The organism is Halomonas campaniensis (assembly GCF_002211105.1).
GTDB classification, from domain to species: Bacteria; Pseudomonadota; Gammaproteobacteria; order Pseudomonadales; family Halomonadaceae; genus Vreelandella; species Vreelandella campaniensis_A.
This window is the reverse complement of record NZ_JPUA01000028.1, coordinates 6,210-63,880: the sequence shown is the minus strand read 5'-3', so window position 1 is coordinate 63,880 and position 57,671 is coordinate 6,210. Positions and strand designations below refer to the sequence as shown.

Annotated in this window: 52 protein-coding genes (1 of these 52 only partly in view); 11 read left to right on the top strand and 41 right to left on the bottom strand. The window is 53.3% G+C overall.

Annotation, left to right across the window (positions count from 1 at the left end; all coding sequences use genetic code 11):
* Positions 1-841, top strand: partial view of a LysR family transcriptional regulator gene (locus JI62_RS10550; protein WP_088700117.1) — the 3' portion only. The gene continues 62 nt to the left of window position 1, outside the view; the window shows 841 of its 903 coding nt (coding positions 63-903); its start codon lies beyond the left edge, outside the window; it ends in the stop codon at positions 839-841.
* A 108-nt stretch (positions 842-949) separates the two neighbouring features.
* Here the strand turns inward: JI62_RS10550 and catA are convergent, their stop codons facing one another.
* From catA to JI62_RS10520, 6 genes are all read right to left on the bottom strand, one after another.
* The gene (catA, locus tag JI62_RS10545) at positions 950-1,924 is read right to left on the bottom strand and encodes a catechol 1,2-dioxygenase (RefSeq protein ID WP_088700116.1); all 975 of its coding nucleotides are present in this window, start codon (positions 1,922-1,924) and stop codon (positions 950-952) included.
* Between the two features lie 66 nt (positions 1,925-1,990).
* Positions 1,991-2,281 (bottom strand): muconolactone Delta-isomerase, encoded by a 291-nt coding sequence (gene catC, locus JI62_RS10540; protein ID WP_035565030.1) that lies wholly within the window; start codon positions 2,279-2,281, stop codon positions 1,991-1,993.
* Between the two features lie 58 nt (positions 2,282-2,339).
* Positions 2,340-3,458 (bottom strand): muconate/chloromuconate family cycloisomerase, encoded by a 1,119-nt coding sequence (locus tag JI62_RS10535; protein WP_088700115.1) that lies wholly within the window; start codon positions 3,456-3,458, stop codon positions 2,340-2,342.
* A 572-nt stretch (positions 3,459-4,030) separates the two neighbouring features.
* On the bottom strand, positions 4,031-4,861 hold the full coding sequence (locus tag JI62_RS10530; RefSeq protein ID WP_088700114.1) for a 3-keto-5-aminohexanoate cleavage protein: 831 nt from the start codon (positions 4,859-4,861) through the stop codon (positions 4,031-4,033).
* A gap of 111 nt (positions 4,862-4,972) precedes the next feature.
* A complete protein-coding gene (locus JI62_RS10525) occupies positions 4,973-6,475 on the bottom strand; it encodes an SLC13 family permease (RefSeq protein ID WP_170938533.1) in 1,503 nt (500 codons plus the stop codon).
* 429 nt (positions 6,476-6,904) lie between these two features.
* Positions 6,905-7,381: a MarR family winged helix-turn-helix transcriptional regulator gene (locus JI62_RS10520; protein WP_041157349.1), complete on the bottom strand. Its 477-nt coding sequence runs from the start codon at positions 7,379-7,381 to the stop codon at positions 6,905-6,907.
* A gap of 170 nt (positions 7,382-7,551) precedes the next feature.
* Here JI62_RS10520 and JI62_RS10515 point away from each other — a divergent pair, with 170 nt between their 5' ends.
* Positions 7,552-8,568, top strand: a complete 1,017-nt coding sequence (locus JI62_RS10515) for an AraC family transcriptional regulator (protein WP_088700113.1) — start codon at positions 7,552-7,554, stop codon at positions 8,566-8,568.
* 22 nt (positions 8,569-8,590) lie between these two features.
* On the opposite strand, the gene JI62_RS10510 is transcribed toward JI62_RS10515, so the two are convergent.
* The 4 genes from JI62_RS10510 to JI62_RS10495 all read right to left on the bottom strand — a co-directional run bounded on the left by JI62_RS10510 (position 8,591) and on the right by JI62_RS10495 (position 13,456).
* On the bottom strand, positions 8,591-9,655 hold the full coding sequence (locus JI62_RS10510; protein WP_240513211.1) for a TRAP transporter substrate-binding protein: 1,065 nt from the start codon (positions 9,653-9,655) through the stop codon (positions 8,591-8,593).
* Between the two features lie 71 nt (positions 9,656-9,726).
* The gene (locus tag JI62_RS10505) at positions 9,727-10,704 is read right to left on the bottom strand and encodes a 3-hydroxybutyryl-CoA dehydrogenase (RefSeq protein ID WP_088700112.1); all 978 of its coding nucleotides are present in this window, start codon (positions 10,702-10,704) and stop codon (positions 9,727-9,729) included.
* Between the two features lie 24 nt (positions 10,705-10,728).
* Positions 10,729-11,835, bottom strand: a complete 1,107-nt coding sequence (locus tag JI62_RS10500) for an NAD/NADP-dependent octopine/nopaline dehydrogenase family protein (RefSeq protein ID WP_088700111.1) — start codon at positions 11,833-11,835, stop codon at positions 10,729-10,731.
* A 211-nt stretch (positions 11,836-12,046) separates the two neighbouring features.
* Positions 12,047-13,456 carry an APC family permease gene (locus tag JI62_RS10495; protein ID WP_240513210.1) on the bottom strand — a complete coding sequence of 470 codons (1,410 nt, stop codon included), beginning with the start codon at positions 13,454-13,456 and terminating at the stop codon, positions 12,047-12,049.
* 699 nt (positions 13,457-14,155) lie between these two features.
* On the opposite strand from JI62_RS10495, the gene JI62_RS10485 reads away from it, so the two are divergent.
* The 3 genes from JI62_RS10485 to JI62_RS10475 all read left to right on the top strand — a co-directional run bounded on the left by JI62_RS10485 (position 14,156) and on the right by JI62_RS10475 (position 19,436).
* Positions 14,156-15,643, top strand: a complete 1,488-nt coding sequence (locus tag JI62_RS10485; RefSeq protein ID WP_088700109.1) for an aldehyde dehydrogenase family protein — start codon at positions 14,156-14,158, stop codon at positions 15,641-15,643.
* A 275-nt stretch (positions 15,644-15,918) separates the two neighbouring features.
* The gene (locus JI62_RS10480; RefSeq protein ID WP_088700108.1) at positions 15,919-16,827 is read left to right on the top strand and encodes a helix-turn-helix domain-containing protein; all 909 of its coding nucleotides are present in this window, start codon (positions 15,919-15,921) and stop codon (positions 16,825-16,827) included.
* A gap of 488 nt (positions 16,828-17,315) precedes the next feature.
* Complete coding sequence (locus JI62_RS10475) at positions 17,316-19,436, top strand: methyl-accepting chemotaxis protein (protein ID WP_088700107.1); 2,121 nt, start codon at positions 17,316-17,318, stop codon at positions 19,434-19,436.
* A 648-nt stretch (positions 19,437-20,084) separates the two neighbouring features.
* Here the strand turns inward: JI62_RS10475 and JI62_RS10470 are convergent.
* Positions 20,085-21,419 (bottom strand): hypothetical protein, encoded by a 1,335-nt coding sequence (locus JI62_RS10470; protein WP_088700106.1) that lies wholly within the window; start codon positions 21,417-21,419, stop codon positions 20,085-20,087.
* Between the two features lie 399 nt (positions 21,420-21,818).
* On the opposite strand from JI62_RS10470, the gene feaR reads away from it, so the two are divergent.
* The 4 genes from feaR (at position 21,819) to JI62_RS10450 (ending at position 26,403) form a co-directional block, all read left to right on the top strand.
* Positions 21,819-22,745 (top strand): transcriptional regulator FeaR, encoded by a 927-nt coding sequence (feaR, locus tag JI62_RS10465; protein ID WP_088700105.1) that lies wholly within the window; start codon positions 21,819-21,821, stop codon positions 22,743-22,745.
* 642 nt (positions 22,746-23,387) lie between these two features.
* Positions 23,388-24,524: a tyramine oxidase subunit B gene (locus tag JI62_RS10460; RefSeq protein WP_088700104.1), complete on the top strand. Its 1,137-nt coding sequence runs from the start codon at positions 23,388-23,390 to the stop codon at positions 24,522-24,524.
* A gap of 72 nt (positions 24,525-24,596) precedes the next feature.
* A complete protein-coding gene (locus tag JI62_RS10455) occupies positions 24,597-25,022 on the top strand; it encodes a RidA family protein (RefSeq protein ID WP_088700103.1) in 426 nt (141 codons plus the stop codon).
* A gap of 85 nt (positions 25,023-25,107) precedes the next feature.
* A complete protein-coding gene (locus JI62_RS10450) occupies positions 25,108-26,403 on the top strand; it encodes an NAD(P)/FAD-dependent oxidoreductase (RefSeq protein WP_088700102.1) in 1,296 nt (431 codons plus the stop codon).
* Between the two features lie 281 nt (positions 26,404-26,684).
* Here JI62_RS10450 and JI62_RS10445 read toward each other — a convergent pair whose 3' ends face one another.
* The 19 genes from JI62_RS10445 to pobA all read right to left on the bottom strand — a co-directional run bounded on the left by JI62_RS10445 (position 26,685) and on the right by pobA (position 44,427).
* Positions 26,685-27,563 (bottom strand): intradiol ring-cleavage dioxygenase, encoded by an 879-nt coding sequence (locus JI62_RS10445; RefSeq protein WP_088700101.1) that lies wholly within the window; start codon positions 27,561-27,563, stop codon positions 26,685-26,687.
* A gap of 44 nt (positions 27,564-27,607) precedes the next feature.
* A complete protein-coding gene (locus JI62_RS10440) occupies positions 27,608-28,666 on the bottom strand; it encodes a maleylacetate reductase (protein ID WP_088700100.1) in 1,059 nt (352 codons plus the stop codon).
* A gap of 92 nt (positions 28,667-28,758) precedes the next feature.
* On the bottom strand, positions 28,759-29,325 hold the full coding sequence (locus tag JI62_RS10435) for a nuclear transport factor 2 family protein (RefSeq protein ID WP_088700099.1): 567 nt from the start codon (positions 29,323-29,325) through the stop codon (positions 28,759-28,761).
* 106 nt (positions 29,326-29,431) lie between these two features.
* Positions 29,432-30,361 carry a flavin reductase gene (locus JI62_RS10430; protein WP_088700098.1) on the bottom strand — a complete coding sequence of 310 codons (930 nt, stop codon included), beginning with the start codon at positions 30,359-30,361 and terminating at the stop codon, positions 29,432-29,434.
* A gap of 32 nt (positions 30,362-30,393) precedes the next feature.
* Complete coding sequence (locus JI62_RS10425; RefSeq protein WP_088700097.1) at positions 30,394-30,585, bottom strand: 2-hydroxymuconate tautomerase; 192 nt, start codon at positions 30,583-30,585, stop codon at positions 30,394-30,396.
* Between the two features lie 43 nt (positions 30,586-30,628).
* A complete protein-coding gene (locus JI62_RS10420; RefSeq protein WP_088700096.1) occupies positions 30,629-31,657 on the bottom strand; it encodes a TRAP transporter substrate-binding protein in 1,029 nt (342 codons plus the stop codon).
* Between the two features lie 116 nt (positions 31,658-31,773).
* Positions 31,774-33,099, bottom strand: a complete 1,326-nt coding sequence (locus JI62_RS10415) for a TRAP transporter large permease (RefSeq protein ID WP_088700095.1) — start codon at positions 33,097-33,099, stop codon at positions 31,774-31,776.
* Positions 33,092-33,640, bottom strand: coding sequence for a TRAP transporter small permease subunit (locus JI62_RS10410; RefSeq protein WP_088700094.1), 549 nt, complete (start codon positions 33,638-33,640; stop codon positions 33,092-33,094). Before JI62_RS10410 ends, JI62_RS10415 begins: the two co-directional genes overlap by 8 nt.
* Positions 33,641-33,664: 24 nt before the next feature.
* Positions 33,665-34,621, bottom strand: coding sequence for a PDR/VanB family oxidoreductase (locus tag JI62_RS10405; protein ID WP_088700093.1), 957 nt, complete (start codon positions 34,619-34,621; stop codon positions 33,665-33,667).
* A gap of 16 nt (positions 34,622-34,637) precedes the next feature.
* A complete protein-coding gene (locus JI62_RS10400) occupies positions 34,638-35,396 on the bottom strand; it encodes an SDR family NAD(P)-dependent oxidoreductase (protein ID WP_088700092.1) in 759 nt (252 codons plus the stop codon).
* Positions 35,396-35,881 carry an aromatic-ring-hydroxylating dioxygenase subunit beta gene (locus tag JI62_RS10395; protein ID WP_088700091.1) on the bottom strand — a complete coding sequence of 162 codons (486 nt, stop codon included), beginning with the start codon at positions 35,879-35,881 and terminating at the stop codon, positions 35,396-35,398. Before JI62_RS10395 ends, JI62_RS10400 begins: the two co-directional genes overlap by 1 nt.
* Positions 35,882-35,886: 5 nt before the next feature.
* Positions 35,887-37,161: an aromatic ring-hydroxylating oxygenase subunit alpha gene (locus tag JI62_RS10390; protein ID WP_088700090.1), complete on the bottom strand. Its 1,275-nt coding sequence runs from the start codon at positions 37,159-37,161 to the stop codon at positions 35,887-35,889.
* A gap of 36 nt (positions 37,162-37,197) precedes the next feature.
* A complete protein-coding gene (locus JI62_RS10385; RefSeq protein WP_240513209.1) occupies positions 37,198-37,500 on the bottom strand; it encodes an IacB protein in 303 nt (100 codons plus the stop codon).
* A 78-nt stretch (positions 37,501-37,578) separates the two neighbouring features.
* On the bottom strand, positions 37,579-38,724 hold the full coding sequence (locus JI62_RS10380) for an acyl-CoA dehydrogenase family protein (RefSeq protein ID WP_088700088.1): 1,146 nt from the start codon (positions 38,722-38,724) through the stop codon (positions 37,579-37,581).
* Complete coding sequence (locus JI62_RS10375; protein WP_240513208.1) at positions 38,708-39,865, bottom strand: amidase; 1,158 nt, start codon at positions 39,863-39,865, stop codon at positions 38,708-38,710. The genes JI62_RS10380 and JI62_RS10375 overlap by 17 nt, the downstream gene beginning before the upstream one ends.
* An 84-nt stretch (positions 39,866-39,949) precedes the next feature.
* Entirely contained in the window at positions 39,950-41,239 is a 1,290-nt protein-coding gene (locus JI62_RS10370; protein WP_088700086.1) for a TRAP transporter large permease, read from the bottom strand.
* The gene (locus tag JI62_RS10365) at positions 41,236-41,712 is read right to left on the bottom strand and encodes a TRAP transporter small permease (protein WP_088700085.1); all 477 of its coding nucleotides are present in this window, start codon (positions 41,710-41,712) and stop codon (positions 41,236-41,238) included. Before JI62_RS10365 ends, JI62_RS10370 begins: the two co-directional genes overlap by 4 nt.
* A gap of 73 nt (positions 41,713-41,785) precedes the next feature.
* On the bottom strand, positions 41,786-42,826 hold the full coding sequence (locus JI62_RS10360; RefSeq protein ID WP_088700084.1) for a TRAP transporter substrate-binding protein: 1,041 nt from the start codon (positions 42,824-42,826) through the stop codon (positions 41,786-41,788).
* A gap of 416 nt (positions 42,827-43,242) precedes the next feature.
* Positions 43,243-44,427, bottom strand: a complete 1,185-nt coding sequence (gene pobA / locus JI62_RS10355) for a 4-hydroxybenzoate 3-monooxygenase (RefSeq protein ID WP_088700083.1) — start codon at positions 44,425-44,427, stop codon at positions 43,243-43,245.
* Positions 44,428-44,573: 146 nt separating this feature from the next.
* On the opposite strand from pobA, the gene JI62_RS10350 reads away from it, so the two are divergent.
* Together JI62_RS10350 and JI62_RS10345 are read left to right on the top strand one after the other, a co-directional pair.
* A complete protein-coding gene (locus JI62_RS10350; protein WP_088700082.1) occupies positions 44,574-45,476 on the top strand; it encodes a helix-turn-helix domain-containing protein in 903 nt (300 codons plus the stop codon).
* Between the two features lie 413 nt (positions 45,477-45,889).
* Positions 45,890-47,158, top strand: coding sequence for a serine hydrolase domain-containing protein (locus JI62_RS10345; RefSeq protein ID WP_088700081.1), 1,269 nt, complete (start codon positions 45,890-45,892; stop codon positions 47,156-47,158).
* A 60-nt stretch (positions 47,159-47,218) separates the two neighbouring features.
* On the opposite strand, the gene JI62_RS10340 is transcribed toward JI62_RS10345, so the two are convergent.
* From JI62_RS10340 to JI62_RS10290, 11 genes are all read right to left on the bottom strand, one after another.
* The gene (locus tag JI62_RS10340) at positions 47,219-48,247 is read right to left on the bottom strand and encodes a helix-turn-helix transcriptional regulator (protein ID WP_088700080.1); all 1,029 of its coding nucleotides are present in this window, start codon (positions 48,245-48,247) and stop codon (positions 47,219-47,221) included.
* A 163-nt stretch (positions 48,248-48,410) separates the two neighbouring features.
* Positions 48,411-49,700 carry a TRAP transporter large permease gene (locus tag JI62_RS10335; RefSeq protein WP_088700079.1) on the bottom strand — a complete coding sequence of 430 codons (1,290 nt, stop codon included), beginning with the start codon at positions 49,698-49,700 and terminating at the stop codon, positions 48,411-48,413.
* Positions 49,690-50,217, bottom strand: a complete 528-nt coding sequence (locus JI62_RS10330) for a TRAP transporter small permease (protein WP_088700078.1) — start codon at positions 50,215-50,217, stop codon at positions 49,690-49,692. Before JI62_RS10330 ends, JI62_RS10335 begins: the two co-directional genes overlap by 11 nt.
* Before the next feature lie 12 nt (positions 50,218-50,229).
* The gene (locus JI62_RS10325; RefSeq protein ID WP_088700077.1) at positions 50,230-51,255 is read right to left on the bottom strand and encodes a TRAP transporter substrate-binding protein; all 1,026 of its coding nucleotides are present in this window, start codon (positions 51,253-51,255) and stop codon (positions 50,230-50,232) included.
* 323 nt (positions 51,256-51,578) lie between these two features.
* Entirely contained in the window at positions 51,579-52,223 is a 645-nt protein-coding gene (gene pcaG / locus JI62_RS10320) for a protocatechuate 3,4-dioxygenase subunit alpha (protein WP_170938532.1), read from the bottom strand.
* A gap of 16 nt (positions 52,224-52,239) precedes the next feature.
* Positions 52,240-52,971 (bottom strand): protocatechuate 3,4-dioxygenase subunit beta, encoded by a 732-nt coding sequence (pcaH, locus tag JI62_RS10315; protein WP_088700076.1) that lies wholly within the window; start codon positions 52,969-52,971, stop codon positions 52,240-52,242.
* 88 nt (positions 52,972-53,059) lie between these two features.
* Positions 53,060-53,992 carry a pca operon transcription factor PcaQ gene (gene pcaQ, locus JI62_RS10310; protein WP_088700075.1) on the bottom strand — a complete coding sequence of 311 codons (933 nt, stop codon included), beginning with the start codon at positions 53,990-53,992 and terminating at the stop codon, positions 53,060-53,062.
* A 66-nt stretch (positions 53,993-54,058) separates the two neighbouring features.
* Positions 54,059-55,228: an alpha/beta fold hydrolase gene (locus tag JI62_RS10305; RefSeq protein ID WP_088700074.1), complete on the bottom strand. Its 1,170-nt coding sequence runs from the start codon at positions 55,226-55,228 to the stop codon at positions 54,059-54,061.
* Positions 55,229-55,239: 11 nt separating this feature from the next.
* On the bottom strand, positions 55,240-56,442 hold the full coding sequence (gene pcaF / locus JI62_RS10300) for a 3-oxoadipyl-CoA thiolase (protein ID WP_088700232.1): 1,203 nt from the start codon (positions 56,440-56,442) through the stop codon (positions 55,240-55,242).
* 26 nt (positions 56,443-56,468) lie between these two features.
* Complete coding sequence (locus tag JI62_RS10295; RefSeq protein ID WP_088700073.1) at positions 56,469-57,242, bottom strand: CoA-transferase subunit beta; 774 nt, start codon at positions 57,240-57,242, stop codon at positions 56,469-56,471.
* The coding region (locus tag JI62_RS10290) for a CoA-transferase (RefSeq protein ID WP_276206562.1) at positions 57,242-57,671 on the bottom strand (430 nt) is incomplete at its 5' end. The genes JI62_RS10295 and JI62_RS10290, both read right to left, overlap by 1 nt.

Here is a 57,671-nt window from a genome sequence, read left to right as displayed (position 1 = left end):
CGCTAAGCGCTTGCATATGTCACAGCCACCACTTTCGCGCCAAATCAAACAATTAGAACAAGAGGTAGGGGCTGAACTGTTTGAGAGAAGCTCACGAGGCCTTCGCTTAACATCATCGGGTATATTTTTTCAGCAGCGTGCTTTAGAAATTTTAGAGAAAGTCGACGTCACCATTGATACAACACGCCACATGGCACGAAGCAAGCGAACGCTATTTGGCATTGGCTTTGTCCCCTCTATCTTTTATGGGCAGATTCCAATGCTGGTTCGCGACTTGCGTCAAATTGAGAATGTAGAAATATCATTGACAGAGCTTACGACCATACAGCAAGTGCAGGCGCTTAAAGCGGGTCGTATTGACATGGGATTTGGACGTCTTCGCATTGATGATCCGGACGTAGAGCAAGAGATACTCTTCAATGAGCCATTTATTGCAGCCCTTCCTAGCGGGCACCCCCTAGAGGGCACTACGCCTACAAGCGAAGAATTGGCACGCTATCCACTCATTCTTTTCCCAGCTAAACCACGCCCTAGCTTGGCAGATATGGTACTGGGTATTTTCCGCCGTCAAGGCTTAAAGGTTGAGGTCATACAGGAAGCGAACGAAGTCCAGACAGCACTTAGCCTCGTCGCCTCTGGCATCGGTATTACGCTGGTACCTGAGGAAGTAAAACGTGTACAACGAGATGGTATTTCTTATGTAGCATTGGCGGACAAGACAATTACCTCACCTGTTGTCTGCAGCCGTCGCCGAGGTGAAAAATCATCACCTCTCATGAATGAAGCGACCACCATTTTACACAAGCTTGTTGATGATCGCTTCATGGGCCGCTACCCATAACCTAAGATATTCAATGGGGTATGGCTTCTTTGGCGTTTGTCATTATCTCTACCGAACACAGCCCGTCTGTAAAGCCCTTCAAGCATTTAAAGGTACTTAACGAGACTATTAAACCTTAGCGGTACCCGCCAACTGACTAGCGAGATCCTGTTCGTCCTCTTTGGCCCGTGGACGGGCGTGGCGTACCTGCAGCTCGGGAGCTTCGGTTTGGGCCAGCTCCACATCGAACACCACGTGGGAGAACGGGCCATCCAGATCACGCTTGGCAATCTCGGCCGGATCATTGATCCGTTCGGCGGGGACGACCAGCTCTTCACGGGTGGCAAAGGCGAAGTCATCAAAGGTGTAAGGATCGCCGGCCAGATTAATTTGGGTGGTCAGATGCTGGTGACCGGGTGCGGAGACGAAGTAGTGGATATGCGCCGGACGCTGGCCATGACGGCCCAGCGACTTGAGCACTACATCGGTCGGAGCGCCTTCGGGCACGCCGTAGCCGGAGGGGATAATGCTGCGCGCGGTGTAACGACCATCGCTGTCCGCATAGATCGTGCGGCGCAGGTTGTACTCCGATTGAGAGGAGTCAAAGAAGGAGTAGCCGCCCTTGGAGTTGGCATGCCAGATCTCGACCTTGGCACCAGCAATCGGCGTGCCGTTCACGTCGCGCACTTGGCCGGTCAGCCACATGGTCTCGCCGTCGTTGTCCTGGCCGTCGTCCAGACGGGCAAAGCCTTCTGCTTCCGGGGCACCCGCCACGTAGAGCGGGCCTTCGATGGTGCGCGGTGTGCCGCCGGTACGCTTGGCTTCGGCATCGATCGCGTCCTGGCGCATATCGAGAAAGTGGTCAAATCCTAGTCCTGGCGAGAGCAGCCCGAACTGGGTTTGGCTACCCAGGGCATTGAGCAGGTTAACGCCCGCCCAGTACTCTTCTTCAGTGACATCGAAGTCGTCGATCAGCTTGAATAGGTCGCTGACCAGTCGATGGACGATTTGCTTGGCGCGGTCATTGCCACCGGCTTTGTCAAAGCCAGCAACGGTTTTGATGAAGTCTTGAACTTCGGGCGTGTCGAATATTTTTACGGCCATGGTGAAACCCTCTGTTTGTTATAGGATGTTGTTTTATCAATATGAACTGGCGTGTTAAGTAAATAATTAGCTGTCGTCGTCGCGCACCGAAGAGGGGTGACGACACAGCGGTTTGACGCTGATCTCCATATAAGGGAAGAGCGGCAGATTGCTGACCAGCTCTTGCAGCTCAGCATTGTCCTCCACGTCGAAAATACTAACGTTCGAGTAGCTACCCGCTACCCGCCACAAGTGGCGCCATTTGCCCTGGCGCTGCAGGTCTTGGGAATACGCCTTTTCCGTTGCCTTGATCTTGGCTGCCTGCTCGGCGGGCATGTCGGGCGGCAACTTAACGGTCATCTCTACTTGAAACAGCATACGTCTCTCCTCTTGCATCGCGGGCGAACGCAAACGATGGTTCTATTTACCGTGGCGTTTATTTACGCGAGTAGTGAGTCAATTTACCTTCATCCAAGGTGACACCCAGCCCCGGCCCTTGCGGCAATTCCACTCCAAACTCGGTGTAGTTGAGGGGCTCAACGACGATGTCGTCTTTCAGCAGCAGTGGGCCGAACATTTCCGTACCCCAGGCCATTTCCGGCAACGTCGCCCAGGCGTGTAGAGAGGCAGCCGTGCCAATGGTGCCTTCCAGCAGGGTGCCGCCATATAAGCCAATGCCAGCCGCTTGGGCGACGTGAGCCAGCTCAAGTACCCCGTAAATACCGCCGGATTTGGCGATCTTCAGGGCAAAGGCACCATTGAAGCCGCCGCAGACGAGATCAAGTCCGTCGCGGGCATCCTGAACCGCCTCGTCAGCGAGCATTGGCACATTGAAGCGGTTAGCCAAACGGACTAGACCGGCGTGTTCACGGGCAGCGATGGGCTGCTCGATTAACTCAATACCAGCATCCTGCAGTGCCTGAATACCGCGCACCGCGGTCGACTCATCCCAGGCCTGATTAACATCAACGCGCACACTGGCTCGATCACCCAGCGCTTCCTTGATCGCCGCCACATGGCGCACGTCCTGATCCACAGGGTTAGCACCAATTTTTAACTTAAAGTCGCAGTGCCGACGCTGCTCTAAGCGCAGCATGGCCTCATCAATATCTTTGGCGGTATCACCGCTGGCTAGCGTCCATAGCACAGGCAAGTGATCTTGGCGTGCGCCGCCCAGCAGCTCGGCGACGCTCAATCCCAAGCGTTTGCCCTGAGCATCCAACAGAGCCGTTTCTAAGGCAGATTTGGCGATCATGTTGCCGCGTGCATGGCGGTGAAGCCGAGCGCGCAACTGGTGAACATTGTTGGAAGGCTGGCCGACCAGCAGGGGGGCTAGGTAAATATCAATATTGCGCTTAATGCTCTCCGGGCTTTCTGGGCCGTAGGCCAAGCCGCCAATGGTGGTGCCTTCGCCGAGCCCTTCGATACCGTCGGAGTGGCGCATGCGCACAATCACCATGGTTTGGCAGGCCATAGTGGTCATGGAGAGTTTGTGAGGACGGATGGTCGGTAGGTCGACCAATAGCGTCTCAATATGTTGGATGACGGTTGACATGCAGGCTCCAGCGTCTGGCAATCGTTGACTAGGCTGCAGTTTGGTAGCATCTGATTTTAGAAACCAATATTGTTTAAGTGCCTTTCCATACCGTAAAGGTATCGCCAACCCAGCATTAACATTGCTGTTTAACGCTCATTTGTAGCTGCGGCTTAAATTAAACCGTGCAAAACAAACTAAAAATAAATCCCCTCAAATTCCGACAGATTAAAATTCAGTAAAATCAAATTACTACAATAAAGATTAGTACAGCTTAACGCTGCACCGCTAATCACTAAATGAGCATGGATGCCTTAAATAACGAAATGAGAAGTGCCGTAGCGCTTCAGCCGTTAGCCCGATACGACAGCCATTTGCCGCGGCCGCTAGGGTTCTCAACCACATCGCGCTACAAAATACTTTTACGACAAAAGGATAATGCTGGCTACTTTATGGAAAATTACCAGTGACTACTGACATATCGCGAAGTAAGTGGCCCTCTTTGTCACCTTAAAGGCGACTGCACAGCAATTCGATGATGCTTGAGTATGTTTCCTCACTCATCGATGGGTAGTGGGTAGCAGCTAACATTCTCACGCATTTCTCAACCCAAGCATCTCACGGGCCTGCTGCCAGGTAGCTACCGGGCGCTCATACCTTTCGCATAAGTCGACGGTACGCTCGACCAACGCCGCGTTGGAAGGCGCCAGCGTATTACTGTCCAGGCGAACGTTATCCTCAAGCCCGGTACGCGTATGACCGCCTGCAGCAATCGACCACTCATTAAGTACGTATTGATTGGCGCCGATGCCTGCGCCACACCACTGTGCATCCGGCGCTAGCCGCTTGAGTGTCTCGATATAGAAATCAAAAGTCGGCTTGTCCGCTGGCATCGAATTCTTAACGCCCATGACAAACTGCACATAGAGCGGTGCTTTCAGCTTTCCCTGCTTGGAGAGTGCAACCGCCTGATGGATATGCGATAGATCAAACGCTTCGATTTCAGGCTTAATGCCATACGTGAGCATCTCATCCGCAAGCCACTCCACCAGCTGCGGCGGATTCTCGTAAACGCGATTGGGGAAATTATTGGAGCCCACCGAGAGGCTGGCCATATCAGGCTTCAGCGGGAGCATCCCACCCCGGGCTTCTCCTGCCCCGGAACGCCCGCCGGTGGAGAGCTGAATAATCATTCCGGGACAGTGCTTCTTAAGCCCCTCCATCAGGCGGCCAAACTTTTCTGGGTCAGATGAGGGGGTTTGGTCATCGTTGCGCACATGGCAGTGGGCGATGGTAGCCCCTGCTTCGAACGCCGCCTGGGTGCTCTCAACCTGCTCTTCTACCGTAATCGGTACGGCAGGATTGTTCTCTTTGCGTGGCAGACTGCCGGTAATGGCGACACAGATAATACAGGGCTGGGACATGGAAGCCTCTTTGTTCTTATTGCGAACACTAATTTGCATAACGAACACTTTAGGCCGGATATCTGATATCGTCAAATCAGACTGGCTGCCAACGACGTTGGCAGCCACGGTTTAGAAAGAGACATCGAATACCAAAGGGACAATGGTGTAGAGCGCGACCATAATCACCAGCAAACCGATGACGTTGAGCCAGATACCTGCTCGGATCATGCTCTTGATTGGAAGATCCCCTGTTGCGAAAGCCACTGCATTGGAAGGTGTAGCCACCGGCAACATAAAGGCGCAGCTCACGGCAAAGGTAACCACGATGGTCATCAGAAAAGGTTCGATACCCAGTCCCACGGCAATAGATCCCATAATCGGGAAGAAGGCAGCCGCCGTCGCCGTGTTACTGGTTAGCTCGGTCAATAGGATAATGACGATAGCAGTGATGGCTAGGATCAGAATCGGAGGTAAGTCCGATAATCCCGAGACGCTCTCGCCAACCCACGCACTCAAGCCAGTGGCGGTGAACTGGGCAGAGAGTGTTAGGCCACCGCCAAACAAAATCAGTACCCCCCAGGGCACGTCTCGGGTAGCCGACCACTCCAGCAACGCCCCTTTTCCATTAGAGGCAGGAATCACAAACATCAGAATCGCCGAGAGAATCGCCACGCTGGTATCGTTGATGTTACCCAACCAAGGCAGCGCACTCTGCACGACAGGAATTCTCGCGATTAACGGCAGGAATACCCAGCAGAACACTGCCCCGGCAAAAACCATCAATACACGTGACTCTTCAGGCGATAGTCGGCCCATTCCCTTGAGCTCTGTCTCGATCATCGCCCGGCCACCCTGGATGCTCTCGACTTCCGAGCGGAACACCAGTTTGTTAAGCACAAACCAAGCCAGCATTAGCATGGTGAATGAGAACGGCACACCCACCAGCATCCAGTGGCCAAAACCGATGCTAAGCCCGTGGGTGCCTTCCATGTAGGCCCGCATTAGCGCCATCGGCGGCTGGCCGATCAATGTGGCCATGGAGCCGATGGTGATGGCATAGGCAATGCCCAGTAGCACAGAGGCAGAAAACTTGGGCGTGTCATCACCGTTACCCAGTGACTTCACTAGCGCAATGATCGAGCCTCCAATGGGCACCATGATCACTGCGGTGGCGGTATTGCTCACCCACATAGTGATAAACCAGCTAGCGAACATCAAACCAAAGACGATTTGAGCCGGCTTAGTACCCACGGTGAGCACCGTCAGTAGCGCGAAGCGGCGATGTAAATTCCAGCGCTGCGTTGCCAAGCCCAGCAGTACGCCACCCAACACTAGAAAGACAATGCTATGGGCATAGGGCGAGGCGGTCTCACCGACCGTGGCAATATCGAAAAAAGGGAACAGTACAAGCGGCAACAGCGACGTGGCAGGAATGGGTATCGCCTCTGTCATCCACCAGGTGGCCATCAGCATCGCAATGCCTGCCACAAGACGAGCATTGAAGGCCAGCGTTTCAGGCAACAGGAAGAAAACACCCAAGCCAATGACGATACCCATCACAAGTGAGATTGGCTTAAAAGCAGAGGCTTCAGCATAGGGCAGCTGTTCAACGGCCCCTGTGTTATGCGACATGATCGTTTTACCTGCATAGCAATAACGGTGCAGGTGAGTGTTACGTTTGAAGTAACGCGCTACCAATACCTCTCAGGTTGATATGCATACCTAATTGAGTAAATTGGCATGAATGCAGAAAACCACATATAGCCAATAAAATCAGTTATTTAACCATAAAATGGTTGTTATTTTCGTACTTAACCTACTCGTAACTTTCACAAGAGATAGGGAATATCCTGCTTAATTACGACGTATAGTTTACGACTAATGGATGAGCTACTGTGAAAGCGTGGCAATTTCACTACCCGCGTGACGTTTAAGCACAAGCGCTAAGCAGAAGTTTGAACAAAAAGGAGTAGTTCAGGAAAAGGCAGGGCTATTGATAGCCCATAGGAAAAATGTAAGTACTTTGCCGCGATGACAGTAATTCCAGCGTCCCTCTAGACCTTAAAGCGCGTTTAAGTTATGAAACATCCTACTCAAGCACTGATTGATATAAACAATGTCCTGTTTACTGAAATCGGCAAAGGCTTTTTCCACCAGACGGCTAGTAACTTGCCGCGCAATATCCAACTTCGCCTCACCCGCCTCGGTAAGCTCTACTTCAGTGACGCGACCATCCTGCGGGCTGGCTTCTGTTTTAAGCAAACCCGACTCTTGCATTCGGTATACGATTTTGGTGATAGTTGACAATTTTGCAACAGCGTGTACTGATATATCCGACATGCTAAGGCGCCCATGTTCATGTAGGATCATGAGAATGCGCCACTTAGACGAACTGAGTCCGAGTGGTTTCAGTAGTGTATCGACATCAGCGCTGTATTTAGCATTCAGCCTCGCGACCCAATAAAAAGGAAAATCACGCGAGCGAAATTCATCGGCAAGAGGAAAAAAGGAAGACGATAATTCATCCTTGTCGACCATAAGAAGCACGCCATCCAAAAAAAATAGTGGATTATTCTAGCATATATCCATCCGAGTGTAAGCGCCTGGAGCCTCTAGGGATAGTGCATGGCATCTACTGGCCCAGCAGATATTGCCTCGGCTTCACACCCCAAAACCATCACCTGCTTGGTGCATTGTTGAGGTGAACCATGGGTACAACACCGTTTCTGCTGCAGAAGCACGCTATTCTGCGCACCGATTCACAAGAGATCATTCGTGAGCATGTTACCCACTACCTGTGCCCACATCGCATGCGTTTATTTGACGGCCCGCGACTTGCCTCACGCTTAAGTGCGGTCAGTTTCGACCAATTGGCTATTATCGAACTGCAGTATGGTGCCAATGTCGAAATTGACCCTGTCGAAGAGTCGAACGTTTACCTGTTTCGTATCACTCTCGAAGGTCAGGGAACCATCGTATACGCTGACCGTCAGGTGAGTATGGTTCAGGGAGGTATTACCGTCACTTCCCCCTGTCAACGCGCCCTCATCCAAACCTCTCCGAACTGCCATAACATCATCGTTCGAGTACCGCGCCATCAGTTGGAGCAACGCTTGTCGTGTCGGCTCGATCAACGCATTGACCTTCCGATCATCTTTGACCACTACTTTCCCGAGCACTATCCCGGCACGGTTTTTCTGCTGGATACCATCAAGTATTTTGCCCGTCTCACCGACTCTCTTCACCAGCAAAATGCCCCGCGCCAGCAAATCAAGCTGATGGAAGAGTACTTATATGACAGTCTGCTGGGGCTGTTCATGAACAACTACAGTCAGCGCTTGAGTGGTAACCCTTCTCCTCTCCCACACTATGTAAAAAGCGCCAAAACCCATATAGACCAGAACCTCAAGCTGGGTATCGAGCTCGAGACACTGGCCTCGATGGTGGGGGTATCAAAGCGCACGTTGCAGTACGGCTTCCAGCAATTTATTGGGCTCTCACCCAAAGCCTATTTTACTCAGCAACGCATGAAGAGTGTGCACCAGGCGCTGCTTGATGCCCCTCGCGGTCATCGCGTCACCGACGTCATCATGCAACATGGCATCAACAGCCCTGGCCACTTCTCTGCACAGTACAAGGAGGTCTATGGGGTGACCCCCGTGCAAACACTGCAGTCAAACCGCGAACATACTACTGGTAACGAATTGGCCAACGTCTGGCCCTGAGCTACTGTCGCCTCTGCTCTTTTTATTCAGCCTCGGTACGATACTCCTCGATCAGCTCCTGCATTCTTTCTGCAAAGGCGTACGCGGGTAGGCCTTGCTGCTCTGCATCCGACAGGATAGTTTCATTGACCGGCGCGAGCTGGTCATCCCAACGGCTAGCCTCATCATCGTCAAGTGCTATCACTTCAACCCCCTCTTCCTGCTGCGCCCACTCAAGTGAACGCTGTATATGCTCATCAAGATATTGACCGGTGAAGGTTGCCATCTCCGGCGCCAACTCCTCGATAACCGCCTGTATATCAGCAGGGAGCGCCTCCCACTTCTCTCGCGACATCAGCGCTGCAAAAATGGTGTTAGTTAAGGGGTAATCGGTCACGTACTTAGCCAAACGCGCGAACTGCATATCCATTAGCACTTCCCGGGACGCCGCATACCCATCGATAATCCCAGATTGAAGTGCCTCGCCAGCATCGGCCTGCGACATACCGACTGCTGTTACCCCCAATGCATCCAGCGCCCTGGAGTTATCGCCGGAAATTCTGATTTCCAGCCCATTCAGGTCTTCCAGTTGACGAATCGGTTCAATGGTCTGGAAATAGGCAGGCTCGGAGGTAAAGGCCGTGATGACCTTGAACTCTTCGAGTTCGGGCATCTGCTCACCAAACTCTTGAATCAGTTGGTAAGTCATGCGGCTGGCTATTTCTGAATTGACGTCCTGGCCGGTCAGGCTTCCGGCCAAGTTGATCAGGGGAAAACGGCCCGGCTCGTAAGAGGTGGCTGAAAGCCCTATATCCGCAACACCATTCAGCACACCATCGTACATGTTGCTGGCTGTGAGCAAGGAGCCCCCGGGGAAGAGGTCGACTTCGACACGCCCATCGGTACGTTCATTGAGCTCTTTCGCCCAGTGCTCCATCTGAACGGCAGGAAAGCTCTGCGCTGGAGCAAAAAAAGCGTAGCTGAGGGTAATCACCTGGGCGTCGTCGCTAGGCTCATCGGCTACCCCCTCCTGTGCATCGCTACACCCCACCAACGCCATTGCAGCGATTAGTACGGTTAACGCTCCCACCTGTGTACTGGTTTTCATTATGGCTATCCTCGGCGAAGGCCTACAGGAACAGCATGGTTTCCTATAGGCGCTTTATAGGCTGTGAAGGATTAATAACGGGTAGTGACTGTCGGCATCAGCTCAAGCAACTCAAGACGCTTTAGAAAAGCGTCGGAGCGCTGCCTTCGGTAGTTCGACAGATCGACCCCTGAGTAGTCGAAGAAGCCCACGCCATCTTGGAATCCTCGACGCATCTCTTGCATATTCCGGGTAATAACCTCAGGTGACTTGAAGCGGTTATCCAGCTTGTCGCACAGGTAGTTGGAGGCGTAGAAAAGCGTATCGCCACCGCCCCAATCGATGAACTCCAGCACTCCCAACACCGAATAGCGCAACCCCAGCCCAACCCGAATGGCCACATCGATATCCTCGGCGCTAGCAACGCCCTCCTCGACCATACGCGCGGCTTCGTTCATGAGCAGCACCTGCAGGCGGGGAATAATGTAGCCCGGCGCCGCCTCGCACAGCACCGGTACTTTCCCTATCCCTTTAAGCACCGTGAACAGCGCATCAACATAGCGCTGCTCGGTATCCTTGCCCCGACTTACCTCCACTAAGGGCATCAAATGGGCAGGATTTAGCCAGTGGGCGTTCATAAACCGGGCCGGATGGCTAACCATGCAGGCGAGTTCGGTGACCAGAAAAGTGGACGTGGTCGATGCGATAACAGCCTCTTTATCCAAATGTCGGCTTGCCCAGGCCAGCCCTTGCTGCTTAATCTCGCTGACTTCAGGCAGCGCCTCGAAAGCCAAACGGCTTCCCGCCACCATCTGCACCTGCTGGTCATCCACGATACGCAGTTGCTTCACCATTGAAGCGATCTGCTCTTCCTGAATGAGCTGCTTCTCCTGAAGATACTTAAGCTCCGTCACTAGTCGACTGCGAGCCTGCTCATAATAGTGCTGACGCTCTTCAGGGCTGCGTGACTTGAAGTCGATCAGCACGACCTCCTTGCCAGCCAGAATAAATGAGAGAGCAATACCTTCTCCCATTCTTCCTGCTCCCAAGACGATGATGTTGTCCTGCATGATGCGCTCTCCTCTATCGGTAGGTCAGGCCTGAATGCCATACGTCAATAAAGAGCGCATCTGCGCCAGGGAGAGCGAATCCAGTCCCAGCATTTCCAGCGTTCGGCCTTGGGCATAGAGATCTTGGCCGGTGATCGCCGAAGCAATGCTCAACAGCCCCTCCGCTACTGGCGTGGGTTGCCCCGCCCAGCGGCCAACCGATACGATGAAGGAGAGCCCCATTCGGGTGTCCTCCAGCATGTAACGGTGGCTATGAAGGTCGATGTTCTCTCGCCAGTCGCCACTATCGGTCAGTTTGCCGTGGGCGCCCCGGCCATACATCCACTCCTCGCCTTCGGAGGCGTAGTGGTTGGCAAGAGGAAAATGAGAGGGCTGGTAACCCAGCCTTTCGCGCACCGCGATACGCTCATTGTCTAGCGCGGTGGTCACGCTTCGGATAGAGGGCTGGGTTCCTTCGTTGTGAATATCCCAGGCATCAAAATGCTCCAGCGGCCCCGCATTCATCATAATTAAAGGCGGATGGATAATAGGGCCAGCGTTCATTAAGGCGCCACTGAGGCCATCTTCGATGGGTTCAACGCTGGGGTAGGCTTCCCGCAATACAGAGAAGGCGTGTGCTGACAGTTCGCTGGGGAAGACGCCGGTAGGGAGCCGGGTTGCATAAACGCTGATGACTACCTTATTAGCACCGTGTTTACGCGCCAAATAGGGGAGCGTTCCCGTTTCACAGTAGGCCACTTGGCTGTCGTTACCCGCTTTTCGCATCGCTCGGTGGAACAGGTAGCTGCCGAATGTACCTGGGGGTAGAAAGACCACCTGATCATCCCGTAGTAACGGCCCCAGTTGGTCGGCTAGCGTGTCATGGGAGGTGGCGGGTAACGGCACAATGATTAGCTCCGCCTGTTGCGCCGCCTCCGTTAGGCTATCTGTTAGAGATAATTGATCCTTGTGAGTACCAATCTGAATACGCCGTTCACCTTGCGCATCCTTGACGACCAAATAGCCCAATTGACGCAACTCCTGCAGAGCATTGCCATCCCGCCGCCACAATGTCACGTCGAAACCTTTCTCCACCATCTCGATGGCTGCGGCGTAGCAGCCATGTCCACCGCCAATAACACTGACTTTCATGCTGATCTCCGTTTCTTGTTAACACCTTCAGGCGTCGTTAAACGGTACAGTCACCGGGTTACTGACGGATATCCACAATGCGCAACCATTGTTCATAAAGCGCAATGAATGTGCTTTCGTTGGCTTCAAAGTGACAATCAGGCTCGCCAGGCTAAACCACAGAAAAAGACAGACATCATCGATAATGTTGCGCTTGAAGTTTGAGACCAGCCTATTCGGGGGTGAAAAGCCCTTTCTTCATATATAGCTTGACCCATAATACAGCGATGATACTAATGACTAGCAGAATACTTCCCGCAGTAATGTAAATTTGTTGTGTTAACTCAGGTGTAGGGGAGTTATTAAATGCAACGTAACCCATCCCGATAATTCCCAGAAATTGTGGCACAGGGAAGAAAGGGCTTTTATAAGGACGAGGTAATTCTGGATAGCGAATGCGTAAAACAATGACATCAACATGAGCTATGATATAAGCCAGTAACCAACTAGTAGATGCTGAGATAACCAGTACGATAATAAAATCAATACTCATCGTCATCATGAATATAGAAACCATAAGCGACATGAACACAATGGCTACCCATGGGGTTCCGAACCGCTTGCTGGTTATTTTTAACTGCGGGAACGATTGCCCATTTTCTGCCATACCCTGTAGCATGCGTGAAACACTGGCAAGAACTGTATTGACAGTGCTACAAGTCGCTGCAATAGCCATTACAGTCGCAAAGAGAAGACCTGCCTTCCCAAAAACAGCATTCGCATAATCAAGATAAGGAATAGGTGTTCCGGTTAGCGTTTCGGGAGTTAAGTACTTGGATGCCCCCCAGATAAAGAAGGTATATATACCTAGCATTATACATAATGACAGAATCATTGCCCTAGGAATATCCCTCTCTGGCTTTTTGACTTCATTTATCATTGGACAAACAAATTCAACGCCTACAAACATCCACATCGCGAGGGAAATAAGCCCAATGGTATCTACACTTAATGCCTTTTCTAAGTCCCAAGTAAGTGCTGAATTTTCCAGCACGGGGTACGGTTCGGCGATCCCAGTGACAGCTGTTAATCCAATAGTTATCAATGCACATACTAGAATGAATGCAAAGAAATTTTGCGCCTTAGCGAATACATCTGTACCCAAAACATTGGTAATTGTCAAAGCAATCAAGATAACAAATGGTATCAGCATCGAGGGGAACAAACCGGGCAATAACTCATTCAATATCGCATCTACCAGAAACATCTCGGCAGGAATCCCTAGCACTCCCACAACGACGTAGCCTGCATATACTGCCAGAATTGCAGGAAAGTGCCCGATTGCTTTTTCGGTATACGTACCTAACGTTCCAGCATGCGGGAACATGAGCGACAGTTCAGAGAAGGTCATAGCATTGAAAAGAGAAAGGATGAACGCAATAATAACTGCTGCGACAAAGGCTGCCCCTCCGATCCCTACACCCTGCAAGGCCGACAGCATTGACCCCTGAACTATAACTAAGCCAATACATATAGAGATCATCGTAATGAAGCCGAGACGAGACCTCTTTCGAGCCTTCCCATCTACAAGGGGGCTATAGTCGCCCGCCATTCCTGATTTAGGGCTGTCTACTTTATTCATTTTTCAACCTCACGAACCAAAAGGCAATTTGTTGAGCATTGTTAGATAAAACCACGGTCTTTATATGCTCATATGCGAACCTTTTTTACTTGCTCTTTTCTGCCAGAAATTTGAATTATTGTGACAGATCCGCCTTGGTAACAGACCAAGCCTTACACTCTCTATATGCAATTATATTTATTTAGCGTATCAGAAGTAGCAGCCGAATCATCTGAAATATTAAAAATTTTATCGCAACAAGTGCTGTGATTTCCATTCCTTCTGCGCTTCCATCGGTTTCGCTAACCCCATACCTTCTGACAGTGCAGCCAGGAAAAAAAGACGCATTAAGTCGTTTAAAGTTGTACGCTGCCCTCAGAGTCTGCATCCGCCCACACTTAATTAACATGAGCTTCAAAAATTCCCTCTCACTAGGTTAGGCAGCCATATACAACAAACTTGGCAGCCACAATCAATTTTTCGATTGCGAATTAAGGATGTAATAGAGCTTACGACGATCCGTTCAGCGCAGCTTCAATGTAGCTACGAGATTCGGACTACAGCGCTGATCTGTGCGCGGTGAGAACCATGATTCTTGGCATCTTGGTATCGTTGCCACTTGAGCTAATTTTTTACGATCAGACAAAGGGGCTTCACGGTCTGATTGACTAACGACTGTTACCTTAACTTTGAACTATCTCACATTGTCCAGGAGCCCTCATGAACGAATTACAGCTTTTGCCTCAGGTTCGAGACTTTCTTCAACAAAACCACGCCCACTTTATTGATGGCCAGTACTACATGGGCCACCCCAATACTAGTATCCCGGTTATTAATCCGGCTAACGAAGAAGTGATTACCGAGATTGCTAGCGCCAGCATTGCCGATATCGAAGCTGCCATCTTTTCGGCCCGCAGTGCGTTTAAAGGAAGCTGGGCAAAGACCTCTCCTTATCAGCGCGGTGTGGTTCTTAACCGCTTGGCCGATCTTATCGAAGCAAACGGTGAGGAACTGGCCCAGCTGGAGACCCTTTGCTCAGGTAAAACCATTCATCTATCGCGATTGTTCGAAGTTAGCCAAAGCGCGATGTTTTTACGTTACTTCGCTGGCTGGGCGACCAAAATTAACGGCGAAACTATGAGCCCTTCTTTTCCCTCCATGGCTGACGAGAAGTACACTGCTTTTACCCGTCGCGAACCAGTTGGCGTAGTAGCAGGCATCGTGCCGTGGAATTCGTCTGTGATGATCGGTGTATGGAAAATCGCCGCCGCGTTAGTCACCGGCTGTACTATCATCATCAAACCTAGCGAATTTACACCGCTGACAATGCTACGTTTGGCACAGCTAGCGGTAGAGGCCGGCTTACCTCCTGGGGCGTTTAATGTGCTCAATGGAGCAGGCGGGGTCGGTGCGGAACTGATTAACCACCCGCAAGTGTCTAAGGTCTCTTTCACCGGTTCAGTGCCGACCGGCCTTAAAGTTGGCCAAGCTGCAATGGCGGCTAGCCTTACACGTGTGACATTGGAACTGGGAGGGAAAAACGCAGCTGCATTGCTGCCGGATGTAAATGTCGATGCGGCTGTTGAAGGCCTAATACAAAGTGGATATGTACACCAAGGTCAGGTCTGCGCGGCGCCGGAGCGTGTGTACGTACCACGTGAGCGATTACAAGAGGTGGTCGAGAAATTCAGCGCTGCTTTGGAGCAGATGACGATCGGCTCTCCACTGGATGAAAGTGTCCAGTTCGGCCCGCTGGCCAACAAACCGCAGTTCGACAAAGTTATGGAGTGTTTGCAGGTCGCTCATCAGGAGAGCAAGGTGCTATTTGGTGGTAAAGCACTGCCCCAGCTTGGTTACTTCGTAGAACCAACCCTATTGCTGGCGCGTAACTCGCAAGATCGAATGTTACACGAGGAAACCTTCGGCCCAATAATCACCCTGTTAGCGTATGACGACATAAATGAATTACCTGCTTTGATCAATGATTCGCCTTTCGGATTGACTGCCAGTGTTTGGAGCAACGATCTCTCCGGCGCACTGCGCCTAATAACTGAAATTGAAGCAGGTACGGTGTATGTCAACATGCATACTTTTATCGACCCCGCAGTGCCGTTCGGAGGTATCAAGGCTTCGGGTACGGGGCGAGAATTTGGCAGCGCATTTATTGAGGACTATACCGAAATTAAATCTGTAATGATTCGCTACTGAAGCCTTGCCATAAGGTTGACGCCTCACTGGCGTCGACCTTCTTTTACAGTTTAAAAGTGAAAACTGTATATTATTAGGCAATAAAAACTATGAACAAACATGATTTAAATTTAATATATAGAGTATAAATAGACTAAAAATAGCTAATTTTAAAAACTTTTAAGGCGACTATTTCTCAGGACTTTGAAGCTTAAACAGCAACTTAACCTAGCATTCAACATTGCTGATAAAGGTTTTCCTTTTAAACTCTAATCCCTTCAAGAAGTGGATCCTCCATGCCTATTGCATTCCATCACTGTACAGATGTAACCGAGCATGCCACGTGGTTACCTGGTTGGCAGCAGGAGTTTGACCAGATTGACGAAGGAAGCTTTGCTGGGGAAATCATTGATATAAGCGAGCAGGGAATAAGACTTTTCCGCGAAAAAGCCAACCTCGCCGTCTCGCAATTAATGCGTTTCCCGGAAGATCAGTGGCATTTAGCCATGCCACTACGATGGCCTAACAATTCACTCTTTCGCTCTGATGCCATTACGGTACTGCCGCGTTGTAAAGAGTTTTTGGGGATATCACCAGCTGGCTACGACTTGATCGTGGTCTCGATAGACCTTAACCGCCATAGCTGGCTAGAGCAGAATGCAAAAAAATCCCGAGTGCTCGTGGTTACACCGGATTTATTCAAGATGGTCAAGCAGCAGTGGTGGGCATTGACAGAGCATTTAAGAGCCTGCGGAGGAGAAGCCACGCCATGCGCCCAGCAAGCTATAATGTGCCAGCTCAAGGAGGGTATCGACTTGTTACTGGAGTCACCATCGTGCAATGTGGTGTCTGATGACAGTAGCAACTACCGCACTCGTCGCTATATAGTGGATCGTTGCCATGCACTGTCCAAGATGCATCCAGACAATCCGCCTTCGATGATGGCGCTTTGTCATCAACTCAATATCTCACGACGCACACTACAGTATAGTTTCCAGGCTGAGACAGGCCAGTCTCCGGTGCATTATCTCAGAGCGCTACGCCTCAATGCAGTGCGTCGCAGCCTGATGAGAGACCCTACCCTTTGCTTGGCTGATGCGGCAGCACAGCAGGGTTTTTTTCATCAAAGTTACTTCAGCCGCGAATACCGTCGCCTATTTCTCGAGCTTCCCTCTGACACTCGCAAGCGAAGCCAGGAAGCATAAGAAAGCGCAACACATCGATTAACAAATAATCAATCATATAAACAATGGAATCGATAATTATCTCCGCTACCAGTTGGAAAAAACTTATGTCACGGCAACGCGATACCTGATAAGCCCGGTGTTGTGCTTGGCCATTGTGCTCTTAACTCTGAATCCCTGTTAGTTATACATTTTAACTTACAAAGCTCCGAATTATTTTTATTTCGTTAGGCTGGCCACGAAAGACAAAAATCTGTCAGTAGCTGTCAAGTTTTTAAGAAAAATGTATGTTTTGATAAGTAAAACGAGCGCGAATATACAACAGTCTTAGAGGCATAACATCGCCAGGACAGCCATGCCCAGTCCAGCCCCTGGACGAATATGAGCAAAGTTGGCAAAAAGGGGCTATGTCAAAGATGGCATGACATGTTTATAAATTATTATTTAATTTATAAAGCTTTATGCCATCTGCTGAAAATGTCTAAGATAAACCTTGAGAGGTAATAGTCATGCACTTCCGGTCGCTACGAACCTTCGTTACTGTACTGGCCGGGGCCTGTTTGGCAGTCGCGGTTATGATACTCACTGTCTATGCAGTAGTCACCAACTCACAAGCCCAGGAGCGATCTAACCACGTTACCGAGCAAATGATTCAGGAAGGCGCTAAGCGTCGGCTCTACGCAGAAGCCGCCTATCAGGCAGAAAAGATACAACTGCAACTAGGGCAGGCATTGGGAGTTGCCAAGAGCCTGGCAGACGTCAATACCCTCATGGGTATGGAGTCCGCCCAGGGAGTCTCGCAACTCGATCTCAATCGGCAGGAGGTCATGAACGTCATTCGCCAATTCATGACCACGAATCCTGAGATCACAGATGCCTATATTGGCTGGGAGCCCAACGCCTTTGGATCAGATGCCCCTTTTGCAGGCGCCAGTGTCCCGGGCCACAGTCCTGATGGTCGATTCATGCCACTCTGGTATCGCGACGAGAATGACTCACTCCAAGTGATGCCTCAGGGCGCTGACATTATCGAAAGTGATACCCTGCAGCCCAATGGCCTGCGCCAGGGTGAATACTACCTGTGCCCAAAGGAAACACTGGCGCCCTGCATTACCGATCCGGCGGCTTACGAAGTCGAAAATAAAACCGTCATGCTGACCTCCTTCAATGCACCAATCGTCGTTAATGGGGAGTTCATGGGAAGCGCCGGTGTCGACCTGTCCGTTGACTCCCTCCAAGCCACATTGGGCGAGGCCAACAGAGCTCTCTATGACGGGGCTGGGGAAATGGCGCTGATCGCTTCACGGGGCGGTGTAGTCGCCTACACCCAGGAAGCAGTGGCACTGGGTGAACCGATGGCGAAGACACTGCAACCCGCTCTGCAGGAGCGTGTTACCCAGGCCCAGCAGGGAAATATAGTCTTCGAAACAGATTCCCGACAGGGCATGGCCGAGCTCTATTGGCCGTTCACCATAGCTGGGGTCGGCAAGCCTTGGGTGCTAATGATTCGCCTACCTGAAAGTGCTGTGCTCGCGGGACTGCATGGTCTGCAAGAGCAGATGCAATCCCAGCGTCAAGCCGACATGCTGGGCATGTCCCTTATGGGTCTTATCATTGCCGGATTGGGACTGCTGGCGGCTTGGTGGGTAGGTGGTAGCATTGCTCGCCCGCTACGCCAATTGGCTGAGCGTATGCGTGATATTGCCAGTGGAAATGGTGACCTGACAAAGCGTTTGCCGGTGCATGGGCGTAACGAGAGTGCCACGCTGGCCATACAATTCAATGCGTTCGCCGACAAGATAAACAATGTATTACTCGATGTCCGTGAGAGCAGTGACTCAGTGCGGGTTGCAGCCAGTGAGATTGCGATGGGCAGCCAAGACCTGTCGTCACGTACCGAGACGGCAGCCACCAACTTGCAGGAGACCTCCGCGTCGATGGAGCAGCTTACCAGCACTGTCGAGCATACGGCGGCGTCCTCGCGGGAGGCCAACCAGCTATCCTTGTCAGCTTCCGAAGTCGCCTCCCAGGGTGGTGAGGTGGTTTCCCGGGTAGTGCATACTATGGATGAAATTGATGCATCGTCCCGGCAGATCGCCGAGATCGTTTCGGTGATGGACGGCATCGCCTTTCAGACTAACCTGCTGGCGCTTAACGCTTCGGTAGAGGCGGCACGCGCTGGCGAACAGGGCCGTGGCTTTGCGGTGGTTGCTGGCGAGGTGCGCCAGTTGGCTAGCCGCAGCGCCCAGGCCGCACGTCAGATCAAGGAGTTGATCGGAACGTCTACAACCCGGATCCAGGCCGGTGCTGAGTTGGTGCAGGCTGCCGGAAAAACCATGGATGAGATCGTCGCCAGCGTGGCGCGGGTCACCGGCGTACTCGGCGAGATCAGTGCGGCCACCAAGGAGCAAAGCCAGGGCATCGGCCAGGTCAACCAGGCAGTCGCTGAACTGGATCACATGACCCAGCAGAACGCGGCGATGGTTGAGGAGTCCTCGGCGGCAGCTGACCGGCTAAAGGAGCAGTCGCTGCGTCTGAGCGAGGTGGTAGGCGCGTTTTTCCTGATGGAACGTGACGCTCCCGGTAGAGAAACCACTCCTGCAGAAAGACTCTCGCAACAACCTGGATAGCTGATGCTCGATGAGTAAACGTAAGTAGAAGATCGAGCCCATTCCATTTAACGAATCGTGTATTGATCAGCAAGAGGTCGCGTGCGACTCGACGCCAGCGCTGGCCCCATGGGCGGAGTTTAGACCGTGGTGCCGGTGCGATTTATTAGCCGCTTCAGGTTGACTCAACTGGTTTCTCTCAGCCCTTTGTGAGGCCTCTAACTAGCAAAGCGGGCGATACGCTCTATGAATGCATATAGCAATTCATTGACCACTACTTGCAGAAAACCGAGCTAGGGCCAGCATTGGTGGCTAAGCAATTTCATATTTCTACGCGCCAACTTTACCGCCTTTTCGAACAACACATGAGCCGGTTTGTCGTTACAGATACTTGAGCATCGTGCTGCAGTTATTCTATGAATTCAGGCTGAAGAACTGGCTACTCAGCAGGAAACCGACCAACCCACCACGCCGATTGCCTCGCAAGTGGGAGTTCGCGGATCCAACCCATTTCAGCCACTCTTTCAAGCACCATTTTCATAACTCGCCACATCAGGTTAGCCGCAATGCACTAACGCAAATAACTGGAAAGAGAACGCCTACTCATTGCAATGAGCAGGCGTAGTGGAGGTTGCTTCAGTAAGCAATATCAAAGTTTTGTTTCGTGCCTCAAAAATTAAATCCAACCAAAAGCTGTGTGTACAGATTGGCACTATCGCTGCCGAGCTGAGTACCACCGCTAGTGGCTGAGGCATCCGGGGTATAATGTCCGATCAGCGGCATTACCCACCAGTGTTCACTAGGCGCCCAAAAAGCATATAAGTCGAGTTCCTGCCCACCGGTATTAGGCCCGGCGTCATCTGACAAAGAGGTAAAGTCATACCACATCGCGCCGAAGCTCAGCGTTTCGAAAGGCGACAACGATGCGTTCAACTGATGAACCCGCGTATTAGTATTAAACGGGCCGCCGTAGTTAGCGGCCACTTCTCCCTGGAACCAAGTACCTAACGCACGTCCATTGCCGTAAAAAAGCGGATCATATTGATCCGAGAAACGGCTGAAACGGTAGCTAACACTGGGTGTCCATGCCGCGTCTGAAAACGTCCAGCCAGCTTCTAGGTACCACGCGTTTTCGTCACCCGCACTGCCATTTTTTTGCAGCGCGTATTCGCCAGAGAGAAACAGGTTTTCGACACCGGCATTGCCTTGCCCCCGCACGCTATAGACCTTAACGTTTTCCCGGTCAGGGTAGAGGAAAGCATAGTCGTCGTCCGTATTGAGTACATCAATATAGGAGATGCCAAGCGTACCGTTATCGGTTACACGCTCAAGGTTAGCAACGGCCAGTTCTGACTTGGCCTGTGCAGGGTTGCCTGATGCTAGCCACATTACATCCCCACGCCAGCCTTGCTCTCCCCCCAGCTTCAGCACAGCTGTGTTTTCAAACGACTGGCGTCCTGCTAAATAGTAAGCGCCTCCGCGGTCAAGATCGCCCCCTAACACCCCTTCGCCAAAGTTGAGTGCATCGCCTGAGATCAAAAACCCATCGCCGAGCTGGATACGCTGACGCCCCAGAGAAAAATCGATGCCGTCTACCCCCAAGGCAGGCAAAGCATTGCCCGATTTCCAGCCGGCGTATAAATTTTCCAGACGGGTTTTACGCTCATCGCCGGTCGTATAGCCTGCCGCGTCGCCTTGGCCGGTAGTCGCGCTGGATACCCAGGCTACGTTGGCATAAAATGAGCTTTCCCCTAGCGCATGCGTAGCATCCAGTCCAAATTTGGCAAACCCTTCCTGCCAGTCCCTCCCACCGGGCGCACTGGTTTCGCTCTGGGCGTATCCTTCCTGGCTATGAAAGGCCCCCAGCACTGCCTCAATGTTGGCACCAATCTGGGTGTCAGTATTACTAAATATTTCAGCCGCTTGCGCACTGCTAAGTGACGCTGCAATTACGCCACTGGTAACAGCAGCAACAGGTAAAAAAGCGGAGTAGCATAATTTCATATTGAAGAGCCCCTTGTTATTTTGTCTTACCCCTTTAATTTCTGGGCAGTTCATCAAGGGTATTCAGTCGTGGTGCGCACATCTTGTCTTTGTTTGACGAAAATATGGATTTCCCTGCCGTTTTGACAGCTGATACTTCGTCATACCCTATCTATCAGCGCATCGGAAATACCTGCTTGCCGAGCTATTTCAGCAGCGCCTCTTTGCGCTCTGGGGAATATAGCGGACATTACAGTACTCAAATCGGCCCCGGGGGATAGTTAGGGTAGAGCCATGAGGAACTACTTCGCTTCTTCGGTATTTTTCTGATACAAATAATACATGAATATTCATGCAATCATCCGCTTCAACCGCAGGCATGGGTTTTAGTACAAGAACATCCTAAAAAGGAGATCTGCTGTGAATGTGCAAACTGCTTATGATTTCGATAGATGGAATGATGCTATGCAAGCCGTCTGCGGACGTTTTGTAACCCAGCGCGCAAACTGTCCCGAACATTTTGTTGGCAATATTCAACGCTATGACTTGGGTGGTCTCACACTAGCGGACATACGTGTGAACGCTAGCTCAATCCGTCGAGAACGTGGAGTTGCGACACGGGGAGATGATCGCTTCTATTTCCTTGTCCTACAGCGCCAAGGCAATATGGTAATACTTAACAATAATCACTCCTTTACTCTACAGCCAAATGACATGGCTTTGCTTGATTCAGCTCAGGCGTTTGAGATGAAGCCACAGGGGTTAATCAATCAATTGTCGATCCACCTTTGCCGTGACGCTGTTGATCGACTTTTACCTGCCGGTACCTGCCGCTTTGGTAAGCTCGAACAGGCCAGTCTTAGCAGACGACTGTTATATGGAATGTTTCAGCAGATTAGCAAGGATCACATAGCCCTGAGCGAAGGCAAGCAACATGGTGAAGCGCTACAGGATGCCTTGATCAGTCTATTGCAGCCCTGCTTGCACGTTGAAGACGCTATCAAAACGGGGAGCCCGTTGCGGCGTCTCGCCGAACAAATGATCAATGAAGCATTGATGGAGCCACCTACGCCGGATGAATTGGCTGCCCGCCTGAACGTATCGGTGCGTCATCTCTATCGTCAATTCGAAATGAACGGTGAAAGCATATGCCGTTATATTAATCGTCAGCGCTTGCAGTGTTGCGCCCGCGAACTGACCCAAACTGGTAATGGCCGCCTACCGATCACAACCATAGCCTACAATTGGGGCTTTGCTGACTCAGCGCACTTTTCCCGTGTGTTCAAACGACACTACGGTATGCCTCCAAGGGATTATCGTGCTCAATACCAAAAAATCGCCGATTAAAGGATTTTGATAACGTCTCACTCTTTAATCTGTAAGGTAGATTCGGGCCTGCTGGCCTTCGTATATTGTTCTTCAATATGCTGGCCTTGCAAACCAATAAAGCAGAGGCCCCCGTTGCCGGGATGAGTCGATGAACGATCATACAGCCAGCGGAATCGGCTTCTATCGCGATGTAGTCAAACGCTTACTGCACACCCTATCTCATAAAATTAGCATCTATTAATACAAAATTTTCTATTATTAAGGAGAACGTTAAGCAATCACCAGAAACTTAATTGTCATTTTTTATCTAGCCCCTTTGGATCAGCATGACACTTAGTTTTTTCCTATTTTTACAAAAGCTTAAAAACAACCTCTTTAACATTGTTACGTTATCAAAAATACTGACAGGCGCTCCAAAACCTAAGAGAGATGAATATTAGGGAAAAGTTAAAATAAAGATTTATCGATCCTTCCTCATTAGCAGTAACAAGTTGCCGATTTGTGCTAACGCTGCCGACTTATGAGACGTAGCTTTATTCAACAGCGTGTCGGAAACCACGCTCAAAAACACTTATGGGTGACGTATTTAACAGCACAATATATTGAGGTAGCTGCTGTTTTAAGCCCCTGAGGAAAACAATGACGATACCGAGGTCTACAATGAAAAATAACACACAAATCGACTTTATTTACCTTTCCGAGCAAGACATGATACGCGCCGGTGTGACTGATATGCCCGCTTGCGTGGATGCGATGGAAGAGGTGTTCAGCCTGCTCCACCAGGGTGATTACCGTATGGCAGGCCCCAATAACGACTCGCACGGCGCGATGATCATGTTTCCTGAGGAGTCACCATTTCCCACGATGCCCAAGCCAACAGCAGACCGCCGCATGATGGCAATGCCTGCTTATTTAGGTGGTAGCTTTCGCACCTCCGGGGTCAAATGGTATGGGTCTAACATCGCCAATAGAGAGAAGGGGCTACCACGCTCTATTCTTACCTTCACGTTAAGTGATGCTGATACCGGCGCACCTCTAGCTTTTATGTCGGCCAACCTGCTATCCGCTTATAGAACCGGCGCCGTACCTGGCGTAGGTGCCCGGCATTTGGCACGAAAGGACTCCAAAGTCATTGGCTTACTAGGCCCAGGTGTGATGGGAAAAACATCTGTCTCTGCCTTTATGGCAGTTTGTCCCTCTATCGATACGATCAAGGTGAAAGGGCGCGGGCAAAAAAGTCTCGACAATTTCATCCAATGGGTTAAAGACAGCTATCCGCAAATCACTAATATTCAGGTAGTCGATAGTATTGAAGCCGTGGTACGCGACTCCGATATCGTCACCTACTGCAACTCTGGTGAAGTGGGTGATCCTTCAGCCTACCCCCTCGTCAAACGAGAGTGGGTCAAACCCGGCGCTTTTCTCTCCATGCCAGCGTTATGCAACCTGGATGAAGGGATGGAGAAAGAGGCACGTAAAGTCCTCGACAATACTGGACTTTATCAGGCCTGGTACGAAGAAGTGCCCAAGCCAGCCCACCACTATATTCCAGTGATTGGGGTTCGCTTTATGGACATGATTGCCGAGGGGAAAATTACTCTCGACCAGTTGGAAGACCTAGGCGAAATCGTGACGGGCGAAGCGCCAGGGCGAAAAAATGATGACGAGATCATCTTGCTATCCGTTGGGGGGATGCCAGTGGAAGATGTGGCATGGGCAACGTATGTCTACCGTAATGCTATCGAAAAAGGTATCGGCGTCTCGCTAAACCTGTGGGAAACCCCCGTGTTGAGCTGATATCAGCCACAGGCATCTTTTAGTACGTCGAACGATTGATCACTAAATAGTTCAGGATAGTAGGATAAAACGATGGCTCACATAGTAAAAGTCAAGACAGGCTCAACGTTTGAAGAGCGCGCCAGCTATTCAAGATTAGTCGCGGTTGATAACTGGATTTTTGTTTCCAATACGGCTGGCCGCCACCCAGAAACAAAAGAGATCCCGGAAGATGTTGTCGAGCAAACACATCAAGTGTTTGCCAATATTGAAACCGCCCTATCGTCAATCGATGCGTCACTGGCGGACGTCGTTATGTCACGCGTGTTTATCCAGGATCCGCAAGATGTACCGACTGTTATGGAAATTATCGGGCAAAAATTTAAAGGCGTTGATCCAGCCTCCACGGTAACGTGCCCCCCTCTGGGTTCAACCGTTTATAAAGTCGAGCTCGAAGTCACTGCTTATAAAGGGGCTTCGCAAACAACAGTAGACGTGATCAATACGGCTGCAAAATAAGCGATTACTTATCCTGCTAGTGCGGCCTCCCTGGGAGTCCGCACCTTCTAGTAGGCTAAAGCACACTCCTAAGGACACCGACTTTATGGCTCCGTCAATAATCCCCGTCGAGACATCACAACATCTGCCTGTTTCGACAACGGTTGTCATCATTGGCGGCGGTATTATCGGGCTCACCGCCGCTCTGACCTTGGCAGAGCGCAACATTCCCGTCGTCGTGCTTGAAAAAGGCCGAATTGCTTGCGAGCAGTCATCGCGCAATCTCGGCTGGATTCGCAAGACGAGCCGCCATGAAGAAGATATTCCGCTAGCCCAGGCCGCTGACCGCCTATGGGCAGAGATGCCTGAGCGTGTCGGTAGCGACGTCGGGTATCGACAGTCAGGCATTATGTTTGTGGCCCGTACAGACACCCAGATGTCAGTCTATGAAAACTGGTTAAACGCTGTTCAGCATCTTTCATTGGACTCCCAACTGCTTAGTCCTCGTGAGATCAGCGATATGGTACCTGGTAACCGTAGCGACTGGGCTGGTGGAATCTTCACCCCTTCAGATGGGCGCGCAGAACCGACGCTCGCCTCCAGCGCGATTGCTAAAGCCGCTATCGCCAAAGGAGCCGTTATTGTTGAAAATTGCGCAGTGCGCACATTATCGACATCCCGAGGACAGATCGACGGGGTGGTTACCGAAACCGGCGAAATTCGCTGCGATCAGGTACTTTTAGCGGGGGGCATGTGGTCACGGCGTTTTTTGGGCAATCACGGCGTATCGCTGCCTACGCTTCCTCTCATTTGCTCTGTTCTGCGCACAAAACCCATGGAAGGTCCCACTGATATTGCGGTCGGTGCGCCTGATTTTTCATTTCGTAAGCATCGGGACGGCGGCTTTATTATCACTCAGCGCGGTGCGTTGGATGCACCGCTAACGCTGGATCATTTACGGGTCGGTATGCACTACATGAAGGCGCTGCGTGCCCAGCGTAGTCTCCTACGAATAGGACTCAACAAGCATTTTTTCAAAGATTTAGCGCTGCCACGCCGTTGGTCCGCCACCCAACGCTCACCCTTTGAACGCGTACGAACAATAGACCCACCTGCGAACCAAACTCTCAACAACGAGGCGTTAAACAATCTGAAAGCAGCATGGCCAGCATTCGATCAAGCTGAGATCGAACAGACGTGGGCAGGCATGATCGATATTACACCGGATTCCAACCCAGTGATCGGCTCGGTGGACCAGCTTCCAGGACTAACGGTGGCAACTGGATTTTCCGGTCATGGATTTGGTACTTCGCCAGCCGCCGGTGAATTAGCAGCCGACCTTCTCTCTGGCAACCCACCGATCATAGATCCAAGGCCCTATCGGTTTGATCGATTTTCATAATTTTGGTTACATTTAATCAGAGGCCCCGCGCTGACAAATCTTGGATGGCAGCTCCCTAAAAAAGCAGGTGTATTCACGGGTAAAATAGCTGTGGTGGAAAAAAACTGACTTGCAATTCGTTCCACAGGGCTTCGCAATAAAGACCTGTGTACTGCATTAAGCCATAAGGCACGAAGATCATGCACTGGTGGTTAGCCTGGGCGGCCTCAAGCTCCAAGCGCAAAACTATTGTACGTTCTGAGTGCCGGGTACTGCTTTCTTGAGCATGTCAGCGAAAACCTCTAGGTAGTGGTGCGTTCAGTGTCTCTTTTGGTCGCTTTCTCAACTATAAAAAAGTCAAAACTTGCCTTCCACATCACACCTTCTTCACTGCAGGGTATGTAGTCGATTATTAAAGAGTCCTTCACTCCAAAGACAGCATCCGATATAAGATACGGATCTCCGGAGACGAATGTATGCGTAACGATGCGTTCGTAGCGGCTATGGTTAAGCATGAAGTGCATGTGGGCAGGACGCCAGGGGTGACGTCCGAGCAATGTCAGCATCTGTCCCACTGGGCCATCGTCCGGAATGGGATAAGGCACAGGTTTGATACCGGTGAACCAATAGCGACCATCGGAACCGGTAATGAATACCCCGCGATTATTCCAGGTCGGCTGCTCCCCCGGTTGCTGGACATCGTAAAAGCCCTCGCTGTTGTCTGACCACACGTCGATTCGCACACCTTCGACAGGGTTACCGTCCAGATCAAGCACGCGGCCCTCGTAGAGACAGGTTTCTCCCTTACCGTCCAGGGAGATATTGGCGCCCATTTCGAGTACCGGGGCACCATCCACATGGAAAGGGCCGAAAACCGTGTTCTCAGTAGCACCAGGGGGGCGGCGGTGCTGGATCGCATCTACCAACATCGAGACGCCTAGCGTATCGGAGAGTAAAATGAACTCCTGGCGTTTGTCATCGCATATCTGACCGGTATGGGTAAGAAATTCAATAGCTGCTTCCCACTCCTCCTGGGTGAGTTCGACATCTTTAACGAAGCTATGTAGATGTTTGATCAGTGAGACCATGACCTCTTGCAAGCGCGGAGCGGTCTCTTTACCCATACGACCGTTAACTGCCTCAATGGAGTTTTCTTCCGTGAAATAATCTATTCTGGTCATACTGTTTTCCTTGCTGGGGCCTCGCTTCGGCAAGCCCTGATTGATCATTCGGGGCGGGCACCGCTCCAGGCATACTGTAACAGCTCACGTACTGCTTCTTTCTCGACCGGCTGAGGGTTCCAGTAGGGGTTCTTCATCGCCAGACCAGCAGCCAGATCCAGCTCAGCCTCGGCCAACCCTAGATCCTTGAGCGCCAGGGGGGCACCTAGGGATCGGGCAAAGTCGTAAAGCCCTCCACCCAGCTCACCACCAAAGAGTTCGGCAACGGGTGTGAGCACATCCTTTGCAGCCCGAGCGTTGTAGGCCACTGTATGAGCTAGCATGATGGCATGGGTTTCGGCGTGGGGCAGATTGAAGCTCCCGCCCAAGGTATGACACAGCTTGTGATGCAGAGCCATACCCACCGTGCCCAGCACGGTACCGCATAACCAGGAACCGTAGAGAGCTTTACTGCGAGCTTCCACGTTTTCTGGTCGCTCAACGATTACGGGCAGAGCTTCCTTAAGGCTGCGAATACCCTCCATAGCCATCAACGTGGTGATAGGGTTGCGATCTTTGGCGTACAGGCCTTCCACAGCGTGGGCCATAGCGTTTAGACCGCTGGTCACGCTCATCGATACCGGCAGCCCTAGGGTCAACTCGGCGTCGTAGATCACTACCTCCGGCAGAATCGATGCATCCTTAACGGTAGTCTTCACACCGTTCTCTGTCTGCCCCAGTATCGGAGTAACCTCCGATCCGGCGTAAGTCGTGGCTACGACAACTTGAGGCGCATTATTCCGGTAAGCGATCGCCTTCCCTAAACCAATAGTGGAGCCTCCCCCTAGCGCAACCACACAGTCAGCTTTTACTGCGGCAAAGGCTGCCATTGCTTGCTCAGTCACCTCTACAGGGGTATGCATAGCCGCTTCGCTAAAGACGCCAGCTCCCAGTTCTCCCAACTGTTGACTAAGGCGCTCGGCATCCTCCCGCTGAAAAGGAGTCGATAGTACCAGCGCTCGAGTACACTCCAGCCGGCGCACCTCATCAGCAATTTGCGCCAAACTGCCAGGGCCGAAAACAATACGTGCAGGATTGGTAGAATATAAAAAAGAGTATGGCATGCTCTTACCTAGACTGTTTAGAGAATGCAGTGGGCTCAAGGTATAGTAATAATGAGCCCACAAATCTTTTAATAACCTTACAAGTTATATAATCAGGGTTTGAGCAACATTGATTGAGAAGGAAAGTCAGACGCCCAACCTTCCTTAAGAGGTGCAACAAACACATTCTCTGTACGCGTCCTAGTAATTCTCCATTTACCATCAGACTCTTTGCGAAAACCATTATTCAGTCTTGATGAGCGAAGCAGTGCCTTACCATCAGAGAATATCCAGGGTTGGCAGTGTACCCACTGGCCTTCCGCTGTATCACCAGTCACATGAATTTGCTCTGATGTCAGATAGTGAACGTTTAGCAAGAGCTTAGGGTCTTGATCTTTTTTCCAAAATCCTTCGAAATGCTTACGGATAGCAGCAGCCCCTTCTGCGCGACCAAATTGATTATCGTAATATTCTCCAACGCCTTCCCATATAGCATCCTCTGTATACAAATCCATAATCAAATCAATTCGCTCATCATCACTTTGCACGCCATACTCTGGAATCGGCGTGTCACATAAGAACATATAACGTGCTTGAATACGACGAATGTCAGCTTCTGCTTCGAGTACCTCAATACGTGATACCAAAGCTTTAATTTCACTATCAGATACTTGTGTCATGTTAACCTCCAGGTTTTTCGGCGTGTAAAAAACGCCATCTGTCTTATAATTATTAGCCTTAAGAAAGTAGTGCTTTCTCAAGCCTACTTGCCAATGAATTCAATGTTTAAGCAGTAGTACCAAGGCGTTCGATTACTCGCCCCAGCCCTGATTTGATAGTGCTTATCTCGGTTGGCTCTAAACTTTCGAAGAGACGCTGCTCGTAGTCATCTGCCATAGCCAATAACCGCAGCGCTAACGTCTCTCCCGCTTCGCTGAGCAGAACGCTTCCATCGTTTGCTAGCACCACTAGCGCACGCTCTTGTAGCCCATTCAATGTATCGTCGAGATCCGCAATAGGCTGGGCCACAGACCGGGCCAAATCTTCGACCCCTAGAACACCACGATCTGCCAGTAAGGTCAGTATTCGCCATTCATTGTCATTGACTCCGAGGCTGGCGAGCCGAGGATAGAAATCGCCGCGATAGGCGGCGAGGGCTTCGCGCATCAGGTAGAGCAAATGCTTACCCAAACGACCATTCAAGGAACTCTGTTCATTCACAGGTAGCAACATGGGATGCGGTTCAGGCACCGCATAACGGCCATTGTGGAACACGAGCGCGCTGCCCGCGTCCCGATAAGCATAACGCACCACTTCACCAACAATAATAAGGTGATCCCCACCCTCATAGACGTTCCATGTACGGCACTCAAAATGGGCCGCCGCATCCGTTAACTTGGCGGCTCCACCAACCCCCTCCTCAAAGGTGGTATTGGCAAACTTATCCTCGCCACGGCTTGCAAAACGATTTGAGATATCGACTTGGGCATTGCTCAGCACATTGACAACGAAATGTTCTGCAACTTGATACGTAGCGAGGCTGTGAGCCCCTTTATCTATGCTCCACAGGATCAACGGCGGATCCATCGACACCGCATTGAAGCTACTCGCGGTGACGCCAAAATTTTCACCGCTGGTGTTGCGGGTCGTTACCACCGTGACGCCAGTAGCAAACTTGCCTAGGGCGCGGCGGAAATCTCTTGCGTCAAAGTTCATTTTTCATTCTCCAGCGTGTTTATTGTTATGAATCAGCGCCCTAGCTTCTCGCCGGTGACGCCACCAATTCCATACTCGCTCTTGGGTACCTCACTAATAATTACCCGAACATTCTCTTTGGGCGCACTCAGCGAAGAGACCACAGCATCCGTGACTTCGCTGATCAGTGACTCCTTCTGCTGCTGTGTCCGGCCTGACATCATGTAAACGTGAACGGTAGGCATCGCGATCCTCATTATGCGTATTTGAGCGGTTGGCTCGGGGTGGTTAAAAAGCGGTTAGCTCGCGGTACTCGTCATAGCGCTCGCTAAAGTTTTGATACGAATCAATGACGTCGGCAAAGTCGTTATCACGCTGAGCCGCTTCTTCCAGCACCTCCTCTGTGGCCAACTGCAAGGCAGCCAACACCTCTTCAGGGAAGCGTTCAACGGTGACGCCAGCGCTGCGAAACTCTTCCAGGGCGGCGGATTGAGCCTGCATATCGTGAGCAAACATGCGGATACTCAAATCACTGCAGGCATTGCGCACGGCCAAGCGCTGGCTTTCTGCCAATCCAGCCCATACGTCAGCGTTAACCAGCAGCTCATTGAGGCTGCCGGGCTGGTGCCAGCCAGGGAAGTAGTAGTGCTTGGCAACTTCAAAGAAGCCAGCACTGGTATCAATGGTGGGAAAGCTGAGTTCAGCGGCACCAATGCGCCCTGTATCTAGCCCGAGAAACGTCTCGCCAGCGGGTATGGACACCGGCGACACTCCCAGGCGACTCATTACCTCGCCCCCCAGACCACTAATGCGCATGCTCATGCCATTGAGGTCTTCCACACTGGTGATTTCCTCGGTGAACCATCCGCCCGCTTCAGAGATCATGCTGCCGCAGGGAATCGGTACGACATTATGGGGAGCGTAGAGTGCCTCCCATAGCTCGAGACCGCCGCCACCATATAACCAGGACAGGTACTTCGGCACATCGGGGCCGAAGGGAATGCTTTGAAACAGCGCGGCAGCCGGAATCTGACCTGCCCAGTAGCTGGCGGCCGACCAACCTGCATCCAGGCTGCCGTTACCGACGTTTTCCAGAATTTCGAAGGGGGGCGAAAAGGATCCGGCATCATAAGGAGTGAAGGTCAGCTCCCCGTTGGTCGCCGTGGAGACATCCTCGACAAAGCGATGTATTGAGGTATCGATGACCTCAAGACTGAAGGGAAAAGCGGATTGCAGGGTCAAATTCTGGGCCATCGCGGTGGAGGCAAGTAGCGACGCGCCAGTACCGATAATGGTGCTCTTCAAAGACAACTTCATAGTGTTCACTCCTGTTCTATTTGTTTAGTAAGTTCTATTTCCTAAGTTCTATTTCCTAAGTTCCATTTCCTAAGTTCTGTGTCGTAAGTTCTGTGCGGTGATGGTTGATGCAACGGCTACAGCATGAGCAGCCACGGAAACAGCAGGATCAGTAGCAAGACGAACAGCTGGATGGCGATGAAGGGCAGCACGCCTCGATAAATATCCAGAGTGGCTACGCGATCACCCACGGCCCCTTTTAAATAGAAGAGCGATACGCCGAACGGGGGAGTAAGAAAGGAAGTCTGCAAGTTGATCGCAAACAGAATGGCAAACCACACCAGCAGCGCTCCACCGGTAAGCCCATTCGCCAGCTCCAACTGGGTGATGATAGGCACAAAGATAGGCATCAGAATCAAGGATATTTCCAGCCAGTCCAGGAAGAACCCCAGCACGAAGACCAGCAATAGGATGAGGATTAAAACGCTCCAGCTGCCTCCCCCCATCAGCCCCAAGCTACTGCGAATTAAGCCATCACCGCCGACCCCTTTAAAAATGAGCGAGAAGCAGGTCGCCGTAATGACCAACATCATGATCATGGCAGTGGAGACCACGGTCTCTCTCGCCGCTGTCATTACCGATTCCGCATCAATTTTCTGCATGACACCGGCAAACCCCAACACCGCCAGCACGCCCACACCGCTGGCCTCCGTAGGCGTCGCCACCCCATAGACGATGGTGCCAAGCACGATGGGAATCAGTACGAGGAAAGGGAACAACGCCAGTAGGTTGCGCCAAACGCCACCACCTTGAGGCTCATCTGGGCATTTGATATCCGTTAAAGGCGAATGCCGCTGCCCCCATGCAAGGGCAAGCGAATAGAGGGTGTAGAGCAGTAGCAGCAAAGCACTCGGAACCAAGGCAGCCTTGAACAGATGACCGACGGGTACCGATACCAAGCTGGATAGAATAATCAGCATAACGGAAGGCGGCATCAGAATGGCGAGCGTGCCCGAGGCTGAAATTAGCCCCGCCGACGCCGGTGCCGAGTAGCCAGCATCGAGCATGCGGGGCAGCGCCAACACCGCAAGCAGGACAACGGAAGCGCCCACCACGCCGGTGGTAGCAGCCATCAATCCGCCGATGAACAGCACCGTCAGCGCGAGATGGCCAGGAAGCCTGCGCAGCAAGCGTTCGCTGACACGGAAAGCATCACGGGCCAAGCCGGTGCGCTCTAACAGCAACCCCATCATGATAAACATCGGGATGGCAACGTAGAGCCAGTTGCTCAGCGCGTTCGCGTATACCCGTGTCAGCATGAGGTTGGCGAAGGCCAAGGGGAGGTCTGAAAACAACAGAAAAATGGCCGACACCCCACCCAACACAAGTGCCACCGGATAGCCCGACAAAATACCCGCGAATAGCAGCAGCACCATGGAGAGTGGCATCCAGTGTTCAAGCATGATCCGAGCTCCCTGACATAAATAACCAGGTTCGTTTCACTAACAGATACACCAGCACCGCCAAAAACAGGGTGATACCGACAGGCAGAGTGGCCTTGATAACGTATATGTCCGTCAGCCCCCCATCTGTCGAGCGCTCACTGGTCAGGTAGGCACGCTCGGCAAACCGATAAGCGGGCAGCAGTAGCAACGCAAAGAAAGGAATACCGAACAGTGCATGCCCGACAATATCGATCCCATGCCGATAGCGTGCCGATAGACGGGAGTGAAACACATCAACCCTAACGTGCCGATCCAGCAGCATGACCGGGGCGATAGCCATCATGATGGCTACTGCAAAAAGCAGCACCTGTAACCCCATCAGAGAGTTGAACGTAATCGCTCCCCCCACCAGCCAATGGGGTGTTTCAAACGCAATGAGTTGCGACACTCCAAACAGGTGCATCAACACCCCCGCGCCGATGACAAAGGCAATCAGTAACAGGCAGAGGCCACACAGGTTTAGAATCGACTCACAGAGTTTTGCTTTGACGGCATGCATACGGTTTCCCTTTACGCTGGCGGATCAAAGGTCAATGACGAGACGTGCGCTTTTAGCCCTGGAGCAGCACACGGCAATCTGGTCGTTATCTTCCTTTTCTTCTTCGCTGAGAAAGTGGTCACGGTGATCGGGAGTACCCTCCAGTACCTCGCAGATACAGGTGCCGCAAACCCCTTCTTCACAGGAAACATTGACCTTGACGCCCGCCGCCCTGAGCGCCTGGGCGATGGACATGCCCTCTTCCACCTGAACGGTGACGCCGCTGGCAACCGCTTCAACTTCAAAGGCGGCACCGCTGGTATCCACTTCTGCAGAGAAGTACTCTGAATGCACACGGCTGTGCGGCCACTCCGCCTGGCCGGCGGCACCGATCACCCAGTCCATGAAACCGGTGGGACCACACACATAGAGGTGGGTATCGGCGGGTTGTGCCCCTAGCAAAGCCTTGATGTCCAGCCGCTGGGCGGCCTCCTCATCATCGAAGTGCATCACTAACGCATCGCCAAAGGCAGACTCAAGCTCATCAATAAAAGCTGCCTTGTCACGCCCACGGCAGCAGTAATGCAACTCGAAGGAGCGTCCGGCATCGCGCAGCTCGTACGCCATGGCAATCATGGGCGTAATACCGATGCCACCGCCCACCAACAGGCTATGCGGTGCCGATCCATCCAGTGGGAATAGATTGCGTGGCACGCCAACCTTCACCTGGACACCTTCGTGTAAGCGTTCGTGTACTGCCTTGGATCCCCCCCTCGAAGCGGGGTCGAGCAGCACCCCGAGCCGATAACGGTGGCGTTCCCCTGGAGGGTTACTCAGCGAGTATTGACGCACCAGCCCTTCATCAAGGTGAATATCAATGTGGGCGCCTGCTTCAAAGGCAGGCAGATCAGCGCCACTCTCAGCAGCCAGATCGATCACTGCGATCTCATTGGTTTGAATATCGCGGCGCACAACGCGCAGGGTCATGATGTCATCTTGCATGGTCATCTCCAGATGCTCAGCGCATGTAAATGCCGCCATTGACGTCCCAGCAGGCACCGTTTACAAAAGCCGCCTGAGGGCTGGCAAGAAAGCTCACCATTTGTGCGACCAGCTCAGGGGAGCCCAGCTTGCCTACGGGGATATTGGCAAGCGCTTTATCCAGGTTGTCACCGAGTACCTCACGCACCATCGGGGTATCCAGTGGCCCCGGCGCAATGGCGTTGCAGGTCACCCCGTCCGCCGCCAGATCGCGGGCGAAAATCTTGGTCAAGGTCAGAATGGCGCCCTTGGAGGCGGCATAATGAGCGCCAGTGGCGGTACCGCCGTTCTGCCCTGCCAGCGACGCCAGGTTGACGATGCGCCCATAGCCACGCTCTCTGAAGTGGCGACCAAAAATCTGGCAACCGGCAAAGACACTGCCAGCGTTGGTGGTCATCACTTCGTTAAATTGGGCGGGGTCAATATCGAACACCCCTTGCACTGCGGTGCGGGCTGCGTTATTGACCAGCACTTCGCAACTGCCCCAGCGGGCGACAATCTTGTCCAGCACACCCTGGAAATCCTCTGGCTTGGCGACATCGAGGGTCGCGGTCACCGCGGTCTCTCCGGCCAGGTCGAGTTCGGATGCCAGCGCTTCGGCGGGGCCGGTGTCGATATCGGTGATAACGACACGAAACCCCGCCTTATGCAGTGCGCGCACAATGTGAACCCCGAGTCCACGTGCGCCGCCGGTCACCACTGCGGTCTGAATTTTGTCGGGTAGTGGTACGCTCATCAGAACAAATAGCTGAACGAATTCAGCACTCCATCAGCGTTGAGTAGACGAACCACCTTCTCCTGAAGACGGAAGCCGGTATCAGTGGACGTGAGGGTGTAGCGCACATTGGCGGCCCAAATGCGCTGACGCCCAAACTTGTCTTCAACCAGGTGCTCAGCGCATGAAACGACAACCGTATTGCCATCGACGGCATCGATCACAAAACGAGACAAGGTGCGTACGGTGACGGCAGGGGGTGCCGAAGAGATCGAGAAGCCATCCTGGAAGCGTTTAATACGATCCCGGCGCATCTTGTCATCGTCGTAACAGAGGTTGAGCACTGCCGCGTAATCGTCGGCGTCCTCGATAGGAATGATGTACAAGCCCTCTGGCTGCCACAGATCGAGCCAAGCGTCGTACTCTTTTGCGTCCAGAATCGCCGCTTCGTGCCAGATAAACTGCGTGACCTGCCAGAGCAGGTTTTCATTGTCGATTGTGTTCATTTCGCTCACTCCTGCATCATCCGTTTCCACATCGCATAGGCGGCACGCATGCCCGTTTCATCCGATACATGACCACGTGGCCCTGCCTCGCCCGGCACTTCCTTCTCAATGCCGCGATTGACCAGAATCGGCAGTTCGGCACCGCCATCGACCCCCCGCTGGATTCGCTCCCAGACCTCGGCATCGTCGGGAGAACCAAAGCCCATGGGGCCCTGAAAGTGTTCATGCAAGCGCAGGCGTACGCGATTGGCGATGTCGGGACCTCCCTCCATACCAATGGCAATGTGGCGAATATCCGTTTTATCGACAGCAACGGGCGTCAACACCCGGAAGAAGGCCATTGAGCACGCCACGTTGGGGAACAGATTAAGGTTGAACCCGGAGCCACCTACCGCGCGCGCAATGCGGCGGACTTGATCTTCCGGATAGCCTTCGTCGCGCAGCGCCTGCGCCAGCTCTGCAAAACGCTCTGGAATCTTGCGGTCGAGATCCTCCTCTAGATCGACGAGCTCGGGAATCATGACCATGACGGAGTGACCGTTACCCAGGTCTTCAACGAAGCCTTCGCCATCAAGGAAGGTGAACGTCTTTTCGGCTTCCTCATCGAGGGATTGCAGGAAGGACTTATGCACGATCGGAAAGTGATAGGCGTCGGTGGTGTTCTCGAGCTGAACTTTCCAGTTCATTGGCACCGAAAACTGATGTTCGCCAAGGGTTTTTACGGGGTATCCACCACCCTGTTTCATAAACAGATCGATCCACTTCTTGGCAGCCCCCAGGAAGTCTTCCAATGGCTCAATGCTCTCGTTGAAAGTGGCGAAGATCATCCCTTGATAGCTTTCAACGCGTAGCTTGAGCATCCCATGCTGTGACTTATCGAAATCATCGCCATACTGCTCGGGATTCGGCAAAGCACGCAGACTGCCATCGAGTCCATAGCCCCAACCGTGATAAGGGCATTGGAAAGATGAGGTCTTGCCCTTGTGAACCTCGCATACCGTTGCTGCCCTGTGGCGGCAGCGATTAACCATTACATGGATATTGTCCTTACGGTCACGTACCACGATGACCGGTTCACGACCTACTTTGGACAGCTTAAAAGACCCCTTATCGGGGATCTCGCTGGTATGCGCGACCCATACCCAGGTGTTACGAAAAATCTTCTCTTGCTCTTGCTCAAATAGCTCTGAGCTGGTGTACATCGGGGTCGCAATCTTATCGTTATGGACCAGTTGATCTGGATCGAGCGCGATGTTTTTGACGTCGATTAATTGATTCATTTTGTTCTCCTCATGCCTAGCCAGCTAATGCTGTCTTTATTCAGGTACCACCAACTCACGGCCGATACGCGCTTCGACACGGGCGTATTTCCAGAGCTTATAGGTGCCGTCCCCCACCGGGATGGTGCGGAAGAAGTTGCAGGCGGCTACAACAGTCTCGTAATCAGGGACATCGGCCATGATGTAGGCGGTCCAGGGGGCGGTGGCGGAAGGGCCGACCATGATGCGGTCGTCATCCATGATCCCCAGGATAGTGACGCCGGGGAGTTCATCGATGCCTTGCATCATCTGGCTGAAGGCTTGCCAGACTTGCTTGCCTTCCTCAGCGGTTGCATTCATGAAGTTTTGGTTGATACCGATGCAGAAAAGTACGCGATGCATAATGTCGATCTCCGTTGGTTAAACTACGTAGGGTGGTTATAGGTAACCCGGTAAAGGGTCGTGGCCGAAGAAGATCGCGCCGGCGTTCTTCCAGGTGATCTCGCCCATAAAGGCGTGCTGGGTGCACAACTGCGAGTCACGCAGAATGCGCGAGAGAGGGTGGCCGTTTTCGGCCCCAGTCATACCGCTGATCTGATAGACGCTGCGAATCGCCTCAGCGCACTCATGGGTCAAATGGGTGGTAGAGAGGCGCAGCAGGTTGACCTGCTCACGGCTTGGTTCGCCCCCGGCCAGAATGCTCGCCCAGGCGGCCTCAGTACTCTCATAGAAGAAGGCGCGGGCGGCGCGAACTTTGGCCTCGGCCTTGCCGAGGGCAATCTGGGCATACTCACGCTCACCCAGGTTGGGGGCGCCAGTGACCGATTTCCGCCCACCGGCCGTGGCGCGGACGATATCCAATGCCTCGCGGGCCAAACCCAGTGTCGTCACTGCCAGCACCTGAGCGGCGAAGGAGAGCGATGGGTAGCGAAAGAAGGGGGAATCGACGTTGGGTTTGCCGCCGCGCACGAAGGTCCAGGCTTCTGGAACATAGGCGTCCTCGACCACCAGATCGTGGCTGCCGGTGGCTACCATGCCCAACATATCCCAGGTCGGGTCGATCTTCACCTGGTCGCGGGGCAGCACTGCCATGCGCGGCAGCGCTCCCTCTTCGGCGGGGAGAATGCCCACACCACATAGCGAAGCCCCCATACAACCACTGGCAAATTTCCACCGTCCTTTGATACGGAAACCGTTATCGACCCGCTCAGCGGGTTGGGGCGGAAAAATCCCGCCAGCGAAGACGATATCAGGGGAATCCCGCCACACTTCCTTTAGGGTCTCCTCGGGTAACGCGGCCAAATAGGCGGGGTTCATGCCAAAACTCGCTACCCAGCCAGAGGAGCCATCCGCCGCCGAGATCGCTTCAACCATTTTCAGGAACTCGGCGGGCGACTTCTCATCCCCACCGTAGGTGGCGGGTACCATGGCGCGATAGACGCCAATGGCCTTGAACTCATCAATGATATCCATGGGAATATGGCGCAACTCCTCGAATTCTTTGCGCCGAGATCGGATTGACTCGAGCAGCGCATCAAAACGCTCCTCGCCTCCCCACTGTGATTTATCAATGTGCTGTTGCATGATTTGCTCCTTTTTTTTGTTCCTCTCCCGCCGACGAAACCCGGCCCATAAGTTGCGAAGCCGCCCGGCAAACGCCTGCGTCATCGCCACGACGTCCGATCAATTGCACGGAGACAGGGAGTGCTTGCTGAGACTCAAGAGGGATCGATAAGGCGGGATGCCCTGAAAGGTTGAAGGGGCGCGCAAGGGACGATATTTTCAGATCCTGGTGGCCCGAAAACGCATCCTGAACGGTCATGGGAAAATGCGGCAACGTTGGCAGCACCAGGACATCATGCCGCTCTAGCACTGCGTCGACTTCGGCGGTAAAGGCACGACGTATGCGCTCCGCCTCCTTTAGCTCGGCATCGGTCGTCGCGGCAGCGGCCTTCAAACGCTGATCGACATCCGCGCCCACCTTGCCAGTGGCAAGCAACGCTTCGCAGGCACGAAAAGTTTCGCGATTGATAATCACCATGGCAGCTTCAAACGCCTCGGCCATAAGCGGCAAGGTGACATCCCCACGCGCCAGTCCAGACCGGCTTAGCTGGCCTTCGATACTTGCCCAAATGGCCGACTCAGCATTCACGCTGATACACCCCAGAACAGGTGCAGAACCCTTCACTGGCGACTGAAAGGAAGGATCAATCGCACTCATGAAAGCCATTAGTACGTGGAGATCGCGAGCCATGGGGCCCACGCAATCGAGGCTACTTTCCGCTGGCATAACCCCTTGGCGACTCAAGCGCCCGAAGGTGGGCTTAAAACCGTAGACACCACAGCAAGCGGCGGGGACGCGAATAGAACCGCCGGTGTCTGTACCAATACCAATATCGGCAAGACCCGCGGCCACCGCGGCGGCCGACCCACTGGAAGAACCGCCAGGGATAAGGGTGGGGTAGCGCGGATTCTCTGGCGTGCCAGCCCAGGCATTGATGCCCGTCATACCAAACGCCAGCTCATGCAGATTGGCCTTCCCTACAATGTGGTATCCCGCTTTGAGGGTTCGCTCGACAATCTCTGCATGAGCCACGGCTGGCGGCGCGTCAGCAAGGGCAGCGGAGCCTGCGCAGGTGGGGAAACCGGCGATATCGATCGTATCTTTGACGACCACTTTGTGCGGCCCCTGCCCCAGGCTTAACCTCGATGTCAATATAGTCACCTCAGCCACCTCGCTGGACTTATCACATGAAATTTCAAGTAAATAGGCATAAGATTTATAACCATTCATCTAATCGGGCGAACGCTAAAGGACGAACAGTACGATCTGAGGGAGTACTAACAGCAAGGCAATGCACAGCAGATAAGGGGGCATGAAGTAACCCACTCCACGGAATGTCTCACCCATTCGTAACTCTGCATCCAGGCTCTTTACAATGAAAGCGTTCACCCCCACCGGCGGGGTAATCGCCCCCATACTGGTAACGATACAGACCACCACGCCGAACCAAATGGGGTCGTAACCCAAGGCAAGCGCTACGGGAAAGAAAATCGGGATTGAGATAATTAAAAATCCCATCGCATCCATTAGCGCTCCGCCGATCACATAGATCAATAGGATACAGGCCATTACCATTATCGCTGGCAAGGGCAGTGCCGCCGCCCACTCGCCCACCATGTAAGGCAGTCTCGTAATGGTAAGAAAGCGCCCGAAGATGACCGCTCCAGCAACCAACATCAAGATCATGGCCGATGACTTGAGTGCATTCGCGATGGCCTCATTTAAGACGGCCCAGGAGAGCTTTCCCTGTATCAGGGTAATGACCATTGCACCAATGCAGCCCACCGCAGCAGCCTCTGTCGAGGTGAACCAGCCCGCAAATAGCCCACCCAGTACCAGTGTAAAAAGGGCACCAATTTCGATAATACCTTTCAGCGAACGCCACCTTACGGACCAGCTCGAACGCACACCTGCGGGGCCCATATCGGGGCGACGGCGACAGAGCAGTCCAATCGTCGCGATGAACAGCACGACCAGAATAAGTCCGGGGACAATACTCGCCAGAAACAGATCGCGGATAGCCAGCTCGGCTTGCAGCGCAATAACAATCAGCACAGAGCTTGGTGGGATGATAACTCCCAGCGTGCCCCCCGCCGCGACACTGCCAGCACTGAGCGCACGGTTATAGCCAAATTTCTTCATTTCGGGGAGAGCAATGGTACCGACAGTGGCCGCCGTGGCCGTATTCGAGCCGCTAACCGCTGCAAAACCTGCGCTGCTAAGGATCGTCGTTGTGGCCATGGAGCCGCGGAAATGGCCTATCCAGGCATAGGCAGCTGCAAATATCTTTTCCGTTATCCCCGAGCGAAACAGTAATTCCCCCATAAAAATAAATAGGGGTATGACGCTAAGAGAGTAACCCGATAACTGCTCCCAGATGCCTGAGCTAATAACGTTATACGCGGCAATAGGGCTAGTCATGTAAAGCATGCCAAAAAAACCCACCATAAACATAGCGAAGCTAATCGGCATTCTTAACAAAATAAGAAGAAACAAACAGAGCACGCCTAACAAAGCTACCAGCGTCATACTCATTGTGTGACCACCTTTTTTAAACCACTCAAAAAGTCTGCTAAAAGAACCAAGCAAAAAGCAGAAAACCCTAGTGCCACTAGATAAACAACGGGGTAAAACGCAATACGCAGCGTTTGCGATAAAGAGCCCCTTTGCATAGCGCTAAAGCCATACTCCCAAAGTTTCCAAGCCACCATGGAGAAGAATAAAAAACTTGCGCCTGAGACCAAGACGTAGAGAACGCTTTGCAGACGGGCGGGCAAATGTTCGACCAGCAAGTCCAGCTCAATATGGGCTTTGGTAAGCTGGGAGTAAGCGAGCGATAGTGCAACTACCACCGCAGTTAGCCAACCAACCAGTTCGGTGGTGCCACCAAATGAAGAGCTGACTTGGCGCATTACGATATTACCGACCACCAGAAACACCATCATCAGCAATGCCGAACCGGCTACATAGAGTAAGAGACGGCTAATTACCCAATTAAATTTATTCATGGTAACTACCTAGGTCTATCAACATGGCGCTTACTGGGCGCAAAGATATGCGCCCAGACAAAGAGCGTAGGCATTATTGGTTTTGTTCGATCAGCTCAATAAACCGATCGCGCAACTCAAAGGCAGGAAGCCCTTGAGCAGCCACCTCTTCCAGCCGTTGTTCATTGATGGGCTCCAGCAAGGTCGACCAGCGCTCAGCCTCCTCCTCGGACAAGGTGAGCTGTTCAAGGTCATGGTTCTCGGCAGCCCACGTCAAGGATTCCTGGATGTGTTCATCTAGGTACTTACCTGCATAGGAGGCCATTTCGGCACCCAATGCATCGATCTCCTGCTGAACGTTTTCAGGTAAAGCGTCCCACCGCTGCTGATTCATCACCGCAACGAAGACAACGTTGGTCAAAGGATAGTCAGTGATATAGCTCACATTGCGGGCATACTGTAAATCCATCAGCGTCTCACGGGAACCTACATAGCCATTAACGATACCCGCCTGAAGGGCCTCCCCCGTTTCCGATTGGGTGAGACCCACAGGCACGCCACCAAGGGCTTGAACAACGGCCGTACTGTCACCTGGCACCCTGATCTCTTGGCCCTCAAGATCCTCCAGCGACGTCACTGCTTCTTGCGTATGTAGGTAGCCTGGCTCGGAGGTGAATGCCGTAATGACTTTGAAATCTTCCAAGCCCAGCGTCTCCGCAGGAAACTCTTTGATCAGTTCGTACACTGCCTGGCTGGCAGTCTGCGAATTCACGTCGATACCCGTTAGATTTCCGGCCAAATTGAGTAACGGAAAACGTCCCGGCTCGTATGAAGTAGCAGAAAGGCCGATATCGGCAACACCGTTTAAGACGCCATCGAACATATTGGCAGCCGTCAGCAACGTTCCGCCTGGGAAGGTGTTGACGTTTACCTGGCCATCGGTTCTTTCGTTAAGCTCTTTCGCCCAGTGCTCCATCTGCACGGCGGGAAAGGTTTGAGAAGGCGCAAAGAAGGCATAGCTGAGGTTGATATTATCCGCTAACACACTGGTGCTGAGCAGTACCCCAGCGCATACGGCGCTCAAGCGGGTCAGTCGGCGAGTAGTGTCGAGCCGTAGCTTTTTTTGGCTGGTCATTGGTCATTAGCCCTATTTGTTTTTGTGTTGAATGTCAGGTAATCCTAGCAGAAAACATTCAACATCACATGAAAAGTAAAGTAAATACCCAGACGTAAATCTATTCTTTTTTTTGCAAAAAACTCGCCGGATAAATTTAAAATAAATATTATCAATGAGATAGATCGATTCAGTAAGAATAGCTAGTCGGCTAGCCAAATAGTCGAATGCCTTGGCCAGTATCACAGCGCACCAATACTGTGCACACTGGAGGGGATCTGCTCACATTTAATTCGTCACGCTCAAGCGGAAACCTCCACCGCCATTACTCACTTAGACCAAGGGAATAGTCCACGAAAACGCTGTTTAAACTGAGCGAGAAGGTGCAAAAAAGCCCAAGCATCAGCCTGGGCAAGGAGGATCAATGGAGAAAGAGGCTATTCCAACGGCTCATAGGGCAAGCCGACATAGTTTTCAGCGATAGTCGTCAGCCCTGCTTTAGAGCTGGTTACGTAGTCCAGTTCGGCCAACTGCATGCGGCTGTTGAAATCCTCCTGGTCAGAGAAGTTGTGCAGCATGGAGGTCATCCACCAGGAGAAGCGCTCCGCCTTCCAGATGCGTTTCAGGCAGGTTTGCGAGTAGCGCTCGATCAAATCCGTGCGGCCTTCCTGGTAGACCTTCATCATTAGCCGATAGAGTGTATTGACGTCGCTGGCGGCCAGGTTAAGCCCTTTCGCGCCGGTGGGCGGTACAATATGCGCCGCATCGCCGACCAGGAACAGCCGCCCGTACTGCATGGGTTCGACCACATAGCTGCGCAGCGGAGCGATGCTCTTCTCAATCGAAGGCCCAGTCACCAGCTTTGCGGCAACGTCATCAGGCAGGCGGCGCTTCAGCTCTTGCCAAAAACGCTCGTCCGACCAATCTTCTACCTTTTCACCCAAGGGTACTTGAAGGTAGTAACGGCTGCGGGTGGCAGAGCGCATGCTGCACAGACTAAAGCCACGCTTATGGCTCGCATAGATCAATTCATCCGAGACCGGCGGGGTATCCGATAGCAAGCCCAACCAGCCAAACGGGTAAACCTTTTCGAACTCTTTTATGCGCTCTTGAGGGATCGCCTGACGGGAGACGCCATGGTAACCATCGCACCCGGCGATGTAGTCGCACTCAAGCCTGACCGTTTCACCGTTATGTTCAAAGGTGAGGTAGGGGCTGTCACTCTCCAAGTCATGGGGCTGAACATTTTCCGCCTCGTAGAGCGTTGTCGCGCCAGCCGCAGCGCGGGCTTCCATCAGATCCCGAGTTACCTCAGTTTGGCCATACACCATCACTTTGCTGCCACTGGTCAGCTCATCCAGTGCGACCCGCACGCGGCGATTGTCGAAAACAAGCTCAAAACCGTCATGAGGTAAGCCCTCTTCATCCATGCGCTGGTCAACACCCGCTTCGCGCAGTAAGTTCACCATGCCCTGCTCAAGCACACCCGCGCGGATACGGCTTAATACATACTCACCGCTGCGCCGCTCAACAATCACATTATCAATGCCTTGGCGATGGAGTAGCTGCCCCAGCAGTAGGCCAGAAGGGCCAGCGCCAATAATCGCGACCTGTGTCTTCATAGGGGATGCCTCATCGTTGTCATTATCAAAAACTTATGACTTGTATTTTTCAATGAAACACGCCGCATAATAAGGCATGATCTAGATCAATAATTGGACATTTAGCGCTTTATTACCCCACCTTAGTCGTATAGGAGATACCGGTGATGCCAGCCTCGTCGGCAACGTCCGTTCCAGTATTTAAGCTGTATGGCGAGACGCAGCATTGGCCCACGCCCGACTTGCTCCACTGTGAGTCGATCCCCGAGCGCAGCCAGCTACATGACTGGCGTATCCGCCCTCATCGCCACGCTGATCTCGTGCATATTCTATTTGTTTCTCACGGTAGCGTTGATCTGGAACTGGAGGGGACAAGCCATCAGCTTCAGAGTCCCAGCGCTATCGTTGTGCCCGCGATGGCTATTCACGGCTTTCTCTTTTCACCGGATGTGGAAGGACACATTATCACCCTGGCCAAACCGCTGGCCGACCACTTACATGCACTAATGGGTGAAAACAGTACGCTAAAAAAAGCTGACTTCTATCCGCTGCTCCAGCCCAACCAGACCGACAGAATTGCCACGCTGGTGGCTCAGGTCGACCAGGAGTACCGCCAGCCCGCCCCCGGGCGCAACAGCCTACTCGAAGCACTTACCCAAGCCTTGGTAGTCGAGCTATCGCGTCTTTGTGCTTATGCAGGCCGCACGGCAAAACGCTATAGCCCCCGCCAAAGCGACAAAGGACGGCAGCATTTAGAGCACTATCAAGCGCTGATCGAAGCCCACTATCGCGAGCAGCCAAGTATTGAGCAGTTAGCCGAGCAGATCGGGGTGAGTAGCGCGCACCTGAACCTGCTCTGCCGCCAACTCGCAGGGCGCAGCGCCCTGCAGTTGCTACACGAACGCCTGCTACTGGAAGCCAAGCGCCAGCTCACCTATACCAATATGACCATTGGTCAGGTCTCTGACAGTTTAGGTTTTTCTGAACCGGCCTACTTCACGCGCTTTTTTAAGCGTAATACCACGTTTTCGCCGCGGGAATTTCGGCTGCGCCAGCACGCCCAGTCATAGGCGCAAAGCCGTTGCTATCTGGCAGGCAATGAGAGGTCACCAACGTTGAAGCCAATAGCCTGAAGCCTGTGAGATCCGTGTGGATGACTAACCTTCTCAACCAGAAGATGGGGCGTTAGCAAAACCTAGTAGAAATATTGTTATTGAATTTTCATGCGCCTTTATCAGAGCTCAAAAGCTGATTAAGCCGATTGTGCGCCAACCTGACTGCCCATCAGGGCCTGTTGAGTTCAACAGGCCCTAACCTAAACCTCTATTAGCCCACATCTGTTTTACCACTATCACTGCCCCCCCCCTCTGCATTTGCAGGGGTTACTTCCCGAAAGACTCTTTCTAGTATGGGGTGCGAGCACGCCTCAACCGCGGGCACCTCATGGCCACTTAGGCCAGCCCTACCCTCGCTAGGAGACCCCATGACTATTCCCAAGAACAATTCCACGAGCTATTCAAAGAACTATTCCAAGAACTACGCTATCTATCTTGCCGCGATCGTTTCTCTCACCTCAACGGCCTGTTTGGCCGCTTCTCTACCCGAAAACGGGGAGCAAGCAATCGGGGAACAGTGGGGCACCGAGACAATGATGAATGCTCGGGCCAATATGTTTAACCCTGACCTCAATTTTCTGACGTTCCAACAGCTAGACAAGATGTTTGCCACCCGCCGCGTGGCCGCCTCATCAACCCCATGGCCGCTGGAGACAGACTTAATTGAGATTAATGACAACTTCTCGTTCGAAGGAAACGACGTTCCTTTGGAGGAGTATTTGGAGAACACCAGAACCAACGCGCTGTTGGTTATCAAGGATGGCAAAATCGTTTATGAGCAGTACCGCAACGGCTTCAGTGATGACAGCCAGCACGCGGTATTCTCGGCCTCAAAGTCAATTCTCGCGACCTTGGTAGGCGTCGCTGTGGAAGAGGGCAAAATTGAAAGCCTTGATGACAAGGTCACCAAATACCTACCCGAGTTAGAAGGCACTGGTTACAGCGATGTTCGCGTCATCGACGTGCTGCGGATGCGTTCCGGGGTTGCCTGGGAAGAAGTCTATGAGTTCGGCGGAGACACCCAGCTTACGGAAGTGCACGACAATGCGCTTGTGGCTAACAACTACCGCTGGTGCGATTACGCCATTGCCTCTTCCGAACCGGAGTATGAACCCGGCGAACGCTTCAATTACGCCACCCTGGATACCAGCGTGCTGGGCTGTGTGCTGGCGAGCGTTTTAGATACCACGGTCGCTGAGTACATGTCTGAAAAGATCTGGCAGCCCGCGGGTATGGAAGCAGATGGTTTCTGGATTATGGATGGTGGCGATGAGTTCTATGGCGCTGGTTTTAACGCCACCCTGCGCGACCTTGGCCGCTTCGGCCTGATGATGCTCAATATGGGCGAAGCCAACGGCAACCAGGTGATACCCGCCAGTTGGGTAACAGAGGCCACGGTGTCCGACCCTGGCTATGAGCATATTTCGGAAGGTGCCGACCTCGGCTATCAATATCAGTGGTGGACCTTCCCTGATAGCGATGCGTACACCGCCATGGGTATCTACAACCAATACATCTATATCGACCCGGACAACCAAACCGTGGTGGTGAAGTTGAGCCACACGCCAGATGCCAACGGCTGGGACGACGACAACTTCGCCTTCTTCGACAAACTTTCTGAGCTTGTTTCTCAGTAAAAATCAGTTAAAACGACGCTTACCGGGCCTTGGCATACCAAGCCAAGGCCGCGGCACTTTTCACTCGCCAGGCTGACGCAGCGCTGAAAGCAGTTCTACTTTGTTGCTAACACCTAGCTGGACATAAGCGCTACGCAGATACGTTCTTGCTGTTGCCGGGGTGATCCCCAGCATTCGAGCGACTTGTTTATGCGAGTGGCCTTGAGCATAGAGCCTAGCGGCACTTAATTCACGCGGGGAAAGCACGTTTGAACGCTGATGGGAACATAGCGTCAGGGCAACGAGGTCGCCGCAATGGTGCACATTGATGCCTTTGTGTTCATTAGACATTAGCGTGTGCGGTGCCGTGCTTAACTGATCAGAGATAAGGCGTGGGAGGCTAGAGCCTTGCCAGCCAGCATATTTTCGTTCGAGCGCTACGCGAACCTCTTTACCTATATAAAGGAGCTCTCCCTTCCTGTTGGAAAGGGCATAGCTATCCCAGCCATTGGTCAGGTCATCAAAACGAATTTTGGCTAGGTACTGCTTCCAGTAATACGCCAGATGGTTAAGAAACTCCTCCATCAGCACTGCATCAAGCCTATCGAATTCACTGCTTGTTTTGCTGCGATAAATCGACACAAAAAACAGCATACCGCTGCAGGGAAACTCTAGCGTTACGGCCATACTATGCAAGATGTCATGCCGCTGACAAAAAGCTTCAACCTCGGTGCAATCCGTATTGGGTAAATCGTCATGGCCTCCCCGCACGGCTTTGCCCAGGTAGGATATTGAAGCCTTGGCGAACCGATCCACCCCGGAAATACTATGCCACTCTTGGGCAAATGATGAACTCAGCCCCAAGCTGCCATCCATCATGACACTGGGTGAAAAGATAGATGACGAGGTATCCGAGGGTAGATAAAGTTGCCCCCACCAGGCGGCATCAAAACCCACAATATTAGCGAAGCCTTGTACGGCTTCACATAGCCACCTTTCAGGCATCGAGCATCTTGGTAGCTCCGTCAGCTCCATTAACGCACGGCTGAAACGCTGCAATAGATCGGCATTGCCATGGCGTGTGGATGCCTTATTGTTATTGATCTCCATCGTTTCACCTACTGACAGCCATAAACCCTTGTCGGTAATGGCTTGATGAGCCGCGACGGCTCATCAAGCACCAGCGTCAGTCTCTCCACACACTTGCGCTCGCATAACGCCTTTATCGCCACTATCCAAACAATGCTTAGACCAAGCGGATGACGCAAGCTGACTAGAGCAGAAACAGAGTGCTCAAAATAGGGAAGGCGATTAATAGCGCTAATCGTATTAAGTCAGAGACCACAAAAGGCGCTACCCCTTTAAATATCTCCCCCAGCCCAACATGCGGCGCCATCGCTTTAATCACGAACACATTCATCCCCACCGGCGGGGTCATTAGCCCCAACTCTACCGTCAGCACGGTAAGAATACCGAACCACACCGGGTCGATGCCCATGGCCTGAATAATCGGGTAAACCACGGGCACGGTGATCACCAGCATGGCAATGGAGTCCATAAACATGCCCAGCACAAAGTAGAGTGCCAGGATGCACAGCACCACGACGATGGGCGTCAGATCCATACCGTAAAGCAGGTCAGTAATGGAGAACGAAATGCGCGACACCGAGATGAAGTAACCCAGCGTTTCAGCCCCTACCAGCATAAAGAAGACCACCGCGGAGAGCGCCAATGTCTCTTGTACGCTGTGCCATAGCTGGGCGCCGCGCATGCCTTTTACCAGAGCGTAGAGCAGCGTGGCGAACGCACCGACACTGGCCCCTTCCGTCGGTGTAAAGGCACCAAAATAGATACCTAAAATCATCACCAGAAAAACGCCAAAGAACGGCACTAAGCCGGTCAGCGAGAGCAGCTTCTCTTTCCAGGCAGTGGGTTCGCCCGCTACCGCCAGAGAGGGGCGCAGGTACATCACCACGGTAATGGTCAGGGAGTACATCACCAGCCCCAGCAAGCCGGGAATCAGCCCCGCCATAAACATATCACCAACGGACTGTTCGGTAAGGATGGCGTAAATCAGCAGCGCGATACTGGGCGGAATCATAATGCCCAGCGTGCCGCCTGCGGCAAGCGCACCGGTGGCTAAGCCACGGTTATAGCCATAGCGCTCCATCTCCGGTAGCGCCACCCGGGTCATAGTGCTCGCGGTCGCCAGCGATGAACCGGAGATTGCGGAGAAAATGCCGCAAGAGCCCACCGCGGCAATCGCCAGGCCGCCCTTCCACCCCCCGCAAATGACGCGGGTTGAATCAAACAGCTTACCGGCCATCCCCGAGTGGGCAGCGAGTACGCCCATTAAAATAAACATGGGCACGGCGCTGAAGCTGTAGTTAGAGAGCACCTCAACCGGGACGGTTTTTAATTGTGCAACGGCTGCGTCCCAGCTTATGACCTGAGCGAACCCTACAACCCCGACAATCAGCATGGTTAAGGCAACCGGTACGCGCAGAATCATCAGTACCAATAAAAGCCCTAGCCCAATGGCACCAATCGCTTCACTCCCCATGAGCCGCCTCCTCACCCGCCGCATAAATCATGCCTAGCAAGGCGTGAATAAAACTGCGTATCCCCAATAGCAAACTAAGCACCGCTGCCAATTGGTAAATCGGCCCCATGGGCAATCGCAGGTCTTGGGTTATTTCCCCGTGCCGCGTAGCGGCAGCAGCAGAATCCAGTAACCCCACAAACAGGATCAGCCCCAGCGCCATAAAACCGAGCAAAAAGAGACCTTGCACGCGATTTTTGATTGTTTGCGGTAGGCGATGTGAGAACGCTTCAACCACCACTTGGCTTTTTTCGACATTTGCCGCCATCGCTGCCAATAGCGCGAACAGCATCAAGTAGCTAACCAACTCCACGCTCCCCGATACGCGCAGCGCAATCGCGCCCTCCGTCAACCGGGAAAGGTAGCGTGTGCTGACATCAGCAATGGTAACCGCCAGCAGGCCAATCAAAGCGACCCCGGCCACCAAGCGACAAACAAGGGCCAGCCAATGGCTGGCCCGGTAAAGAGTAGACTGCATAACACATTACCCCTATTGGGCGCTGCAAGACTCACTGGCTGCCAATGCCGCCTGATAGACATCGCGCGCCTGATCAAGACCGCGCTCTTCCAGCTGCGTCAGGTAGTTTTCGATGCCTGTTTCAAGCGGCTCCTGCCAGTCAGGATGCGCCAGCGGATTTTCGATTTCGCGAATGGTATGGCCTGCATCAGCAGCTTCTTGTTTGCCTTCTACATCAAGCCGATCAAACACCGCACCGGCGTTTTCAGCCCACTTCATGCCTGAGTTATTATCGATTACCGCCTGTTGCTCTGGCGTCAGGCTGTCATAGGCGCGCTGGTTCATGGTGGCGACGAAGATCAGCGTGTAAAAGGGCACTTCGGTGTGATAACTCACTAGCTCGTTGATGCGGAAGCCTTTGAGGCCTTCCCAGGGAAAGCTCAAACCTTCAATAACACCACGCTGCATGGAGGTGTAGATATCAGGGGCAGGCATGCCCACAGGAATCGCGCCCATATTTTCCAGCATCTCGCCCGCTACAGCGGTGGGACGGCGAATGCGCAGCCCTTCCAGGTCGGCAGGGGTTTGCACATCGGTGTCGATGGTGTGAATGCCACCCGGGCCCGTGGTAAACATAAATAGCGGGCGGGTGTCTTCGTATTCGCTATCCAAATGGCCGTCGTCGTAGAGCGTTTGCAGTACGCAAGCACCTTGCGTTGCCGTGCTCGCTACCCCGGGCAGTTCAACGATCTGGGAGAGAGGGAATCGGCCGGCCGTATAGCCCTGGGCAGTAGCACCAATATCGGCAATACCGTTGGCAGCGGCTTCATAAATAGAGTCCGGTTTGGCTAAGGTACCGGCGGGAAACATTTGAATAGTGAGATCGCCATTGGACTCTTCGGCAATGGTATCGGCCCATGCCTGTAAAACATCCTGATTAACGCCTGAAGGGCCAGGCCAAAAGTGAGCCATACGCAGGGTGGTCTCTGCCTGGGCAGAGCTAATGGCCAGGCCAGCAATCGCCGCTGCCAACACACACCGGGATAAGGAAATTTTCATGGGAGCCTCCAGGACTTTTCTTGGACTATTGTAAGTTCGCATGGCGAATACTAGTTCGCTTTAAGCAACCACATTAGTCCACTATCAGGCGTAAGGCTAATCGACATTCGTCTATGTTTAAGCAGCGCAGCGAGCCTTTATGCCTGCACTTCCACAGCCCCTCCGTATTGCGATCTCAATACACCTCTCAAAGGTACTATAGCAACCAAAAATTGGACTTTTACAATATCGACTCACGACCATGGTCGAATTCAAATACAAAAGCGCTGCCCATAAATGGACAACGTCTTTTGTTGAATAAGTAATGATCGTTCGTGAGAAGGCTAGAAATCAAAAAACACCGTCTCGCCTTCACCCTGTAGTCGGATATCCAGCCGGTAGCGCACCTTGCCATCCACCTCTTCGCGCTTGGCAATCAGCGTTTGGCGGCGCGTCGGTGACTCAATACGCGTGAGCACCGGGCACTGGGCGTTCGCCGCAGCTTCATCATCGAAGTAGAGCCGTGTTTGCAGGTGAACATTGACCCCCCGGGCAAAGACCGCCAGGTTAATATGCGGCGCCATTGGCTGGCCGCTGGGGTGCTTCACCGCGCCCGGCTTAATGGTGGTTAGCGACCACTCGCTGCCGTGGTCAAACGTCGTCGCGGTACGGCCGAAGCCATTGAACGGCTTGCTGAGGTCGTAATCGGATTGGTAGTTGCCAGCGGCATCGGCTTGCCACGCTTCTAAAAACGCATCGCGCACCAGGTCACCATTGCCGTCGATAACGGTGCCGACGACTTCGATATGCTCGCCCTCGGCGTCGGGCTTGGCCATCTCGTTCCAGATCTCTTCATCCCGTACGGGGTTGCCGGCTGCGGCGAGCGCCAGACCAATATGCACGTAGGGGCCAGCAGTTTGCGACGCCGTTTCGCGCAGCATCAGCTCGCTAGTTGGCTGCGTGTTGGGCTGAATAGCGGGTTGTTTCATGAGGTTTCCCCTGGCCTTACTGGTTTTCGAAGTAGGTTTGCAGTTCACCGCGCACCACGATGTCAAAGCGATAAGCCAGGCAGTCCATCGGTTTACTGTGCGCCATATCGAGTCGGCCGATCATGGTTTCCACTGCGTCAGGATCTCTGAGCGTATGCACAATGGGGCACAGGGGAATCAGCGGATCACCTTCAAAATACATCTGAGTAATCAGCCGGGTTGAGATCGAGGGGCCGGTTACCGATACGTGAATATGCGCTGGGCGCCAGCTGTTCACATCGTTGGGCCACGGGTAGGGGCCAGGCTTGATGGTGCGAAAACGGTACATACCCTGCTCATCGGTCAAACAGCGACCTACTCCGCCGAAGTTAGGGTCTAGCGGCGCCAGATACCTATCGTTTTTGTGGCGATAGCGACCGCCTGCATTGGCCTGCCACATTTCCACTAGCGTATGCGGTACCGGCTTACCAAACTGATCCACCACTCGGCCAAACATCATAATCCGCTCGCCCTGGGGGAGTCCGCCCCGGTCTGGATCCTGGCGGAAGTTCAGCAGTAGATCGTTATCGTGGGGCCCCATGCGCAGGTGGCTGAAGTCGGGGCCGGTCAGTTCGGAGGCGGTGGGTTGCTGCATACTCACCAGCGCCTGCTGTGGCGAGCGCGGTACCGAGGTTTTATAACCCGGCGTATAGGCTGGGGGATGCCAGTTGCGGTCACGGGTCACAAAGCGGTTATTGTCATTTGGCATACAGGTATCTCAAGGATTGAAACGGACGGTATTAGTGTCATGGTTAATCCACCACCTGCCAATTAATAACTTATCCAACCCTCATAACCTATAGATTATGCCCTTTGACAACGTCGGCAGCCACTTCCCGCAACACTTCACAGAACGTTTCAGTCGCCAGAGTAGGGCGCAGTGAACGGTTGATACATGCCCCGACGGAACCGCCATGGGGCTCTAAGGGCAGGGCGAGTTCGCAGAGCTCTCTGCGCTCAAGGGCTGAACGCACCGCTTCTTCTGGCGCCACCCAAATAGCATCACCGGTAAGCGTATAACGCTGTCCCAGCGCTAACGACAGTGTCTCAATGCGCTGGGCTGGCAGCGTGAGCCCATGACGTACAAAGAAGCTATCGACTTGTTGGCGGAGCGTGGTCTGCGGCGGCGGCACAATCCAGGGGTAGGCGCAGAGTTTATCGGCACCTGGCGCCTGTTCGAGCAGTAACGGGTGGCCTGCGCGAACCACTAGCTGAAGACGTTCGTAATAGAGGTGTTCAAAGCTCAGATCATGAATTTCGCGCGCTTCTGTCATGCGGCCTACCACCACATCCAGCTCACCGCGGCGCAAACGCGAAAGCAGGAAGGCGCTGGTGCCGGTAACCACCTGTGCGCCTCGTTCGGTGGTGGTACTCATCTGCCAACGGCGCAGAGCTTCAGGTAGGAGCCAACTTTCAACCGTAGATAGCGTGCCTACGCGCAACCAGTGAGAGCCGGTTTGAACGGCCTGAATAGCATCCACGCCCTCCTCCAGCGCGCGCACTGCCGGGCCTGCATGTCGAAGCAGTGTCAGTCCAGCCTGGGTAAGGGAAACACCACGGGGAGTGCGCTCGAATAGCTGGACAGCGAGGGTATCCTCTAGCTCACGAATGGTTTTGGAGATACCCGGCTGAGTAATGGCGAGGCTTTCAGCGGCGCGGGCAAAACTTCGCTGCCGCGCCACTTCGAGAAACGCCTGCAAGTGCCGTAGTTTTATCCGCGCGTTGAGCATAACACCCTCACAATAACCCTTTGGTTATGAGGATACCCTGTCAGCACGTGTACAGCGAGTGGCGCTTTACTCGCCCCACCCCAGCTCTTTGGCAAGCGAAAAAGCGTGATTTGCCGCTGGAACACCGCCGTAAATGGCCACGTGCATCAGCACCTGGCGCAGCTCGGCTTCCGTTAGCCCAATACGCTTGGCTGTTTTCAAGTGCAGCGTTAGCTCTTCACGGCCGAGGGCGGCGAGAATGCCGGTGGTGATCATGCTGCGCTCACGCCGCGTGAGATCATCATTGCTCCACAGCTCGCCCCAGGCTAAGCGGGTAATCATTTGCTGGAAGGGGGCATCCAGGCTGTTGGCGTTGGCGGTAGAGCGCGCTACATGCTCTTCTCCCAATACCTGTTTGCGGGTTTCCAGGCCAGTGGCGTAAGCGACGCCATGGTTGGCCACATCGCCCAGATCCGTTGCCAGCACGGCGAGGAACTTTTGCGCGAACAGCGCCGAGGCTTCTACCGCAGGCACATGGCCGACGCCCTCAAAAATCTCCAGCGGTGCATCACCGAGCTCTGCCGCCAGGGCTTCCAGCGTCGCGGGCGGCGTGGCCATATCTTCACTGCCGCCAAACAGCTGTACCGTCGTACTCTTACCGGTAAGTTTGCCGGTAAAGGTATCCCGACCGAGCATTTCACACAGCTGAGCGTAGGACTCATCGTCGCCACGGCCCATCTGGGTGCACCAGCCCGCTTTCAGCGCCGGGCTTGCCTCAAACGCTGCCGGAGCAAACCAGCGCGGCACGATCTCTTCAGACATCGCCGCCAAACCCTCCTGGCGTACGCGGCCTGCGCGGGTGTTCCAGAGATCCGGATTGCCGATCACCGCGCCAGTATTGGTTAGCGTGCAGGAGAGCAGGCGTTCGCTGTGCTCGGCAATCAACTGCTGCCCCACCACACCGCCAATGGAGGTACCGGCAAAGTGAAAGCGCTGCGCGCCCGCCAGTTCTACCAATGCCAGCGCCTCAGCGGCTAAATCAGCGGGGGTGATCTGCTCACCGCTAACCGCCTGGCTGGCACCGTGGCCGGGGAGATCCCAGGTCAGCACCCGATAGCGGGGCAGCAGTGCGGGAATCACGTCATCCCATACTGCCTGGCTCATGCCCAAAGGGTGCGCCAGTACGACCAGAGGGTTCACTTCTGCGCCGAGCAGGCGGTAAGCCACACTGCGGCCGTTAATGGTATGAAATGCCATGACGGTCTCCGTTAAACGCGTTCAATCAGGGTGGCAATGCCCTGGCCAACGCCCACGCACATGGTGCAGAGCGCGTAGCGCTTGCCGCTGTTTTGCAGCTCATGAGCGGCGGTCATTAACAGACGCGCACCGGACATGCCTAGCGGGTGGCCAAGGGCAATCGCGCCGCCGTTCGGGTTGACTCGGGGGTCGTCGTCGGCCAGTCCCAGGTCGCGCATGCATGCCAGCGCCTGGGCGGCAAACGCTTCGTTGAACTCAAACACATCGATCTCATCCATCGAGATGCCGGTGCGCTTGAGTAGTTTCTGCACCGCCGGTACCGGGCCATAACCCATGATGCGCGGCTCTACGCCTGCCGTGGCCATGCCGATAATTTTCGCCATTGGCTTAAGACCATGCTGTTTGACCGCCGCTTCACTGGCCACCAGCATCGCCGCCGCACCGTCGTTGACGCCAGAGGCGTTGCCTGCGGTCACGCTGCCGCCTTCACGGAAGGGCGTAGGCAAACCGGCCAGTTTTTCCAGGGTGGTTTCCCGCAGGTGCTCATCCTGATCAAAGATCAGCGGCTCCTGCTTGCGGCGCGGGATCTCGATGGCCGTGATCTCTTGAGCAAAGCGCCCCGCCTTTTGGGCGGCCGCGGCCTTCTGCTGGGAGCGCAGGGCAAAAGCATCCTGATCTTGACGAGAGATATTGAACTGCTCGGCGACGTTCTCTGCGGTCTCCGGCATGGAATCAATGCCGTAGGTTTTCTTCATCAGCGGGTTGATCAGACGCCAGCCAATGGTGGTGTCTTCGAGTTTTTGACTGCGGGCGAAAGCGCTATCGGCCTTGCCCATGACGTAGGGCGCGCGAGACATGGACTCCACGCCGCCGGCCAGCGCCAGCTCCATCTCACCGGCTTTAATGGCACGAAACGCCGTGCCTACCGCGTCCATACCCGAGCCGCACAGGCGATTCATGGTCGTGCCGGGAACTGAGGTAGGAATGCCCGCCAGCAGCGACGACATCCGCGCTACGTTGCGGTTATCTTCACCGGCCTGGTTGGCGCAGCCCATAAAGACTTCTTCAATGGCAGCAGGGTCGAGATCCGGCGCTTCTGCCAGTACGGCTTTAAAAATCGTCGCGGCGAAATCATCCGGGCGCACGCTGGCCAGGGTTCCACCAAAGCGTCCCACGGCGGTGCGGCGGGGATGACATAGAAAGACGTCTTGCATAACAACATCGCTCATAAATAGCTCCTTTATGCGTCCGCGTGGGCCCGCTCAGTGCGCGCTTTGAGCTCACGTAAAATCGTCAGCTCGTTTTCGCTGGGCTCTGGTGTGCTCTCAAGCTGTTCGGCAAAGCGAATCTCCCAGCCGGTCGCCTCAATCACGTCTTCGCGGCTGACACCAGGATGCAGTGACACCACTACCAGCTCTTTGGTCTCCGGGTCGGGCTTCATCACGCACAGGTCGGTGATTACCCGGGTGGGGCCTTTGCCGATATTAGGTACGTTATCGCGCCCTTTGCCGTCGCGGCCAAAGCCTAGCGTGGTGACGAAATCAACATCTTTTACAAAAGCGCGCTTGGAGTGCTTCAGGGTGATAAAGACTTCACCGGCGTTGGTGGCAATTTCCGGCGCACCGCCGCCGCCCGGCAGACGAACCTTGGGCGCTTTGTAATCGCCGATCAGCGTCGTGTTTAGGTTAGCAAAACGGTCGATTTGCGCGGTGCCCAAAAACCCCACATCGACTTTGCCGCCCTGCAGCCAGTAGCGAAACATCTCCGGCACCGCCACGGTAGTGAGCGCAGATTCGCACAGCTCACCATCGCCAATAGAGAGAGGCAGAATATCGGGCTTGGTCTGCAGCGTGCCGGACTCGTAAATCAGTACTACATCGGGTGCGTGGGTCAGCCGTGCCAGGTTGGCGGCTTCCGAGGGCAGCCCGATACCCACAAAGCAGGTCATGCCATTCTCCAGCGCCCGCGCGGCGGTCACCGACATCATTTCAGAAGAGGTATATTCGAGACTCATTAGCTGTTCTCCCCTGCATGATTTTGGACAGCGTTAAAGACGTTGTCGTCGAGCCACTGGGTAAAGGTGTCGCGATCGCGGGCGATGGCATCCCACTCTTTATAGAAGCGGTTGCTGCGGCCGTAATAGCCGTGGGTATAGGAGGGCAGCGCGCCTTTCTCGGCCACCGCAATGGCGCTGATGGCCCAGCTTGGAATTACGCAGGCGTTGGGGTGTGCATTGAGGTCATCGACGATCTCTTCCACCGTGACGATGCTGTGCTTGGCGGCCAGAACCGCTTCTTTCTGTACGCCAACGATACCCTCTACCAGCACGTTGCCCTGGCGATCCGCCCGCTGGGCATGGATGATCGAAACGTCCGGGCGCACCGACGGCACAGCGGCCAGGCGTTCACCGGTAAACGGGCACTCGATGAATTTGATTTGATCG

What these genes read in the sequence shown, in the direction of transcription:
- JI62_RS10470 (WP_088700106.1), bottom strand. Translation starts at nt 21,419, where the DNA reads ATGAAATTATGCTACTCCGCTTTTTTACCTGTTGCTGCTGTTACCAGT.
- JI62_RS10430 (WP_088700098.1), bottom strand. Translation starts at nt 30,361, where the DNA reads ATGAACTTTGACGCAAGAGATTTCCGCCGCGCCCTAGGCAAGTTTGCT.
- pobA (WP_088700083.1), bottom strand. Translation starts at nt 44,427, where the DNA reads ATGAAGACACAGGTCGCGATTATTGGCGCTGGCCCTTCTGGCCTACTG.
- JI62_RS10340 (WP_088700080.1), bottom strand. Translation starts at nt 48,247, where the DNA reads ATGGAGATCAATAACAATAAGGCATCCACACGCCATGGCAATGCCGAT.
- JI62_RS10390 (WP_088700090.1), bottom strand. Translation starts at nt 37,161, where the DNA reads ATGAATCAATTAATCGACGTCAAAAACATCGCGCTCGATCCAGATCAA.
- JI62_RS10450 (WP_088700102.1), top strand. Translation starts at nt 25,108, where the DNA reads ATGGCTCCGTCAATAATCCCCGTCGAGACATCACAACATCTGCCTGTT.
- JI62_RS10435 (WP_088700099.1), bottom strand. Translation starts at nt 29,325, where the DNA reads ATGACACAAGTATCTGATAGTGAAATTAAAGCTTTGGTATCACGTATT.
- JI62_RS10530 (WP_088700114.1), bottom strand. Translation starts at nt 4,861, where the DNA reads ATGTCCCAGCCCTGTATTATCTGTGTCGCCATTACCGGCAGTCTGCCA.
- JI62_RS10405 (WP_088700093.1), bottom strand. Translation starts at nt 34,621, where the DNA reads ATGCAAGATGACATCATGACCCTGCGCGTTGTGCGCCGCGATATTCAA.
- JI62_RS10365 (WP_088700085.1), bottom strand. Translation starts at nt 41,712, where the DNA reads ATGAATAAATTTAATTGGGTAATTAGCCGTCTCTTACTCTATGTAGCC.
- JI62_RS10380 (WP_088700088.1), bottom strand. Translation starts at nt 38,724, where the DNA reads ATGCAACAGCACATTGATAAATCACAGTGGGGAGGCGAGGAGCGTTTT.
- JI62_RS10535 (WP_088700115.1), bottom strand. Translation starts at nt 3,458, where the DNA reads ATGTCAACCGTCATCCAACATATTGAGACGCTATTGGTCGACCTACCG.
- JI62_RS10485 (WP_088700109.1), top strand. Translation starts at nt 14,156, where the DNA reads ATGAACGAATTACAGCTTTTGCCTCAGGTTCGAGACTTTCTTCAACAA.
- JI62_RS10520 (WP_041157349.1), bottom strand. Translation starts at nt 7,381, where the DNA reads ATGGTCGACAAGGATGAATTATCGTCTTCCTTTTTTCCTCTTGCCGAT.
- JI62_RS10330 (WP_088700078.1), bottom strand. Translation starts at nt 50,217, where the DNA reads ATGCAGTCTACTCTTTACCGGGCCAGCCATTGGCTGGCCCTTGTTTGT.
- JI62_RS10440 (WP_088700100.1), bottom strand. Translation starts at nt 28,666, where the DNA reads ATGCCATACTCTTTTTTATATTCTACCAATCCTGCACGTATTGTTTTC.
- JI62_RS10415 (WP_088700095.1), bottom strand. Translation starts at nt 33,099, where the DNA reads ATGCTTGAACACTGGATGCCACTCTCCATGGTGCTGCTGCTATTCGCG.
- JI62_RS10335 (WP_088700079.1), bottom strand. Translation starts at nt 49,700, where the DNA reads ATGGGGAGTGAAGCGATTGGTGCCATTGGGCTAGGGCTTTTATTGGTA.
- JI62_RS10325 (WP_088700077.1), bottom strand. Translation starts at nt 51,255, where the DNA reads ATGAAAATTTCCTTATCCCGGTGTGTGTTGGCAGCGGCGATTGCTGGC.
- JI62_RS10395 (WP_088700091.1), bottom strand. Translation starts at nt 35,881, where the DNA reads ATGAACACAATCGACAATGAAAACCTGCTCTGGCAGGTCACGCAGTTT.
- JI62_RS10515 (WP_088700113.1), top strand. Translation starts at nt 7,552, where the DNA reads ATGGGTACAACACCGTTTCTGCTGCAGAAGCACGCTATTCTGCGCACC.
- pcaQ (WP_088700075.1), bottom strand. Translation starts at nt 53,992, where the DNA reads ATGCTCAACGCGCGGATAAAACTACGGCACTTGCAGGCGTTTCTCGAA.
- JI62_RS10475 (WP_088700107.1), top strand. Translation starts at nt 17,316, where the DNA reads ATGCACTTCCGGTCGCTACGAACCTTCGTTACTGTACTGGCCGGGGCC.
- JI62_RS10460 (WP_088700104.1), top strand. Translation starts at nt 23,388, where the DNA reads ATGAAAAATAACACACAAATCGACTTTATTTACCTTTCCGAGCAAGAC.
- catA (WP_088700116.1), bottom strand. Translation starts at nt 1,924, where the DNA reads ATGGCCGTAAAAATATTCGACACGCCCGAAGTTCAAGACTTCATCAAA.
- pcaF (WP_088700232.1), bottom strand. Translation starts at nt 56,442, where the DNA reads ATGCAAGACGTCTTTCTATGTCATCCCCGCCGCACCGCCGTGGGACGC.
- pcaG (WP_170938532.1), bottom strand. Translation starts at nt 52,223, where the DNA reads ATGAAACAACCCGCTATTCAGCCCAACACGCAGCCAACTAGCGAGCTG.
- JI62_RS10425 (WP_088700097.1), bottom strand. Translation starts at nt 30,585, where the DNA reads ATGCCTACCGTTCACGTTTACATGATGTCAGGCCGGACACAGCAGCAG.
- catC (WP_035565030.1), bottom strand. Translation starts at nt 2,281, where the DNA reads ATGCTGTTTCAAGTAGAGATGACCGTTAAGTTGCCGCCCGACATGCCC.
- JI62_RS10345 (WP_088700081.1), top strand. Translation starts at nt 45,890, where the DNA reads ATGACTATTCCCAAGAACAATTCCACGAGCTATTCAAAGAACTATTCC.
- JI62_RS10410 (WP_088700094.1), bottom strand. Translation starts at nt 33,640, where the DNA reads ATGCATGCCGTCAAAGCAAAACTCTGTGAGTCGATTCTAAACCTGTGT.
- JI62_RS10505 (WP_088700112.1), bottom strand. Translation starts at nt 10,704, where the DNA reads ATGCAGGACAACATCATCGTCTTGGGAGCAGGAAGAATGGGAGAAGGT.
- JI62_RS10370 (WP_088700086.1), bottom strand. Translation starts at nt 41,239, where the DNA reads ATGAGTATGACGCTGGTAGCTTTGTTAGGCGTGCTCTGTTTGTTTCTT.
- pcaH (WP_088700076.1), bottom strand. Translation starts at nt 52,971, where the DNA reads ATGCCAAATGACAATAACCGCTTTGTGACCCGTGACCGCAACTGGCAT.
- JI62_RS10500 (WP_088700111.1), bottom strand. Translation starts at nt 11,835, where the DNA reads ATGAAAGTCAGTGTTATTGGCGGTGGACATGGCTGCTACGCCGCAGCC.
- JI62_RS10385 (WP_240513209.1), bottom strand. Translation starts at nt 37,500, where the DNA reads ATGAATGCAACCGCTGAGGAAGGCAAGCAAGTCTGGCAAGCCTTCAGC.
- JI62_RS10525 (WP_170938533.1), bottom strand. Translation starts at nt 6,475, where the DNA reads ATGTCGCATAACACAGGGGCCGTTGAACAGCTGCCCTATGCTGAAGCC.
- JI62_RS10495 (WP_240513210.1), bottom strand. Translation starts at nt 13,456, where the DNA reads ATGAATAAAGTAGACAGCCCTAAATCAGGAATGGCGGGCGACTATAGC.
- JI62_RS10295 (WP_088700073.1), bottom strand. Translation starts at nt 57,242, where the DNA reads ATGAGTCTCGAATATACCTCTTCTGAAATGATGTCGGTGACCGCCGCG.
- JI62_RS10480 (WP_088700108.1), top strand. Translation starts at nt 15,919, where the DNA reads ATGCCTATTGCATTCCATCACTGTACAGATGTAACCGAGCATGCCACG.
- JI62_RS10445 (WP_088700101.1), bottom strand. Translation starts at nt 27,563, where the DNA reads ATGACCAGAATAGATTATTTCACGGAAGAAAACTCCATTGAGGCAGTT.
- JI62_RS10420 (WP_088700096.1), bottom strand. Translation starts at nt 31,657, where the DNA reads ATGAAGTTGTCTTTGAAGAGCACCATTATCGGTACTGGCGCGTCGCTA.
- JI62_RS10400 (WP_088700092.1), bottom strand. Translation starts at nt 35,396, where the DNA reads ATGAGCGTACCACTACCCGACAAAATTCAGACCGCAGTGGTGACCGGC.
- JI62_RS10360 (WP_088700084.1), bottom strand. Translation starts at nt 42,826, where the DNA reads ATGACCAGCCAAAAAAAGCTACGGCTCGACACTACTCGCCGACTGACC.
- JI62_RS10350 (WP_088700082.1), top strand. Translation starts at nt 44,574, where the DNA reads ATGCCAGCCTCGTCGGCAACGTCCGTTCCAGTATTTAAGCTGTATGGC.
- JI62_RS10305 (WP_088700074.1), bottom strand. Translation starts at nt 55,228, where the DNA reads ATGGCATTTCATACCATTAACGGCCGCAGTGTGGCTTACCGCCTGCTC.
- JI62_RS10510 (WP_240513211.1), bottom strand. Translation starts at nt 9,655, where the DNA reads ATGAAAACCAGTACACAGGTGGGAGCGTTAACCGTACTAATCGCTGCA.
- JI62_RS10455 (WP_088700103.1), top strand. Translation starts at nt 24,597, where the DNA reads ATGGCTCACATAGTAAAAGTCAAGACAGGCTCAACGTTTGAAGAGCGC.